58 protein-coding genes and 1 pseudogene are annotated in these 57,671 nt (G+C 39.5%); 53 read left to right on the forward strand and 6 right to left on the reverse strand.

The features are described 5' to 3' along the window. Window positions 1–99 precede the first annotated feature (99 nt). The 5 genes and pseudogenes from J2S11_RS15805 (at window position 100) to J2S11_RS15825 (ending at window position 5,168) form a co-directional block, all read left to right on the forward strand. Window positions 100–797 (forward strand): annotated as a pseudogene (locus J2S11_RS15805) (SDR family NAD(P)-dependent oxidoreductase). Window positions 798–1,176: 379 nt separating this feature from the next. Continuing rightward, on the forward strand, window positions 1,177–2,283 hold the full coding sequence (locus tag J2S11_RS15810) for an iron-siderophore ABC transporter substrate-binding protein (protein ID WP_307396152.1): 1,107 nt from the start codon (window positions 1,177–1,179) through the stop codon (window positions 2,281–2,283). After that, on the forward strand, window positions 2,276–3,316 hold the full coding sequence (locus J2S11_RS15815) for a FecCD family ABC transporter permease (RefSeq protein ID WP_307396153.1): 1,041 nt from the start codon (window positions 2,276–2,278) through the stop codon (window positions 3,314–3,316). The genes J2S11_RS15810 and J2S11_RS15815 overlap by 8 nt, the downstream gene beginning before the upstream one ends. Beyond that, entirely contained in the window at window positions 3,313–4,350 is a 1,038-nt protein-coding gene (locus J2S11_RS15820) for a FecCD family ABC transporter permease (protein ID WP_307396154.1), read from the forward strand. Before J2S11_RS15815 ends, J2S11_RS15820 begins: the two co-directional genes overlap by 4 nt. After that, on the forward strand, window positions 4,350–5,168 hold the full coding sequence (locus tag J2S11_RS15825) for an ABC transporter ATP-binding protein (RefSeq protein ID WP_307396156.1): 819 nt from the start codon (window positions 4,350–4,352) through the stop codon (window positions 5,166–5,168). The genes J2S11_RS15820 and J2S11_RS15825 overlap by 1 nt, the downstream gene beginning before the upstream one ends. A gap of 51 nt (window positions 5,169–5,219) precedes the next feature. Here J2S11_RS15825 and J2S11_RS15830 read toward each other — a convergent pair whose 3' ends face one another. Continuing rightward, complete coding sequence (locus tag J2S11_RS15830; protein WP_307396158.1) at window positions 5,220–5,993, reverse strand: SDR family NAD(P)-dependent oxidoreductase; 774 nt, start codon at window positions 5,991–5,993, stop codon at window positions 5,220–5,222. Between the two features lie 283 nt (window positions 5,994–6,276). Further along, entirely contained in the window at window positions 6,277–7,092 is an 816-nt protein-coding gene (locus tag J2S11_RS15835) for a DUF2935 domain-containing protein (RefSeq protein ID WP_307396160.1), read from the reverse strand. Between the two features lie 132 nt (window positions 7,093–7,224). Between J2S11_RS15835 and J2S11_RS15840 the strand changes: the two genes are divergently transcribed. The 15 genes from J2S11_RS15840 (at window position 7,225) to J2S11_RS15910 (ending at window position 17,403) form a co-directional block, all read left to right on the forward strand. Next, complete coding sequence (locus tag J2S11_RS15840) at window positions 7,225–7,713, forward strand: hypothetical protein (protein WP_307396162.1); 489 nt, start codon at window positions 7,225–7,227, stop codon at window positions 7,711–7,713. 23 nt (window positions 7,714–7,736) lie between these two features. Then, window positions 7,737–8,213 (forward strand): GNAT family N-acetyltransferase, encoded by a 477-nt coding sequence (locus tag J2S11_RS15845; protein WP_307396164.1) that lies wholly within the window; start codon window positions 7,737–7,739, stop codon window positions 8,211–8,213. An 81-nt stretch (window positions 8,214–8,294) separates the two neighbouring features. Next, window positions 8,295–8,801, forward strand: a complete 507-nt coding sequence (locus J2S11_RS15850; RefSeq protein ID WP_307396166.1) for a DinB family protein — start codon at window positions 8,295–8,297, stop codon at window positions 8,799–8,801. Between the two features lie 192 nt (window positions 8,802–8,993). Then, window positions 8,994–10,016 (forward strand): ABC transporter substrate-binding protein, encoded by a 1,023-nt coding sequence (locus J2S11_RS15855; RefSeq protein ID WP_307396168.1) that lies wholly within the window; start codon window positions 8,994–8,996, stop codon window positions 10,014–10,016. A 512-nt stretch (window positions 10,017–10,528) separates the two neighbouring features. Then, complete coding sequence (locus J2S11_RS15860; protein ID WP_307396169.1) at window positions 10,529–11,467, forward strand: ABC transporter permease; 939 nt, start codon at window positions 10,529–10,531, stop codon at window positions 11,465–11,467. Between the two features lie 15 nt (window positions 11,468–11,482). Then, window positions 11,483–12,277 (forward strand): ABC transporter ATP-binding protein, encoded by a 795-nt coding sequence (locus tag J2S11_RS15865; protein WP_307396171.1) that lies wholly within the window; start codon window positions 11,483–11,485, stop codon window positions 12,275–12,277. Window positions 12,278–12,408: 131 nt separating this feature from the next. Then, the gene (locus J2S11_RS15870; protein ID WP_307396173.1) at window positions 12,409–12,933 is read left to right on the forward strand and encodes a P-loop nucleotide/nucleoside kinase family protein; all 525 of its coding nucleotides are present in this window, start codon (window positions 12,409–12,411) and stop codon (window positions 12,931–12,933) included. Between the two features lie 108 nt (window positions 12,934–13,041). Then, complete coding sequence (locus tag J2S11_RS15875) at window positions 13,042–13,233, forward strand: hypothetical protein (protein ID WP_307396174.1); 192 nt, start codon at window positions 13,042–13,044, stop codon at window positions 13,231–13,233. After that, window positions 13,209–13,517, forward strand: a complete 309-nt coding sequence (locus J2S11_RS15880; protein ID WP_307396175.1) for a type II toxin-antitoxin system RelE/ParE family toxin — start codon at window positions 13,209–13,211, stop codon at window positions 13,515–13,517. The genes J2S11_RS15875 and J2S11_RS15880 overlap by 25 nt, the downstream gene beginning before the upstream one ends. 23 nt (window positions 13,518–13,540) lie before the next feature. After that, window positions 13,541–13,975, forward strand: a complete 435-nt coding sequence (locus tag J2S11_RS15885; protein WP_307396177.1) for a zinc dependent phospholipase C family protein — start codon at window positions 13,541–13,543, stop codon at window positions 13,973–13,975. Between the two features lie 350 nt (window positions 13,976–14,325). Beyond that, window positions 14,326–15,006, forward strand: a complete 681-nt coding sequence (locus J2S11_RS15890) for a hypothetical protein (RefSeq protein ID WP_307396179.1) — start codon at window positions 14,326–14,328, stop codon at window positions 15,004–15,006. A 34-nt stretch (window positions 15,007–15,040) separates the two neighbouring features. Further along, window positions 15,041–15,355, forward strand: a complete 315-nt coding sequence (locus J2S11_RS15895) for a nucleoside triphosphate pyrophosphohydrolase (RefSeq protein WP_307396181.1) — start codon at window positions 15,041–15,043, stop codon at window positions 15,353–15,355. Next, window positions 15,348–15,911, forward strand: coding sequence for a GNAT family N-acetyltransferase (locus J2S11_RS15900; protein WP_307396183.1), 564 nt, complete (start codon window positions 15,348–15,350; stop codon window positions 15,909–15,911). Before J2S11_RS15895 ends, J2S11_RS15900 begins: the two co-directional genes overlap by 8 nt. A 123-nt stretch (window positions 15,912–16,034) precedes the next feature. Next, on the forward strand, window positions 16,035–16,385 hold the full coding sequence (locus J2S11_RS15905; protein WP_307396184.1) for a hypothetical protein: 351 nt from the start codon (window positions 16,035–16,037) through the stop codon (window positions 16,383–16,385). Window positions 16,386–16,506: 121 nt separating this feature from the next. Beyond that, window positions 16,507–17,403, forward strand: coding sequence for a hypothetical protein (locus J2S11_RS15910; protein WP_307396186.1), 897 nt, complete (start codon window positions 16,507–16,509; stop codon window positions 17,401–17,403). 549 nt (window positions 17,404–17,952) lie between these two features. Here the strand turns inward: J2S11_RS15910 and rpmB are convergent. Further along, on the reverse strand, window positions 17,953–18,141 hold the full coding sequence (gene rpmB, locus J2S11_RS15915) for a 50S ribosomal protein L28 (protein ID WP_307396188.1): 189 nt from the start codon (window positions 18,139–18,141) through the stop codon (window positions 17,953–17,955). 512 nt (window positions 18,142–18,653) lie between these two features. Between rpmB and J2S11_RS15920 the strand changes: the two genes are divergently transcribed. The 18 genes from J2S11_RS15920 (at window position 18,654) to J2S11_RS16005 (ending at window position 40,175) form a co-directional block, all read left to right on the forward strand. Beyond that, a complete protein-coding gene (locus J2S11_RS15920; protein ID WP_307396189.1) occupies window positions 18,654–19,988 on the forward strand; it encodes a chymotrypsin family serine protease in 1,335 nt (444 codons plus the stop codon). Window positions 19,989–20,211: 223 nt separating this feature from the next. After that, window positions 20,212–20,562 carry a hypothetical protein gene (locus tag J2S11_RS15925; protein ID WP_307396190.1) on the forward strand — a complete coding sequence of 117 codons (351 nt, stop codon included), beginning with the start codon at window positions 20,212–20,214 and terminating at the stop codon, window positions 20,560–20,562. 39 nt (window positions 20,563–20,601) lie between these two features. Then, entirely contained in the window at window positions 20,602–20,964 is a 363-nt protein-coding gene (locus J2S11_RS15930) for an Asp23/Gls24 family envelope stress response protein (RefSeq protein ID WP_307396191.1), read from the forward strand. 92 nt (window positions 20,965–21,056) lie between these two features. Beyond that, on the forward strand, window positions 21,057–22,733 hold the full coding sequence (locus J2S11_RS15935; RefSeq protein WP_307396323.1) for a DAK2 domain-containing protein: 1,677 nt from the start codon (window positions 21,057–21,059) through the stop codon (window positions 22,731–22,733). 170 nt (window positions 22,734–22,903) lie between these two features. Continuing rightward, window positions 22,904–23,566: an L-serine ammonia-lyase, iron-sulfur-dependent subunit beta gene (sdaAB, locus tag J2S11_RS15940; RefSeq protein ID WP_307396193.1), complete on the forward strand. Its 663-nt coding sequence runs from the start codon at window positions 22,904–22,906 to the stop codon at window positions 23,564–23,566. Window positions 23,567–23,597: 31 nt separating this feature from the next. After that, window positions 23,598–24,485, forward strand: coding sequence for an L-serine ammonia-lyase, iron-sulfur-dependent, subunit alpha (gene sdaAA / locus J2S11_RS15945; protein ID WP_307396195.1), 888 nt, complete (start codon window positions 23,598–23,600; stop codon window positions 24,483–24,485). A gap of 1 nt (window position 24,486) precedes the next feature. Next, window positions 24,487–26,553 (forward strand): ATP-dependent DNA helicase RecG, encoded by a 2,067-nt coding sequence (gene recG, locus J2S11_RS15950; protein ID WP_307396197.1) that lies wholly within the window; start codon window positions 24,487–24,489, stop codon window positions 26,551–26,553. A gap of 862 nt (window positions 26,554–27,415) precedes the next feature. Continuing rightward, window positions 27,416–27,982: a transcription factor FapR gene (gene fapR, locus J2S11_RS15955; RefSeq protein WP_307396199.1), complete on the forward strand. Its 567-nt coding sequence runs from the start codon at window positions 27,416–27,418 to the stop codon at window positions 27,980–27,982. Between the two features lie 22 nt (window positions 27,983–28,004). After that, a complete protein-coding gene (plsX, locus tag J2S11_RS15960; RefSeq protein ID WP_307396202.1) occupies window positions 28,005–29,009 on the forward strand; it encodes a phosphate acyltransferase PlsX in 1,005 nt (334 codons plus the stop codon). A 38-nt stretch (window positions 29,010–29,047) separates the two neighbouring features. Beyond that, entirely contained in the window at window positions 29,048–29,998 is a 951-nt protein-coding gene (locus J2S11_RS15965) for a beta-ketoacyl-ACP synthase III (protein WP_307396324.1), read from the forward strand. 56 nt (window positions 29,999–30,054) lie between these two features. Then, window positions 30,055–30,993 carry an ACP S-malonyltransferase gene (gene fabD / locus J2S11_RS15970; RefSeq protein WP_307396325.1) on the forward strand — a complete coding sequence of 313 codons (939 nt, stop codon included), beginning with the start codon at window positions 30,055–30,057 and terminating at the stop codon, window positions 30,991–30,993. 45 nt (window positions 30,994–31,038) lie between these two features. Further along, the gene (fabG, locus tag J2S11_RS15975) at window positions 31,039–31,785 is read left to right on the forward strand and encodes a 3-oxoacyl-[acyl-carrier-protein] reductase (RefSeq protein ID WP_370875546.1); all 747 of its coding nucleotides are present in this window, start codon (window positions 31,039–31,041) and stop codon (window positions 31,783–31,785) included. A gap of 101 nt (window positions 31,786–31,886) precedes the next feature. Next, window positions 31,887–32,120: an acyl carrier protein gene (acpP, locus tag J2S11_RS15980; protein ID WP_307396206.1), complete on the forward strand. Its 234-nt coding sequence runs from the start codon at window positions 31,887–31,889 to the stop codon at window positions 32,118–32,120. 132 nt (window positions 32,121–32,252) lie between these two features. After that, the gene (fabF, locus tag J2S11_RS15985) at window positions 32,253–33,509 is read left to right on the forward strand and encodes a beta-ketoacyl-ACP synthase II (protein ID WP_307396207.1); all 1,257 of its coding nucleotides are present in this window, start codon (window positions 32,253–32,255) and stop codon (window positions 33,507–33,509) included. Further along, window positions 33,466–34,269 (forward strand): ribonuclease III, encoded by an 804-nt coding sequence (rnc, locus tag J2S11_RS15990; RefSeq protein ID WP_307396208.1) that lies wholly within the window; start codon window positions 33,466–33,468, stop codon window positions 34,267–34,269. The genes fabF and rnc overlap by 44 nt, the downstream gene beginning before the upstream one ends. A gap of 380 nt (window positions 34,270–34,649) precedes the next feature. Continuing rightward, entirely contained in the window at window positions 34,650–38,216 is a 3,567-nt protein-coding gene (gene smc, locus J2S11_RS15995; RefSeq protein ID WP_307396210.1) for a chromosome segregation protein SMC, read from the forward strand. A gap of 99 nt (window positions 38,217–38,315) precedes the next feature. Continuing rightward, window positions 38,316–39,317, forward strand: coding sequence for a signal recognition particle-docking protein FtsY (gene ftsY, locus J2S11_RS16000; protein ID WP_307396212.1), 1,002 nt, complete (start codon window positions 38,316–38,318; stop codon window positions 39,315–39,317). Between the two features lie 327 nt (window positions 39,318–39,644). Then, window positions 39,645–40,175, forward strand: coding sequence for a hypothetical protein (locus J2S11_RS16005; RefSeq protein ID WP_307396213.1), 531 nt, complete (start codon window positions 39,645–39,647; stop codon window positions 40,173–40,175). Window positions 40,176–40,600: 425 nt separating this feature from the next. On the opposite strand, the gene J2S11_RS16010 is transcribed toward J2S11_RS16005, so the two are convergent. Next, window positions 40,601–41,572 carry an HD domain-containing protein gene (locus tag J2S11_RS16010; RefSeq protein WP_307396215.1) on the reverse strand — a complete coding sequence of 324 codons (972 nt, stop codon included), beginning with the start codon at window positions 41,570–41,572 and terminating at the stop codon, window positions 40,601–40,603. Between the two features lie 527 nt (window positions 41,573–42,099). Here J2S11_RS16010 and J2S11_RS16015 point away from each other — a divergent pair. The 12 genes from J2S11_RS16015 to J2S11_RS16070 all read left to right on the forward strand — a co-directional run bounded on the left by J2S11_RS16015 (window position 42,100) and on the right by J2S11_RS16070 (window position 50,620). Continuing rightward, complete coding sequence (locus J2S11_RS16015) at window positions 42,100–42,318, forward strand: hypothetical protein (RefSeq protein ID WP_307396217.1); 219 nt, start codon at window positions 42,100–42,102, stop codon at window positions 42,316–42,318. A 384-nt stretch (window positions 42,319–42,702) separates the two neighbouring features. After that, window positions 42,703–43,038: a putative DNA-binding protein gene (locus J2S11_RS16020; RefSeq protein ID WP_307396218.1), complete on the forward strand. Its 336-nt coding sequence runs from the start codon at window positions 42,703–42,705 to the stop codon at window positions 43,036–43,038. 12 nt (window positions 43,039–43,050) lie between these two features. Then, window positions 43,051–44,397, forward strand: coding sequence for a signal recognition particle protein (gene ffh / locus J2S11_RS16025; protein WP_307396220.1), 1,347 nt, complete (start codon window positions 43,051–43,053; stop codon window positions 44,395–44,397). Window positions 44,398–44,449: 52 nt separating this feature from the next. Next, the gene (rpsP, locus tag J2S11_RS16030; protein ID WP_307396222.1) at window positions 44,450–44,719 is read left to right on the forward strand and encodes a 30S ribosomal protein S16; all 270 of its coding nucleotides are present in this window, start codon (window positions 44,450–44,452) and stop codon (window positions 44,717–44,719) included. A gap of 40 nt (window positions 44,720–44,759) precedes the next feature. After that, window positions 44,760–44,987: a KH domain-containing protein gene (locus tag J2S11_RS16035; RefSeq protein WP_307396224.1), complete on the forward strand. Its 228-nt coding sequence runs from the start codon at window positions 44,760–44,762 to the stop codon at window positions 44,985–44,987. Window positions 44,988–45,054: 67 nt separating this feature from the next. After that, entirely contained in the window at window positions 45,055–45,474 is a 420-nt protein-coding gene (locus tag J2S11_RS16040) for a YlqD family protein (protein ID WP_307396225.1), read from the forward strand. After that, window positions 45,467–45,991 carry a ribosome maturation factor RimM gene (gene rimM, locus J2S11_RS16045; protein ID WP_307396227.1) on the forward strand — a complete coding sequence of 175 codons (525 nt, stop codon included), beginning with the start codon at window positions 45,467–45,469 and terminating at the stop codon, window positions 45,989–45,991. Before J2S11_RS16040 ends, rimM begins: the two co-directional genes overlap by 8 nt. Further along, window positions 45,988–46,755, forward strand: a complete 768-nt coding sequence (gene trmD / locus J2S11_RS16050) for a tRNA (guanosine(37)-N1)-methyltransferase TrmD (protein WP_307396229.1) — start codon at window positions 45,988–45,990, stop codon at window positions 46,753–46,755. The genes rimM and trmD overlap by 4 nt, the downstream gene beginning before the upstream one ends. A gap of 206 nt (window positions 46,756–46,961) precedes the next feature. After that, window positions 46,962–47,309 carry a 50S ribosomal protein L19 gene (gene rplS, locus J2S11_RS16055; protein WP_307396230.1) on the forward strand — a complete coding sequence of 116 codons (348 nt, stop codon included), beginning with the start codon at window positions 46,962–46,964 and terminating at the stop codon, window positions 47,307–47,309. Window positions 47,310–47,764: 455 nt separating this feature from the next. Next, window positions 47,765–48,406 (forward strand): signal peptidase I, encoded by a 642-nt coding sequence (gene lepB / locus J2S11_RS16060; protein WP_370875552.1) that lies wholly within the window; start codon window positions 47,765–47,767, stop codon window positions 48,404–48,406. A 36-nt stretch (window positions 48,407–48,442) separates the two neighbouring features. Beyond that, the gene (gene ylqF, locus J2S11_RS16065; protein ID WP_307396231.1) at window positions 48,443–49,294 is read left to right on the forward strand and encodes a ribosome biogenesis GTPase YlqF; all 852 of its coding nucleotides are present in this window, start codon (window positions 48,443–48,445) and stop codon (window positions 49,292–49,294) included. Window positions 49,295–49,423: 129 nt separating this feature from the next. Further along, a complete protein-coding gene (locus J2S11_RS16070; RefSeq protein WP_307396233.1) occupies window positions 49,424–50,620 on the forward strand; it encodes an LL-diaminopimelate aminotransferase in 1,197 nt (398 codons plus the stop codon). A 97-nt stretch (window positions 50,621–50,717) separates the two neighbouring features. Here the strand turns inward: J2S11_RS16070 and J2S11_RS16075 are convergent, their stop codons facing one another. Beyond that, on the reverse strand, window positions 50,718–51,632 hold the full coding sequence (locus J2S11_RS16075; RefSeq protein ID WP_307396234.1) for a COX15/CtaA family protein: 915 nt from the start codon (window positions 51,630–51,632) through the stop codon (window positions 50,718–50,720). 363 nt (window positions 51,633–51,995) lie between these two features. On the opposite strand from J2S11_RS16075, the gene cyoE reads away from it, so the two are divergent. Beyond that, the gene (gene cyoE / locus J2S11_RS16080) at window positions 51,996–52,952 is read left to right on the forward strand and encodes a heme o synthase (protein WP_307396235.1); all 957 of its coding nucleotides are present in this window, start codon (window positions 51,996–51,998) and stop codon (window positions 52,950–52,952) included. Between the two features lie 466 nt (window positions 52,953–53,418). Continuing rightward, window positions 53,419–55,446 carry a S8 family peptidase gene (locus J2S11_RS16085; protein ID WP_307396237.1) on the forward strand — a complete coding sequence of 676 codons (2,028 nt, stop codon included), beginning with the start codon at window positions 53,419–53,421 and terminating at the stop codon, window positions 55,444–55,446. 150 nt (window positions 55,447–55,596) lie between these two features. Here J2S11_RS16085 and J2S11_RS16090 read toward each other — a convergent pair whose 3' ends face one another. Then, entirely contained in the window at window positions 55,597–56,604 is a 1,008-nt protein-coding gene (locus J2S11_RS16090) for a PTS sugar transporter subunit IIC (protein WP_307396238.1), read from the reverse strand. 213 nt (window positions 56,605–56,817) lie between these two features. Between J2S11_RS16090 and proC the strand changes: the two genes are divergently transcribed. Then, window positions 56,818–57,660: a pyrroline-5-carboxylate reductase gene (gene proC / locus J2S11_RS16095; protein ID WP_307396240.1), complete on the forward strand. Its 843-nt coding sequence runs from the start codon at window positions 56,818–56,820 to the stop codon at window positions 57,658–57,660. The last annotated feature ends 11 nt before the right edge of the window (window positions 57,661–57,671 follow it).

Here is a 57,671-nt window from a genome sequence, read left to right on the forward strand (position 1 = left end):
ACCTGACATTCTCCACTCTCCTTCTCAATCTGTCAATGTTGAAAATGGGAGAATACGCGAGAAAACGCGAGAAAACATTACTTTATAGTGGGAGGGGAACTGTTGATTACAGGTGGAAATCGAGGTGTAGGTTTAGAATTAGTACGAGTATTTCATGAAAATGGACATACCGTATTTCCAGTTGTAAAAAGGAAAGAATCTCTAGTTTCTCTTAATGAAATGTTCACTGATAGATGTCATCCCGTATTGACAGATATAAGTAAAGATGAGGGTATTGCAGAAATAACTTCTCAGTTCAGTTTCTATGCTAACCATCTGGATATCGTTATTAACAATGCTGGCATACCGGGACAAACATATGAAATAGAGAAAGTAAGTACACAAGAGTTAATGGATTTATATAATATCCATTGCTTAGGTGTGGTTAGGACTGTACAAGCAACCCTAACTTATTTACGTAAATCTTCAAATCCTCGTATTATTAATCTTTCTTCCCGGTTAGGTTCATTATCTAAGATGTCAAGTGGTGAATTTGCAAAGGGGAAGTTTTCATATTCTTATCGGATCGCAAAAGCAGCACAAAATATGCTTACGCTGTGTTTAAATCAAGAGCTAGAGGATATTCCTATTTCAGTTACAGCTATCCATCCAGGAAAGCTACAAACATCATCTGGAGCTTATGTGCTGATATGAGTCCAGAAGAAGCAGCTACTCGAATATGTACTTGGCTTGTACATTCTAAAGAAGATATAGCCGGTAGGTTTCTTGAACCACTTGTGTCAGAAATGAGCTGGTAAAGTTTATATATCATTCTATTCCCACCCCGTCCTAAAGATAGGACGGGGTTTACATTTAAACAGGACTTTGATCGCTTTTAACCCGTTTCTTACATAAGTAACATTTTTTACGTTCAAATTAATGAACTGTAAAAGCCTAAGGATCATCGCTTTACTTCTCTGACAGGATACAATGAGGAAGGCTAGGAGAAGAATGTAATCTTAATGGTACATTTAGATTTAGTTATGCTTTAGAACAGATGTCTTTTCCTTATTGACAATCCCTTCGACAGGCAGTATATTTAATTGATACTGATTCTCATTATCGATTACATATATGGAGAGTATAGATAGTCAGTATAAAAAACATATTACTTAAACATAGAAGGAGAATGAAGCAATGAGAAATCAAAAGCAATTATTCAAAGGCTTACTTATTATAGCTGCCATTATAGTATTCCTAGTTGGGTGCTCTAGTCCATCATCTAATGATGAGACACCAACTACCATAGCAAACGAGAATGAAACTGAAACGGAAAATAATGATACGACTAATACTGAAACAACTGATTCTCAAGAAGTAGAAGAGGTTGACTATCCGATTGTCATTGAGCATGCTTTTGGTGAAACTGTTATTGAGAGTAAGCCTGAACGAATTGCCACTATCCAATGGGCAAATCATGATGTTGCACTTGCTCTTGGAGTTGTACCTGTAGGCTTTTCAGCAGCGAACTTTGGTGTAGAGGATGACAGCGGGCTATTGCCATGGACAGCGGCAAAGCTTGATGAGCTTGGAGTAACTGAGCCGAATATATATCAGGATACGGACGGTTTAGACTTTGAAGCTATTGCCGATTCTAATCCGGATGTTATTCTGGCTGCCTATTCAGGTATCACACAAGAGGATTACGATATTCTTGTTCAAATCGCTCCAGTTGTGCCTTATACGAATACACCTTGGGTTACGACTTGGCGTGAGCAAATCATGCTGAACGCAAAAGGTATGGGTATGGAAGCAGAAGGTGAAGAACTAATTGCGACTACTGAAAACTTGATTCAGGAGAAAGCAAGCGAGTATCCAGAGATGGAAGGGAAGAAAGTGGTATGGGTGAACTTCTCAGCGAATGACATGTCTCGTCTACATCTATATACCCCTGTGGACCCTCGTGTTTCTTTCTTGAATGAGCTAGGAATGGTTAATCCAGAAAGTGTGACGGAGCAGATTGAGGATGAAAATAGCTATTCCTTACGATTAAGTGCTGAGAACGCCGATGTTTTAAACGATGCGGATATCTTAATCGGCTATGGTGATGAAAGCTTGTATGAAGCGGTGAAAGCCGATCCACTACTTGGTCAAATTCCAGCCATCCAAAGAGGATCTGTAGTGTTTATAGGAAATGGTACATCCTTAGCGGCCTCAGGTACTCCAAATCCACTTTCTATTGCGTATACGATTGATGATTACCTGGAATTAATCGGAGAATCCATTAGTAAAATCAATGAATGATGTGTCGACTGATAAAAACAAAAGGCTAAGCATCTATCTCCCTAAGCATTTTAAAAAGGTGCTAGTCCTTTCAATAATTTTACTAGGTATATGCGTGGTGCTGTCACTAGTCCTAGGCTCTCGTATGATCAGCTGGGATGAGCTGATAGCCGGTCTATTTCAACCTGAAGTGGACTCCTACGGGGCGAACGTCGTTCGCCAAAGGATTGCTCGTACCATATTCAGCTTATTTTGTGGTGCGGCACTCGGTGTATCTGGAGCTTTGATGCAGGCTGTCACACGTAATCCAATTGCTGACCCGAGCATACTTGGCGTAAACACAGGTGCAGCCTTGTTCATTGTTATTGGCATGGCATTTTGGAATATAAGTACGGCTAGTGAGTACATCTGGCTGGCTTTAATTGGAGCTATGATTACCGCTGTATTCGTATACGGAATCGGCTCCATGGGGCGTGGTGGTGCTACGCCCCTTAAGCTTGTCTTAGCAGGAGCTGCTACAAGTGCAGCCCTCTCCTCTCTGGTGAGTGCCATCATGCTTCCACGCGCTTATGTTATGAATCAATTTCGATTTTGGCAAGTTGGAAGTGTAGGGGCAGCTAATTGGAGTGTAATTGGCACGTTCCTTCCTTTTCTGATTACAGGTATTGTACTGGGAGTGATAGCAGCTTCGGCGCTCAATGCATTGGCATTAGGAGATGAGGTGGCTAAAGGGCAGGGTGTACGGACGGGAGTTTTGAAACTAGTCGCTGCATTTGCAGGTGTTATATTGTGTGGGGCAACAACTGCTTTGGCAGGCCCTATTGGCTTTGTCGGTCTGTTATCCGCTCATCTCATCCGGCTTCTGCTTGGACCTGATATGCGTTTTATCATCCCAATGTCAGCAATAGCTGGCGCTGTTGTATTAACATTATCCGATGTTAGTGGTAGAATCATCGGCAGTCCTGGAGAGCTTGAAGCAGGTGTTGTAACTGCTTTTATAGGAGCTCCGTTACTTATACTACTCGCTATGAGAATGAAAGTGCGTTCATTATGAAAAATATAAATAAATCAATTACATTCATTATGGAGGGTAGACTTCGAAGGTGGCGCAGGTGGATCGTGGTTACTAGCTTACTTACGCTACTCGCCTGTATCCTAAGCTGTACAATGCTTTTGCTGGGTAATACCTTGTATTCGGTTCAAGATGTGGTCTCAGCACTTTTGGGTGAACAGATTAGTGGGGTATCCTTTGCAGTCAATACGATCCGTCTGCCTAGGCTGATAGCAGGTCTCTTAGCTGGATTTGCCTTTGGTCTTGCCGGCAACACCTTTCAGACAATGCTACGCAATCCTTTAGCTAATCCAGATGTGATCGGTATAACTGCCGGTTCAAGTGCAGCAGCCCTTGTTTGTATCCTTATCTTTCAGACAAGTAATTTTGTTGTTTCCGTTTCGTCAGTCATTGCAGGTTTGGTTACAGTATCCTTTATATACGCAATGTCCAGAGGGAAGTCATTTTCGATTGGAAGATTAATTCTAGTAGGGATTGGAATACAGGCCATGCTCAGCTCAGTCATATCTTATCTTCTGATGGTGGGAGATCAACAGGATATTCCTACAGCGCTCCGCTGGCTCAGTGGTAGTCTCAATGGCTCTCAGATGAATTCACTCCCGCCACTTGCGATCACAGTATTGATCTGTGCTCCAATCGTAATCGTGTTAGGTAAGCATCTTAGTATTTTAGAGCTAGGGGAACAATCAGCTTCTTCTCTTGGATTAAATACAGACAGGACTCTGATGCTACTTATTTTAAGCTCCGTTTGTTTAATTGCTCTAGCTACTGCGACAACGGGACCGATTGCTTTCGTCGCTTTTCTGTCAGGGCCGATCGCCAAACGATTAGTTGGTGTGGGCTTTTCAAACGTTATTCCAGCAGGTTTAGTTGGTGTGAACTTAGTTTTGGCGGCGGATTTAATTGGACAATTTGCTTTTGATGTCCGCTTTCCAGTGGGTATCATTACCGGTATCTTAGGAGCGCCTTATTTGCTCTATTTACTTATTCGTATGAATCGAAAGGGAAGCTTATAATGAAACGGATACACCAATTTCAAACTGAACAAATCATAGCAGGATACGACAACAAAACGATTCTTCAAGGTGTCACCCTTGAGATTCCTAGTAATCAAATTAGCGTAATTATTGGAGCAAATGCCTGTGGTAAATCTACCCTTCTTAAAACGATGGCAAGATTAATCAAGGCCGAATCAGGAGTCATTAGCTTGGATGGAAAGCTAATCAGCAAATTCCCTCCTAAGCAATTAGCACGGGTTTTGGGGCTGCTTCCGCAATCACCTATTGTGCCTGAGGGCATATCTGTTGCTGATTTGGTTGGACGTGGAAGATTTCCTCACCAGTCCATACTCAAAGGCTGGACTAAGGGGGATTATGAAGCTGTTGCTGAAGCTATGGATATTATGAATATCACAGAGCTTGCAGACCGAAATATAGACGAGTTATCTGGAGGACAAAGACAACGTGTGTGGATTGCTATGGCTCTGGCACAGCAAACAGACATTTTGTTTTTAGATGAGCCGACAACATTTTTAGATATCACTTATCAGGTAGAGATCCTAGATCTGCTCACCGACCTGAACCGAAAACACGGCACAACAATTGTGATGGTTCTACATGATATTAACCTGTCGGCTCGTTACGCAGATCATATCTTTGCCCTGCGTCAGGGGGAGCTTGTGGCTGAAGGAGAACCATCTGAGGTCATTACCAGTGCATTGGTTAAAGACATATTTGGTCTCAATTGCATGGTGATTAAAGACCCTGTTTCTGGTTCTCCACTAGTGATTCCTAAAGGAAGGCATCATGCTAATGATGGGCAAGGAGATAAGTAACACAACAGAAACAATTTTTACAGAGGGAATGCTTAATGAAAGTATACTAAGTTACTGACTCATTTGCCCGCCATCAACGGTATAGATGGATTGTGTAACATAGGATGCATCGTCAGATAACAGGAACAAAGCTACATTGGCAACTTCCTCTGCCTCTCCATATCTTCCCATAGGTACGGCAGCGCTGAACGCTTGTTTAGCTCCTTCAGCATCTTCAGGAACAGTGTTCTTTTCAATTTGGCGCATCATACGTGTATTAATTACACCTGGAGCCAAGGCATTAACTCTAACGTTGTGAGGAGCTACCTCTAGAGCAACAACTTTAGTCATCCCAATTACGGCATGCTTAGAGCTGTTGTAGCCTACGAAGCCTGGTGACCCGATCAAGCCTGCTCCGGAGGCCGTATTGACGATACTTCCGTAGCCCTGTTTTTTCATTACTGGAACAACGTATTTTAAGCCAAAGAAAACACCTTTTACGTTAATGTTTAAAACAAGCTCAAACGTCTCGGTAGGATAATCTTCAACATTGGCTGTTATACCCTCGATTCCAGCATTGTTGAAGAAGCCATCAATTTTTCCGAATTTATTAACTGTAGTGTCTACGTATGCTTTAACCTCATCCTCATTTGCTACATTAGCTTGCAAAGCAAGTGCATTGGAGTCATTTAGTCTCATTTCAGAAATAACCTCTTGAACCGCTTCTAGCTTCAAATCTACAAGAGCAAGCTTTGCTCCTTGTTCTGCAAGCTTTTTCGCTGTTACTTTACCAATCCCTCCAGCAGCTCCTGTAATAATAACCACTTTATCTTCAAATTTTCCCATAATCATTTCCTCCCTAGAGAAGTATTACTAATTTGAGCTTCACGGATTAGGTTGTACAATTAGTGCGTTGTATATTCTCCATGAAGTGTTCTTTCAGCATAGTTTTAAATCTCTAAGAGTGGTAAAATAAAGAATAATTAAAAAGATAGTGTGCTCGCCAGATACAAAAATTAACTGGTATCTATCGGATTAACATTTTGTGAGATGACTTACTAATATGAAGCATTGTCAACGCCACCTTCTGTTGTTACCGCAAACTAAAAATCTGTTAAGATTTATCGCTTCAATGTATATCTCTGAGATCGACAGGTTTGCCTGTAAGACTGTCCTCAAACATATCAATAATAACTAAGAAATGCTCTGCTTCTCGGAAAACATGATCAGCTAAAAGAGGATGAATAATGCTTTTAATTTTGCAGGCATCAATTAAATCACGTGCTGTTTTCTTGAAATCACGAAGCGACTTAACCGAAACTCTGTTCTGATCAAGAAACTGATCTAGCAGTGGTACAGTTTGGGATTGAGGGCGCATTGAGCTAAGATCCTGAGCTTGGAAAAGTAGTTGGTCAAACTCTTCGCTAAAATGATTGGCTTGCTCTACAAGTCTTCTCTCAGAAGGGTCTAATAAATGACTGATAAACTTTGCATGATCAGCCATTATTTTTAGAAAAAATACATTCTCATCAATAATTGCATCTGGTAGAGGCTCCATGCGTCCCATATTTAACTCCATTAATCGATTCCTAAAATAATTCGCTTCCCTACTTACATGATCGACCAACAAAGGGAAATTATTAGCGCCAGGGAGCTTACATTGCAAAATTAAGCCAAGGACTTTTCTCTTGAAAACCCAAATGTAAGAAGCGGCACTATAGACTTCTTCATTAAACTGTCTAATCACCTGAGCGTCTGTTCCCTCTGTAAATGTATTGGCTCGGTTTTCAATGGACTCAAAAATAGCATAAAATTGCTCTGCTTCATTAATTAATTGAGTATCTTCACATCTGAATCCTAGTTTAAGGAATAGAGAGTGCTCTTTCATTATTCTTGACCAAAATCGTACCTCTTCTAGTGATCGCTCGACAAACTCGTTTGACAAAGGTTTTTCCTCCTTTGGTTTGGTTCCTTTCCCATACCATATGTGAGTATGCTAGGACATTATGTCTATTTAATTATGTATGAGTGTATTGGTATAGGAGGAGATTTTTAAATCCAAATTAAGGAGAGTACAATGAAGGATTATATTAAAAAATACAGATTATTCTTATATATATTACTGCCATTTGTTCTTAGTTTTTTAATAAACAGTTTTATAGAATTGATAGTTCCTGTTTACATTTTATTAATTTGGCCATTATGCATATCCTTTGTAATATATTGGTTTTGGGTGGGTAAACAATTTGCAAAAGTAAAGTTCAACAAGATTAAAAGTTTTATTATAGGAAATGTATGGTGGGGGATATCAGTTGGACTATACTATTGGCAATTTATTATATTAGATGATTCTAATAGAAATCTGTTTTTGGCGGCATTATCTCAATATTATGCGTTGTTTATCTTACCAATTGCACATAGAATAATAGCCTTATTTTCAAATGTTTTTGACTTTACTCAAAGTATTATTCTATCTTACATAATAATGATTGTTATTTTTACACTAGGGTTTGTTTTTCAGCTTGTTAGAATGAAAATTAATGAAAGCAATACTGTAAGCCATTAAGTCAAATTGTAAGGGGTTATCTGATGAGTTTATTCATAAAAGTTAGATTAGCAAAAAAAGAAGATGTAGATCAACTAGTTAAAATGAGATGGGATTTTACAAACGAACACAGACAGATTCCGGTTGAAGATAAAGAGTACGATGCATTCTATGATGAATGTAAGTCATTTTTGTTAGAGGCAATTCATAATGGCAGGTGGTTTATATGGGTTGCTGAAACTGAAGAACAGATCGTTTCTCATATTTATATTGAGCTTATTAATAAGGTTCCTAGACCAGGTAGGAAGACAAACCCGTTTACATACATGACAAACGTTTATACTTTGCCGGAATACAGAGGTAAGGGAATAGGAAGTCAGTTGCTTCAGGAAATTGAGAGCTGGTCAAAGGATAATGAATATAAATTTATTATTGTTTGGCCAAGTGATGAGAGTATAGATTTTTATAAAAGAAACGGATATAAGTTATGCAATGATCCGATGGAATTAGTAATAGAATAGAGGGATAAGTATGAACGATCAACAGCTTTCCTGAACTATTAACGGAATGATTTATCGGATAATTAAAGAGAGGGGATATTTATGGAACTTTATGAAATTAATCAAAAATTAAGAGAAACTAGAGACGAATTACTCGAAACTCTTAAGGGATTGAATGCAGATCAATTAAATAAACGCAAAGACCCAAACACTTGGAGCATTAGTCAAATATGTGAACACCTATGTAAGACAGAAGAATTGTATGTCATTGCCATAAAGAAGGGATTAAGTAGGAAAGAGGATTCGTTCATAGAAAAAAAATCATTAGACTTTCTACTTGATAGAAGTACGAAGTTAGAAGCTCCAGACATTGCTAAACCAACGGATGCTTATTTAGAATATGATGATATCATCAAAAAATTGAGCAACTCAAGACTGAAGTTACATGAATTATTAAACACAGTAGAGGATCCATCAATCTTAAGTAGAAGACATTTTGTACACCCTGTCTTTAGAGAAATGTTATTAATTGAATGGGTTAGGTCGCTGTACTTACATGAACAAAGACATATGAAGCAAATTAATGAAATTAAGGATCGTTTACCATAAGAGGAAACGAATCTTGAAAAAGCTGCTGTTGAAGCCGAAGGAATGTTAAGAATCAAGCCAAATAGAAGTATGTAGAATGATATAATAATAAATGAGTGAATTTTCAGTATACAAAAAGTATAGTTAATATTCCCATTTTTGTGTATAATGATTTTGTATAAAAACACAAATTTAATAAAGGGGGAGACTGGCTTGTCTAAAAAGTGGTTATTTATCCTGATCGCAATCTTGGCTGTTGTAAGCGGTTGCGGGCAGACAACCGGTAGTGGAGAGGATACGATTAAGCTTGGCATTACTCAGTATGTGGAGCATCCTTCTCTTGATGCGGCACGTGAAGGATTTATAGAGGCTCTAGCAGATCATGGTTATGTTGAAGGGGAAAATCTAACGATTGACCTACAAAATGCCCAAACCAATAGTGGAACAAATGCAACGATCGCTCAGCAGTTTGCTTCAGGAGATTATGACCTGATTTTGGCGATTGCTACACCAAGTGCTCAGGCGGTAGTGACACAGGTACGTGACACTGGAAAAGATACACCGATTTTCTTTACCGCAATTACCGATCCTGTTGCTGCTGGTCTAATTGAAAGCTTTGAAGAGCCGGGATCGAACGTTACAGGTACGTCAGATACTCACCCTGATGCCGTTTCAAATGTGCTAAAAGCAGCTAAAGAAATGTTCCCGCAAGCAGAAAAGGTTGGAATCATCTATGACGCGGGGGAGGATAACTCTGTTGAAAACGTAGCACAAGCAAAAGAAGTGTTGAATGAGCTCGGATTGGAAGCGGTGGAGAAAACGGCTACAGACCCGAACGGAGTCAGTACGGCTGCGAATTCACTTATCGGTGAAGCTGATGTGATCTACATTCCTTTAGATAACCTTGTTGTTAGTAATCTAGAGTCTGTAGGTATGGTTGCCCAGGAAAATGGCATCCCGATATTTGTCGGTGAAGGCGATTCTGTGGAAAGAGCCGGAGGAGGATTTGTAGGCTACGGCTTCAAATATTTTGATTTAGGCTACCAAACAGGAGAAATGGCTGTAAAGGTGATCAAAGATGGAGTTAATCCAGCGGATATTCCGGCAGAACGTCCATCTACTTTAGGGTTATATGTAAACTATAAAAATGCTGAAGCACAAGGCATTAGTAACAGTAAGGACCTTATCCGAAATCTACCTGAGGAGCTAAGACAAAACCTAGTTGAGTTTGAGTGAACTACCCACCACATAACACCAAAGGTATTTGAAGTGGGGGCTTCCAACTGATGAATAGCTTGGAATTTTTTCAGTGAAGTTTGGCATTTAACTTGCGACCGTGTAGGCAACCCTTATTCACTGTGGATGATTCACACATCCATTATCCCTACTTGCCCATGGATGGGCTGGCATCAGCGTTCGCCCAGGATGGGCGGTTCTTAGCTGATGTTCCTCTTTCTTTATCAGTTTGGGAGTACATGGTTAAGGTTCTAATTACCTTGAACATTTTACGCACAGAAGGTTCCTATTTCTTCTCTGTGCAACCTCATATGTTCAGTTTTCAAAGAACATATGTTTCATTATAGCGCATGTGTTTGTGTTTTGCTATACAAAAAAGGTGATTCATCTCCCACCTAAAGCTTCACTTTTGAGGAAGGAGTCTTCTCACCTAATGAATAGATAAAAAACTGGCCATGGGGGTCATATCCTGTGGCTTTTTTCCTAACATCACGGAACAAAGGAGGGTTAAGATGGCACAGCTCTATGGAGCCATTGAAATTGGACTTATTTTTGCCATTATGGCATTAGGTGTATATATTACTTTTCGTATTCTTAATTTTCCTGATCTGACGGTAGACGGGAGCTTTACCTCTGGAGGTGCAGTAGCAGCCGTTATGATTGTATCGGGGGTTTCACCGCTTTTATCTACTTTTAGTGCCCTAATAGTTGGCTTTATCTTCGGTTGCTTTACCGGTATCATCCATACGAAAGGAAAAATCAATGGGCTTCTGGCAGGGATTCTTGCCATGATTGCTCTGTATTCGATCAATTTGAGGATCATGGGACGACCTAATGTGGCATTGATTTCAGAAGAAACACTGAAGCAGCAGGTCAAAGGCTTTTTCAGCGATTATCTCCCTTTTTTGGCTAGGTTTGATCTAATTATCGCCATGGCCCTGGTTGTGCTCTTGATCAAGCTGGCTTTAGACTGGTTTCTAAAAACTGAAATTGGGATGGCCATACGTGCAACAGGGGATAACCAACGTATGATTCGCAGCTATACAGTAAACACAGATATTTCAATTATCCTGGGAGTAGGGCTATCCAACGGACTTGTTGCCCTATCAGGGGCGCTCTTTGCTCAGTACCAAGGAAATGCAAATGCTACGATGGGAGTTGGGATGATCATTATTGGCCTCGCTTCCGTTATTATTGGGGAGGCTATTTTTGGCACTAAAACACTCCGCCGAGTTACAATGGCTGTCGCAGGTGGTTCGATTATTTACTATTTTGCGGTTTCTTTGGCTCTAAGACTAGGGTTAAATGCTTCAGATTTGCGTTTAATAACAGCCATCATAGTTATTTTTGCTCTAGTTGCTCCTCAAATCATGAAAGCACTTCATGAAAAACGAAAAAGGGCTATCCGTCAGCAACAGGCTGATCAGGTAAGAGAAGAGATAAAGTCATAAGAGGGGGATAAAAGCATGCTTCGACTTCAAAAAATCCAGAAAATATTTAATGAGGGAACCACAGATCAAAAAATTGCTTTACAGGCTATTGACCTTCACTTAGAGCCCGGAGATTTTGTTACAGTAATAGGTAGCAACGGAGCGGGAAAATCTACTTTGATGAATATCATCTCAGGGGTTATGATTCCCGATATTGGAACGATTGAAATCGATGGGAAGAGAGTCAATCATCTAAAAGAGCATCAACGTGCCCCTATGATAGGACGAGTTTTCCAGGATCCAATGGCTGGAACAGCACCGAATATGACTATTGAGGAGAACTTGGCACTCGCCTATTCTAGGGATAAGAGAAGAACGCTTAGAAGTGGAATTAATAAACAGAGAAGAACTTTATTCCGTGAAGCGCTTGAATCGCTGAATCTTGGACTTGAGAACCGCTTATCTGCTAAGGTTGGCTTGCTTTCAGGTGGTGAGCGTCAGGCGCTGAGCTTGTTAATGGCCACGTTTACAAAACCCAAAATGCTGCTGCTTGATGAACATACGGCAGCTCTTGACCCTGCAAGAGCAGAGCTTATTACAAGTCTCACACAGGAGATCATTAAAGATGGAAATCTTACGGCAATTATGGTCACACATAATATGCAGCAGGCTTTGGATCTGGGGAATCGGCTAATCATGATGGACCATGGTAGAATTATATTAGAGGTACAGCACGAAGAAAAGGAACAGTTGACTATAGATAAGCTACTCGCAGAATTCAAACGCCTTCGTGGAGAGACGTTTGCCAGTGACAAAGCAATATTAGGGTAAGATTTAATGAGAAGCATCCCAAATATCACGTTAAGGTGGATTGGGGTGCTTGCTTAAAGCGAAGTCAATTTTTTATTGTAGGCTATACTTCTAGCAAAGTAAATTTTTCTTAACAGAAAGGCGATAGTGCTATGTTTTTTCTTCAAATGTCAGGGTTTCCTGGTTCAGGTAAGTCTACTCTTTCAAGAGAAATAGCTAAACGAACGGGTGCCCTTATTATTGACCACGACATTACAAAGTCAGCTATGATAAAATCCTTAGGAAGCATGAAGCTTGATTCAAAAGATTTAGGGAAAGTATCTTATGAAGTGGATTGGGCATACATAGAATTTTACTTATCTCAAGGTTATGATGTCATTTTAGATAGTCCTTGTCTTTATTCTGAGATGATAGAGAAAGGTCTATATTTAAGCAGAAAGTATCAGGCAAGATACAAGTACGTAGAATGCTACCTAAATGATTATTCAGAGATCAGTTACAGACTTCGAAATAGATCTCGTATGGCTAGCCAAATCTCTGAGGCTCACAAAGAATCATTTAATCATTTTATTGATGCTAGTAAAAGACCATCTGATCACAAATATCTCATTGTTGATACTTCTAATCCGTTAGAGGTGTATTTTGATGAAGTTATCTGTTATTTAGATGAAGTATAGAAATTTAAGATGAAATGGAGAATGCTTTATATTCCGTAAATTAGGTTAAAATGTAAGTTTCAACTAAGTAACTTGAGTGTGATATACTGTTAATGAGGTGATTCTAAAATGCTTAAAGATGATGTTAAAAGAATAATTGATACACTTCCAGAAGACTGTTCAATTGAGGATATCCAGTATACCTTGTATGTTCACTCAAAAATTGAAAAGGGTCAAAGAGATATTGATCAGAACAATGTTTTGACTCAAGATCAAGTTAAAGAAAGGATGGATAAATGGCTGGGGCAAAACGATCAATAATTTGGACGGTATCTGCATTTAAAGATCTCCAGAATATCGTTGAGTTTATTTCTCAAGATTCTACTTATTATGGACTAGCTTTCTATGATGATATTATGAATAAAGCTCAAAGCCTAATAGACTTTCCACAAAGAGGGAGGATAGTTCCAGAGATGGATGATCCTAATTTGAGGGAAGTTTTTGTGCATAGATATAGATTAATTTATCAAATACATCCCAGCAATATAATTATTAAAACTATTGTTCACGGAGCAAGAGATATTTTTCAAATTGATGATAGATAAATTGCATAAAGAGAGGTATGACCATGCCCTGGCCAATGGTACACTTTTTAGTTTCAGAAAATTTATACAATGGAAATCCTAGTCCCAATCTCCTTTTAGGAAGCATTGCACCTGATGCCATTCATATGAGAGGAGAGATATCTAGACAAGAAAAAGGTATAACACATCTTGTACATAATGACCAGTTTCCTGCAGTAGAAGTAATCCTAGACACATTACATACATACTTGGAGCAAAAATCAGAGCAAGAGTGGAGAGGTTTTATAATAGGTTACTTTTCTCATGTTTATACGGATGTAATGTGGACGAATACCGTTTACGAGGACTTTGAGAATAATTTTAACGGAGATAAAATGGATCTTCGGAGGATATACAGACAAGAAGTTAGCCAATTAGAATTCGATCTGATGAAGTCCTCGAGGAACAGAAAAGTTACTGGATTTACTTCCAAAGGCTAATGGATACACCATCCATCCTTTTGTTAAACAACTTGAAGTGAAACATTACAGGGATAACAAGCTACAGTGGCTACTAGACAAAAATAATGAACCTCATATTTCTACTACATACTTCATACAAGACAAGATAATACACTTTATAAATGAGACTGCAAGAGAACTTAAAGAATTAGTATGGCTGGATTCAAATAAATAAAAATAAAATATGTAGAAGAATAGCAAATAGATGTAAACGTTGATAACCAAATAATAAATCAAAATGCCTCGTATCAATAAATTCAGGGGGCTGAAGCTTCGAAAGCGCAATATATGCAGGTTATTTTTAGGAGTTTGAAAGGAGTATTTTTATTATGATCTCAGTATTGCTGACATTACTGTTAAAGCGTTCTTCCAGCATAAAGTTCACCGAGGAGGAAATTGTAGCTTATGACAAGCTATTAACTGCGATTGGTGAAGGAAAGCTGATCACATATGACTTGAACTACCCCAAATACCGATTTCTGCAGTATGCTACATCTAAAAAAGAATATGTGCTACACGGGTCTAACAATCCAGATATTCATGAGTTTGAGCCTCGAAGACAAACTTTATATAATAACGAGTGGACGAAGGCTGTCTTTGCCACAACAGATTCAAATTGGGCCATTTTCTATGCAGTATTTAATCGTAGTCAATTAATCGGAAACTTTCGGAACGGGTGCATTATTAGAGGAAAGAGTAAATTTCATTATTTTTCTTTAAACGAATCTACGATGAAGCGTGACCCTTGGACTGATGGTGTGGTGTATCTTCTGCCAAAAGACACGTTCACTCATTCTGGTCAGGGAAAAATACAATTTGATGAGTGGATAAGCGAGGAGCCTGTCAAGCCTGTAGGAAGGCTAGCTATTGATTTAAATGATTTTACCTATAAAAATAAAGTCGCAGTACATAAAGATAACGAATCTATGGTAAAGACATGGTTATTGTATAAAGCTAGAATTCTAGTTGGTAGCTTGAAAAAAGTAAAAGTAGATCAAGTCTCAAGTTAAACTTCTTTAGAAAAATAAAAGGTAAAGGAATTAGATGATGAAAATATACAACAAAGTAATTCGTGATAATATTCCAGAGATCATTATGAAAAATGGCATGAAGTACGAAATACGAGAGTTAGATGACCAAACATTTCTAGAAGGACTTAAAGAGAAGTTAAATGAGGAAATCGATGAGTTTAAAGCGGAAGAAGATGTTGAAGAATTAGCAGATCTTCTAGAGGTTGTTTTTGCTATCGCTAGATTAAAAGGTGTTTCAAAAGACCAGTTGGAAGAGATACAAAAAAAGAAGGAAGTTACAAATGGGGGCTTTCACAAAAACTTATTTTTGGTTAAAACATATGAGTAAAGTAGAGATAAGAATACCTAAACTTGAGGACATTATGGATATACATCGTTTATTTCGCGTTGTCATTGAGGATACTTTCAATAAGGAAGGTTTATCATATTTAAAAGAAGATATTGAAATGGAAATAGACTCTAAGATTAAGTATCTAGACCAATCTCTGAAAAGGAATGGAGAGAGCAGATTCTTTTTGCTAGCTGTTAATGAAGATAAGATTATTGGGACAATTGAATACGGTCCATCTAGTCAGTTAATTAATGAGCTTACAAAGGGTGAGTTAAAGACTATTGTTGAAATGGGGACGGTATTTGTTGATCCTACACAGCAGCGAAATGGAATAGGACGTATGCTTTTTCGTGCATTACTTCTATCGATGAGAGCTAATGGAATAGATGAATTTTGTCTTGATAGCGGCTACAGGAGTGCACAGAAATATTGGACTAAGAAGCTTGGTCAGCCGGATTTTGTTTATAAGAGTTACTGGGGTGACGAGAACGATCATATGATTTGGAGAAGAAAGACAATTGATATTTTAGATGAGGGTACCAAAGGTGAATAAACCTAAAACCATAAATACCAGGAGTGGGAAAAGCAATGAATATAATACTAAGAATAGCTTGAGCATATTAAGTTGGAATTAGCAAATGAAATGCGTAAAGGCTTACTAGAAAGGTGTACTGACTTGCAGAATAATACATATATCGAAATCATTAGACCATCAGAGTATGTAAACTACTTAAGAAAATACTATATCATGATTAATGATTTTAATCATGGTACGATTGGTATCGATGAAACAGTAAAGGTAGAACTTGAACCAGGGGATTATGAAATTTACTTGAAGATCGACTGGTGTCAAAGTAATCATTTGAAATTTACCATTCATGAAGGAGACAGACTCATTTTTAACTGTGGATGTATGGTACAAGGGAAGAGTATTTGGAATCCGCTTAAGCTGTATTACTATACTTTTATTAAGAAGGAGGAGTATCTCTTTATTAGGAGGGACGAGAATAACAACAAGTGGGAATAGAAATATCCTGCCTTGAAAATGATTACAGTTATTAAACAAAGAAATTTGTATTACATTTATAAATATTACTAAGGTGAGAACGATCATATGTTTTGGGGAAGAAAGACAGTTGATATTCCTATTGAAAAGAAAAGCAATGTCGCTAAATTACAATTTTATGTTTGCATATAAAAAAATCTATCTTTATAGAAGAATTGGGTGGTTTTTAATAAATGCCAACTTTTTTATGCTTTTGTATACACTTCTAGATTTCCTTGAAGAATTAGAAACAAGAACAATAAATTCTAGAAGTAGATTCCATTTGATAATTTCAAGAGCAATTGCTTTCTTTGCTATCTTATTGGTTGTTATATTTATAGTTCTTTTACTCTCACTATTAATATACGTTTTCTTGTCGAGATTTTATGAAAATATAAATTTTAATTTTAATAAGTTACTAAATCCAATATTGCTAGTGACATTATTATTAATAGTACCTTTTTATACGAATTATAAAAATAAACTTTTAATATACTGTAGATTTTTCAAAAAATTGCTGGATATTGCTATATTAATTGCCTATGAATACAAAGGATCAAAACTTTTTTTTGAAATTATTATATTTGCTACTTTTGTTGTTTCTTGTATGTTTTTAACATTGAATTCTTTTTATATTTACTTTGATGATTTTCTTCTTGAAAATATATTTGGTGGGATAGAAGAAAAACTACTGGTTTTATTATTGTTTTTGTTTTCAGGTGCTTACTTTTCTTTGAGAATATTCTTTTTACCAGACAACAATTTGCGAGATAAATTTATTAAAGTGAAAAGTGAATTTAAATTATGGCTAATTGTATTTTTATCAACAACTGCATACCTATCAATTAGCTTATTTAATAACCCAGGAATGATGGAAATTATTTATTTTAGTTCTGCATTTCTAGTTTCTATGGTCAGAATCATTTCTACATACAAAGAACTTAGTAAATCAATTGATGAATACTTAGAGCAACTATCATTTGAAGAACATTATAAGTAATTTTAATGGGCACAACATATTGAATTGTGCTGATTTTCATTGTTTGTTGAAATGCCTTAGGGGATTTTCAAACAGTTGTTTGTATCAGTGCAGTATAATAATGATAAGGAATGTGAACTAATTAAATGTTCTCTAAATCAAGGATATTAAGACATAGCTTTCTTTTATAAATACATTTATTCTTCTGCCTGTGCCCATCAAATAGGGAACCCAACTGCAAGTAGTAGTTTAAAAAGAAATCCAGACGCAGATATCTTCAAACTGTATGATCTAGTATACTCTAGAGCTTCAAATCTTGAGTGGCTTGATGAAAGAGAATACACACAAGGTGAAGAGGTAGTGGAGATTAAACAGCAAAGAAACAGCCGCTTCTTTTTCCTGAATGGACATGCAAGTAAACTGCCAAAAGGAACGAAGGTCTCCTCCACTTACTTTAAAGGTAGTGATCGAGTTACCTTGCCCAGGTGGAGGGATAAGGATAATCGAAGACAAACAAAAAAGCAATGCAAACATTCATTTACATTACTTCCTGTTACAATTCATTTTCAATTAAACACGCTCAACTTTACCAGATTTAAGTGCTCTAGCACTTACGTAAACACGCTTAGGCTTACCGTCAACAAGGATTCTTACCTTTTGAACGTTAACGCCCCATTTACGTTTTGTTTTATTTTCAGCGTGACTTCTTTTGTTACCTGCTTTTGCACGCTTTCCTGTGATATAACATACGCGAGCCATGATTCCACCTCCTATAACCGATCTGAGATGTCTGAGATGAAAGAATTTGTCTATGTTCCATCCTCGAACTTTTATAAATACCTAAATAATAGTAGCACATCAGTATTTAAATTGCAATGTTGATTCTAAGATAATTAATAGATGATGCAACTAAAATAACGGTTATAAGTCAGCACTCTAAAAGTGTAAGAAGGTTAATATGCTTAAAAATATTAAAATTAAAGCTCGTAGTATTTATAATGTAGGTAAGCAGTATCATCAAACCAATTTTGCTTTCACACAAACATCCTATTAGTACTAACAAAATAATTAAGAAAAAAAACAATATTTTGCAAAAAAAATGTTTACATTTTATTTCCATTTGCAATACAATGTACTTGCAAGAAAAAACAAATACAAAAAGGAGGAATATCGAATATTTTAAAAATAGTTTCATAACAACAAGATGATTTATCTTCAAGAAAATAAATACTCATGATGATAATTCATGAAATGTAAAGGTGGTTATTTATATGAAGATAATAAGAAATGTTGTTTTAATGACTACGCTGATTTTATTAATTAGTATTACTTTGATGAACAGTTCTCTTGCTAATGATACTTCAACTGATGAAGTGACACTTGTTAGGGCTGAGCTTAATGAAGATACTATTTCCTCTGCAATTCAATTTAGAGAGCTTCATGGAATAGATAGCTCAGATGATTTTGTCAGAAACCTAATAGAGTCTAATTATCTGTACACAGAATTAGAGCAGCTTTTAGGATTTCCACTAACTAATGAAGAAATGGAAATAATATCTCAGAGAAATAAGCAACAAGAGGATTCAAATATTATCAGAGAATTTGTTGAACAAAACTATAATGATATCTACGCTGGATCCTTTTTTAATTCAAAGGATGGAAGCACTACAATCTTTCTAACAGAGATTACAAACATTGAGTTTAATCAAAATATAGATTATAATGACGTGACATTCGAAAAGGTTGATTATTCTTTAAATCAGCTAGTAGAAGTAAGGGATAGGCTAACTGAAAATGCAGAAAAGTTAGCTGAAATGAATGTTAATCTCTATTCAATAGATGAAGGGTCAAATAGAGTTATAGTTTATAGCGGTTTTGATGATGAAGTTGATATGGATAAAATTGGTCAAATTGTAGACTTGGATAAAATAACATTTAAAAAAGCAAATTTTAAACCTTTGAACAGTTTTGATTTAGAGCTTGGTGAGCATATTCAAGGTAGATCAGGGTTGAGGCGTTCTCAATGTTCAAGTGGTTTTTTTGCACAAAACAATTCAAGTCAAGATGTTCTCGTAACAGCTGGCCACTGTAATAGGATTTCAATTCCTATGTCTTGGTATAGAGGTAATTCGACTGATGACTTCATAGGGAATTTTCATTCTAAAGTTGTGGGAGAGTTTATATATGCAGACTCCTCTACTATATTATTGACAAATAACGTCAATATTCAACCTAGGATTGGATCATTTAATTTAACTAGTATTAATAATACTAGTGAAGGTTTAGGTAATACAATATACTATAAAGGATATGTATCAGGCGCAAATTTTGGTTCATACAACGGTGGGGTATGTATTCTATCAGGCACTCATCCAGATCCTGATGTTGGGAATATATGTGATCAAGGAATGGTTAGTAATACTTTTCCCTCTCAAGGAGATAGTGGCGGTGTGGTATTTACAGTTCCAATTGGTGCAAGATTACATGGGACTGTAACTGGGGGATTAGATACAAATAATGATGGAGTTTTTGACACATTAGTTTATTCGAAGATAGGAAATATAGTTAGTGAACTCAACTTAAGCGGAATATATATAGTTCAGTAATTTTTTTGCTAAATTTCACTAATGCATCCAAGTCTATTTTTAGACTTGGATGTCCAATTTTTACAAAACTTAATTGGAGGTCAGTATGCTTAAAAAGATACTAACATACATAACACTTCTTATATGTTTCTTACTTACCATTAATCTTTTCGGATGGCTACATATAAACACCTCTAGCATATCCTTTCACCCTTTTTTTCCCATAGGAGGATCAAGACAACTAATGCACTATGTTGCAGCTGCAATTCAATTTTTACTTCCTGTCATCTTGGGAGCCGTGTTAGGTTCTGTCCATGTATGGCGATTGTATAAACGTGATGGAGAATGGAACTTTAACTGGATTTTATTTTTGATTGTTGTCCCCCCTTTATTATTCATAGGGCTAATGAGTGTTTTGGGAAATCATTTGAATTACTACCCTACTTCATTACAGCCAGTGATAAACATAATTATACCTTTTCGAATTGTAGGACGGGAAATCGTCGATTATGCAAGCATTATTGCAGGATTTGTCTTCATGCTCTGCTTTTTTAAGAGGGAAACTTTTAAAAACAAGGATGTTGTAGTAAAATGAGACGTAACGATTTGAAAACTCTCGTTAGGGGGCTGGAATATGAGTGTGGAGATATCTACAGGATTAGGTCATATTGATGTATCCGTTGAAGTGATTGCTACATTAGCTGGCGGAGCGGCGTTAGACTGCTATGGGCTAGTAGGAATGGCTTCACGTCAACAGTTAAAGGATGGGATTACCGAGCTACTTGGTAAGGACAATCTTAGTAAGGGTGTTGTCGTTCGTGAGGATGAAGAAGGCATCCATGTGGATATGTACATTATCGTAAGCTACGGAACCAAGATTTCTGAGGTGGCTCACAATGTACAATCGAAGGTGAAATACACGTTAGAACAAACGGTTGGTTTAGACGTATCAACAGTGAATATTTTTGTTCAAGGAGTTCGTGTGATTCAGCCTTAGAGCTGTTTGTAGGATTGATTGTCACAACAAGTAGTTAGGAGGATCTTAGTATAGTGAAGCATCTTAAAGTTGATGGGCTATTGTTTGCTCAAATGATTCGTGAAGGGGCAAAAAACTTAACTAAACATGTCAAGGTGGTTGACTCCTTGAATGTGTTTCCTGTTCCAGATGGAGATACAGGGACGAACATGAATCTTTCATTTACTTCTGGTGTGAATGAAATGAATAAGGTGACGTCTGCCGATATCTCTGCGGTAACGAAAGCGCTTTCCAGAGGGCTTTTGATGGGGGCAAGAGGGAATTCAGGTGTTATTTTATCTCAGCTTTTTCGCGGCTTTTCCAAAAATGTTGAGACTGAGCGTGAGCTGAATGCGAAGCAGTTTGCTGTAGCGTTGAAAAAAGGGGTGGAAACAGCGTATAAGGCTGTGATGAAGCCTGTTGAAGGGACAATCCTTACCGTTTCGAAGGATGCCGCCAATGCTGCTGAAAAAATAGTAAAACAGACAGATGACATTATGGTCGTGATGGAGACAGTTCTCCAAGAGGCGAAGGATTCCCTAAAGCGTACTCCAGATTTATTACCTATCCTGAAACAGGTGGGAGTAGTGGATTCTGGTGGTCAAGGATTAGTCTACGTCTATGAAGGATTTATGGCTGCTCTTAAAGGGGAAACCATTGATGATGAATCCTCTGTTGCTCCAGCACAAGGCTACGATGTGAAGGAGAATAAAGAGGAGCATGTTCGCGACGAGGTTGCGGAAATGATGGCAGCTGGCGTTCTATCTGTAGAGGATATAGAGTTCGGCTACTGTACGGAATTTATGATTAAGCTTGACGCTAAAAGGAAGTCCTATTTTAACGAAGCTCATTTTAGAGGGCAGATGAATCAGTTTGGAGATTCCCTACTGGTTATTTCTGATGATGAGCTAGTGAAGGTACATATCCATGCGGAGGAGCTATCTAAGGTCATGGAGCTTGCTCAAAGCTACGGTGGCTTAATGAATATTAAAATTGAGAACATGCGTGAGCAGTTCTTAAGTATCGCGGAAGCTCAGGATGGACAGCCTGCCGAGCAACAAAGTACAGCAAGTACCGCGGCGGCTCAAGAGGCAAAGGACTATGGGTTAATAGCGGTTGCCATGGGTGATGGCATAGGAAAAATGTTCAAGGGCTTAGGGGTTGATGTGGTCATCCAAGGTGGTCAAACGATGAACCCTAGCACAGAGGATTTTGTGAAGGCGATAGAGCAACTAAACGCAAAAGAAATTATAATTCTTCCTAACAATAGTAATATTATTTTGGCTGCTGAACAGTCTGCTGATCTAGTGGATGCCTCTGTTACAGTTATTCCTACTAAAAATGTACCACAGGCGATGACCGCTTTATTGCATTTTAATCCTGATGTAAGCATTGATGTGAATCAGAAGCGAATGCTTGATGCGAAAAATCATATTAAATCTGGACAGGTTACGTTTGCTGTCCGAGATACAGAGATTGATGGTGTTCAGATTCGTAAGGATGACTTCATGGGGATTTTCGATGGGAAAATTGTGACCACAGCTCCTGATGCTGACACAACCGTAAAGCAGCTTCTAGAGAAAATGATTGATGATGAAAGCGAAGTTGTCACTGTGATTATTGGTGATGGTGTTGAGGAGGATCAAGCTGAGACTCTTGTGGATGAGCTAGAAGGACAGTTTGATCACGTGGAAATTGAGGTTCATCAAGGTGGACAGCCACTTTATGCTTATATTGTCTCTGTCGAATAAACAAAGTTCGTAGTATAATAGTAAGTAGTAGTAACATTCCTATTTGAGTAGAATAGGAATGTTTGCTATGTGTGCATGTTTATTTATAATTAGGGTAAAAGAGTGGCAGAAGCAGTACAAGTAATGCTTAATTATCATATATTAATTATGATCAGAAGGTGGTGGCTCCATTGAAATATAGAACGGTTTTTGACATTATCGGCCCAATAATGATTGGTCCTTCTAGCTCTCATACAGCTGGTGCAGCAAGAATAGGAAAAGTGGCTAGAAATATCTTTGGTCGAAAGCCTGAGCGGGCAGAGATTACGTTTTATGGTTCTTTTGCTCAGACGTATAAGGGGCATGGTACAGAGGTAGCAACGATAGGAGGAATCCTAGATCTAGATACACATGATGAAGGAATAATCCGAGCTAAGGAGTTAGCCCAGGAACAAGGTATAGATATCAGTGTAAAAACGAGTGAAGAAGAAACAGAGCATCCGAATACAGCGAAGATTAAGCTATTCGATCAGCAAGGAGATATTGAAATAGTAGGAATCTCTATTGGTGGTGGAAATATTGAAATTATTTCTATGAATGGCTTTAATCTTAGACTATCAGGGCATCACCCTGCGTTACTTGTTCTACACGAGGATCGCTACGGGATGATCGCAGCCGTATCAAACATTTTAAGTAAATATCAGGTGAACATCGGCCATATGGAGGTAGCCCGGAAATCAAAGGGCTCTGAAGCTTTAATGGCTATCGAATCAGATCAACAGATTCCCGATGAATTGCTAGAAGAAATTAGACAAATCCCATTTATTCTTACTGTGACAAGATTGCAGGCATAATGGTGCATACTAGAGAAAGGAGGCTATTTCAATGAAAACATTTAAAAATGTCGCAGAGCTATTAACCATATGCCAAGAGGAGCAGAAGAAGATTGCTGATGTGATGATTGAGCAGGAAATTGAGATTTCTGGAAAGTCTAGAGAGGAAATCTGGACACAGATGGAAAAGGCCTTTGAGATCATGGAAAAGGCTGTACACCGTGGAATTACGGAGGATGTGCGCTCTCATAGCGGACTTACAGGGGGAGCGGGCAAAAAGCTCCAAGAGTATATTGCGACTGGAAACTTTCTTTCGGGAGAGACCGTATTAGATGCGGTTAGTAAAGCGATGGCTACCAATGAAGTGAATGCAGCAATGGGAACGATTTGTGCCACACCTACGGCAGGAGCTGCAGGTATCGTACCGGGCTGTTTATTCAGTGTTTCTCAAAAGTTGAATGCAACAAGAGAACAGCAAATTGAGTTTCTATTTACCTCTGGAGCTATTGGCTATGTGATTGCCAATAATGCGTTTATTGCAGGGGCTACAGGAGGTTGTCAAGCTGAGACAGGCTCTGCCTCTGCTATGGCAGCAGCAGCTATTGTAGAGATGGCTGGCGGAACACCAGAGCAATCTTCACATGCGATGGCGATTGCCCTTCAGAATATGCTCGGTTTAGTTTGTGATCCAGTTGCCGGATTAGTGGAAGTACCTTGTGTAAAAAGAAACGCAATTGGTGCATCAATTGCCATGGTTGCAGCAGACATGGCTTTAGCTGGTATAACCTTTATTATTCCAGCCGATGAGGTTATTGATGCGATGTATAAGATCGGAAAGGTTATGCCTCATACATTAAAAGAAACCGCATTGGGGGGATTGGCAGCCACACCAACCGGAAAAGCCCTTGAAGCTAAAGTGTTTGGTGCGAAGCCGAATTGATGTGAAACATCCATTACAGCAGTCCATTACAACATTACAAGGTGTAGGAGAGGAGCGCGCAAGCGACCTCTCCTTATTAGGTGTCCGTACAATCAGTGATTTGCTTCAATACTTTCCCTATAAGCATGAGGATCGCCGGATAAGAGACCTAACAGAAGTGGGACACGAGGAGAAGGTAACCATAGAAGGTCAGATTCACAGTGAGCCTGCTGTGCGTTTTTATGGTCGTAAAAAGTCCAGAATGACCGTCCGTGTGTTAGTGGACAATAGATATTTAGTTACATGTATTCTCTTTAATCGCCATTTTGCCAAGAAGCAATTTACTATAGGGAAAACCGCCTTTTTTACAGGGAAGCTGGACAAGCATAGAATGCAGCTAACCGTACAGGATTACTCTTTTCAGCCTAAGCGTCAGCCTGATGCTGAGCAGGATGCAGGGGGAATTGTTCCCGTGTACACGGTAGGTGAGCATGTTTCAACGAAGTTTTTACATAAGTTAATCGAGCAAGCTCTTCAAAAGTATCAAGATCATATTGTGGAAATCTTGCCTAATGCCCTTATTCAGAAATATAAGCTTATGGAAAGAAGAAATGCGATAAAAGCCATCCATTTACCTCAGGATATGGATGAGTTCAAGCTGGCGAAAAGAAGGATGATTTATGAGGAGTTCTTTTTGTTCCAGTTAAAAATGCACGCTCTACGTCGTACAAAGCGTGAGCAAATTGAAGGGGTAGCTCATCAGATTGATACAGAACAAATTCAGCATTTTCTAAGCAGTCTCCCCTACAAGCTGACCAATGCACAGCAAAACGCTTTACAGGACATTACCAAGGATATGACCTCAACAAGCGCTATGAACCGTCTTTTGCAGGGGGATGTAGGTTCAGGGAAAACGGCAGTTGCTGCTATTGCTTTGTATGCCTCCAATACAGCAGGCTGTCAGGGAGCAATTATGGTTCCTACCGAAATTCTAGCCGAGCAGCATTATCAGTCGATGCAGAGTTTTTTCAAGGATACCTCTGTACAAATTGCTCTGCTAACGGGAAGCAGTAAGGCGAAGGAAAGACGGGAAATCCTTGCTGGCCTTCAAATGGGACTAATCGATATTGTGATTGGGACACACGCCTTAATTCAAGACACGGTTGTATTCTCAAAGCTTGGATTAGTTGTCATCGACGAGCAGCATCGCTTTGGGGTAGAACAGCGGCGTAAATTGCGTCAAAAAGGGACCTCTCCAGATGTTCTATTTATGACAGCTACTCCTATTCCTAGAACTCTTGCCATCACAGCCTTTGGTGATATGGATGTATCTGTGATTGATGAGCTACCAGCGGGCCGGAAACGGATTGAGACATATTGGGTGAAGCCGGATATGTTTGATCGTGCTCTAGATTTTATTAGGAAAGAGCTGGCGGCAGGTAGACAGGCGTATTTCATTTGTCCGTTAATTGAAGAATCGGAAAAGCTTGATGTACAAAATGCGATTGATGTTCATGCACAGCTTACCCAAGCGTTACCACAGTTTAAGGTGGCTCTTTTACATGGCAGACTACATAGTGATGAAAAAGAAACAGTAATGAGAGAGTTTTCTCAGAATGAGGCGCAGCTATTGGTTTCAACAACAGTTGTTGAGGTTGGAGTTAATGTACCCAATGCGACGTTAATGATTGTTCAGGATGCCGATCGATTTGGCTTATCTCAGCTTCATCAGCTACGAGGTAGGGTAGGGCGAGGTGAGCATCAGTCCTACTGTATCTTAATAGCTGATCCAAAGTCTGAGATAGGTATGGAACGCATGAGGATTATGAAGGAAACCAGTGACGGCTTTGAGCTAGCTCAACAGGATTTGGAGCTACGCGGACCAGGGGACTTCTTCGGAACAAAGCAAAGCGGTTTGCCAGAATTTGTCTTTGGAGACATGATTCATGATTATCGGATTCTTGAGATTGCTAGAGATGATGCAGCTAAGCTTGTTCAAAGTGATGCATTCTGGCAGGAGCAAATATATCCGCAGTTGCTAGAGTACCTTGTTCATGAAGGTGTTTTGGATAGTGAAACACTGGACTAAGACAATTTGGGATGCAAATAAAGTGAAATGTACGGAAAGAGAACAAGGATATTAAGAATACCTCCTCGAAGTATTATGAAATAATGTTATGTCTAAAAATAATTACGATAGTAGGGGTCTTAGATCTAAATTATGCCAGAAGTAAAATTATTTATTAATCGGGAGGCATCAACCAATGTTTGAAAGCCTCCTCACACTTTAAAAAGCATAAAAGAGCATTTGTTTTTGGATTGGACTTATAACTCAAATGCTATAGAAGGAAATGCATTAACACTATCAGAGAAAAAAGTAGCATTTGGAGTTGATGAAACAGGGTTACCCACCGATTATTATCGAAAAAGTAAATAGATTACAATATTATATAGCACTTGATATAGCCCATGCCACTGGTAACTATGAAGATTTTATACAAATAGTAGTGGAAGGGCTAGATAGAGTATTTGATCTCTATTTTAAAGTTATTTAGTACTATAATTTCGCACTGTGATGAGACCTCTACTAATGTAAAGCTTAACATTGGTTCATCATTGTATTAAGATCAAGAGTTATAAAAGGAACGAAGAGAATTAGGATTAAGATCACTCTTGAGATTTGGCGGGCTAAGCTACTTCACTTGCTAATCCTTATAAAGGTGGTCTTATTTTATTTATACATGCTCAGCTTTCATTCTGTTGTAAATAAATGGTTTGCTAATTCTATGGATAGTGCTATATACTAGTATTAGTACTTGGTACTAATACTTTGTGTCACAACATATATTTTACTAAGAAAAGTACCATAATAAGTAAATCAAACAAGTAATTTATGAGTAAGAAGATATATGTAAGTTGATGAAGGGCCTCAGATGCTAGGTGGTGACAAGATGGCTAAACGCTCTAAGAAGGAAAGACAGGATCTGCTTCTAGATACATTAAAAAAGAATCCCTTTATGACAGATGAGGAGTTATCTGAGCTGTTTCAGGTCAGTGTCCAAACGATTCGTTTGGATCGTTTAGAAAAAGCAATACCTGAGCTTAGAGAACGAATTAAAACGGTTGCTGAGCAAAATTATGATGAAGTGCGCTCTTTACTGGCTCATGAGGTTATTGGGGAAATTATAGATTTACAGCTTGACCAAAGCGCTATTTCTATATTAGATATCCGATCGGAGCATGTATTTACAAGAAACCAAATCGCACGGGGTCATCATTTGTTTGCTCAAGCTAATTCATTAGCTGTAGCGATTATCAATGATGAGCTCGCTTTAACTGCGTCTGCTGAGATTCGCTTCTTACGTGCGGTAAAACTAGGTGAGCGGGTTGTTGCCAAAGCGAAGGTTGAAGAAAAAGCAGAGGATCGGACAAAGGTGCAGGTAGAATCCTATATTGGGGAAGAATTAGTTTTTTCAGGTCGCTTCATCGTTTTCCGTAGTGATCATCAAAGAACCTAAAATTAAGGAGCTGGCAGCTACAATGAAAATTGCTCTGGATGCTATGGGTGGGGATCACGCTCCAAAATCAATCGTTGATGGAGCCCTTTTAGCCCTTGAGGAATTTAAGGATATTGAACTTGTTTTAGTAGGGAAGGAGCAGGAGATTCTGGCTCACCTTCCCGAGTCTACAGATCGTTCAAGAGTACAAATCGTGCATACTGAAGAAGTCATTGAAACAGATGAGGAGCCTGTTAAAGCGGTAAGGCGCAAGAAGGATTCCTCTTTAGTTACAGCCACTAGACTTGTTAAGGAGAAAGAGGTTCAAGCCTGTATATCAGCAGGGAATACAGGAGCCTATATGACAGCAGGCTTATTAGTAACTGGTCGAATTAAGGGAATAGAGCGTCCTGCTTTAGCTACGTATTTCCCTACAGTATCGGGGAAGTTTTGCTTAGTGCTAGACGTAGGAGCGAACCTAGAGGCGAAACCGAGTCACTTGCTGCAATATGCTCAAATGGGCTTAATCTATGCAGAAAACGTGATGGGTATTTCCAATCCTAAGGTTGGATTGCTGAATGTCGGTACTGAGGACGGCAAAGGAAATGATTTGTCTAAGCAGACATTTGCTTTATTAAAGGATCATATTCCTCAATTTCACGGCAATGTTGAAGCAAGAGACGTTCCTTTTGGAGTGACAGATGTCGTGGTGTGTGACGGTTTTTCCGGTAATGTCTTGCTTAAGACGGCGGAGGGAACAGGTGGAGCTATCTTTGCCATGCTAAAAGAGGAGCTTACCAAAAACCTAGCAAATAAGCTCGCTACGCTAGTTTTGAAATCTAGCTTTAAAAAAATTAAAAAATCCATGGATTACGCTGAATATGGTGGTGTTCCGCTACTAGGCTTAGCAGGAGGCTGTATTAAAGCCCATGGCTCATCAGAGGGATATGCCATTAAAAACGCAATCGCTCAGGCAAGAGAGTTTATTCAGCAGGACGTGCTTGAAGCTATTCAAAGCGCGGTACAGAAAGAGAGTGAAGAACAGTGATCAATCAAGCGGTAGGGATTCTTGGAACAGGCTCATTTATGCCTGAAAAAGTATTAACAAATGCAGATTTAGAAAAAATGGTGGATACGTCCGATGAGTGGATTATTACACGAACAGGGATACGCGAAAGAAGAGTGGCCGATGAGCATACAGCTTCTTCTGATCTTGCCTATGAAGCGAGCTTAAAAGCGCTGGAAAACTCGGGCGTAAAAGCTGAGGATATAGATGTCATTATTGTAGCTACAGTAACTCCAGATATGTCTTTTCCATCTACGGCTTGTATTTTACAGGAGAAGTTAGGAGCGAAAAAAGCGGCTGCTTTTGATCTGTCTGCTGCTTGCTCTGGCTTTTTATATGGAGTAACGACGGCTGCTCAATTTATCCAAAATGGTTTGTATAAGCATGCTTTAATTGTTGGAGTAGAGTGTCTATCCAAAATTACAAACTGGGAAGACCGCAATACCTGTGTCTTATTTGGTGATGGGGCTGGAGCCGTAGTAATGGGGCCAACGGAAGAAGGATATGGGTTTTTATCCTATGAGCTTGGAGCTGATGGTAGTGGTGGTCCTTTGCTTCAGCAGCCAGGAGGAGGATCTCGTAATCCGTTATCCCCTACTTTGTTAGAAAATGACATGCAATATATTAAAATGAGCGGTGGAGATGTGTTTAAGTTTGCTGTACGAGTGATGGAGCAGGTATCTGAGTCGGTGATTGAAAAAGCTGGACTAAAGAAAGAGGATGTATCCTTACTTGTTCCTCACCAAGCGAATCTTCGAATCATTGATGCTGCACGGAAACGGTTAGATCTAGATACAGATCGTGTCGTGATTAATTTAGATAGGTATGGGAATATGTCTTCAGCCTCTATTCCTGTTGCGTTAGACGAAGCGATAAAAGAAGGCAGAGTTAAAAAAGGTGATGTACTTGTTCTTGTCGGTTTTGGCGGAGGTTTAACCTGGGGTGGTAGTGTCATTCGTTGGAATATGTAGACATTACAAATGGAATTATGAACAACCATCGTGGATTAGAAAGTGAGGAAATAAACGTGAGTAAAACAGCTTTTATCTTTCCCGGTCAAGGCTCACAGCATGTTGGCATGGGACTTGAGCTTGCTGAGCATTATCCTGAAGCGAAGGAAATCTTTGAACAAGCGGATAACGCATTAGGTTATTCATTATCTAAGCTATGCTTTGAAGGACCAGAAGAGGATTTGAAGCTTACCTATCATACACAACCAGCTATCTTAACAACGAGTATCGCTTTTTATGAAGTGTTCAAAAAGCATACTCAGAAGCCTACGTATGTTGCGGGCCATAGCCTAGGAGAATATTCTGCTCTTGTGGCAGCAGAAGCGTTAGCTTTTGAGGATGCTGTTCAAATCGTACGTAAGCGTGGACAGTTTATGGACGAAGCGGTTCCGGCAGGCGAAGGAGCTATGGCTGCCGTTATAGGTGGTGAACGCGAGGTTATTGGGCAAATATGTGAGGAGATCACTTTGACAGGTAACTCCGTACAAATGGCCAATATGAACTGTCCAGGTCAAATTGTTATATCTGGAACGAAGGAAGGCGTTGAGCAAGCTGGAGTTAAGCTTAAGGAAGCAGGAGGAGTACGTCGGGTGATTCCTCTAGTTGTAAGTGGACCGTTCCATTCTGATCTGATGAAGCCTGCTGCTAGTAAGCTGTCCCATGTGTTAGAGGGGACAACGTTCCAAACGGCGAAGGTTCCTGTAGTCACCAATGTGGATGCACGTCCAGTCATGCTCGGTGAAGATATTGAACATGCCTTAGTCGAACAGGTTTTTTCTCCGGTTTTATGGGAGGACTCCATCCAATGGATGATTGAAGCAGGGGTAAGTACGTTTATCGAAATTGGCCCTGGTCAAGTACTGTCAGGGTTGGTGAAAAAGATCAACAAGGAAGTGACCCATTATTCTGTCTCTGATCTAGCATCACTTGAAAAGGCTATACAATCTCAAGGCTGATAAAGAATACATTGTTAGTTTTATATGAAAAAGGAGGGGACAAATGTGAGCTTACAAGGAAAAGTAGCTCTTGTCACAGGTGGGGCACGCGGAATCGGACGTGCGATCTCACTGGAGCTAGCCAAGGCTGGTGCTGATGTAGCCATTAACTATGGCGGTAGTGAGGCTGCGGCTGTTGAGCTTGTAAAGGAAATTGAAGCGCTTGGACAAAAAGCTTTAGCGATTCAAGCCAATGTTGCTGAATCCGAAAGTGTCCAAGCTATGGTTAAACAAGTAGTAGAGCATTTTGGACAGTTAGATATTCTAGTAAATAACGCAGGAATTACTCGAGACAATCTACTGATGAGAATGAAGGAAGAGGAATGGGATGACGTGATTAACGTCAACCTAAAGGGCGTATTTAACTGTATCAAAGCGGTTACTCGTCAAATGATGAAGCAACGCTCTGGCCGGATGATTAATATCTCCTCTGTTGTTGGAGTGCTTGGAAACCCTGGGCAAGCAAATTATGTAGCGGCGAAGGCGGGAGTCATCGGCTTAACGAAAACAACGGCTCGTGAACTAGCTTCAAGAGGAATTACCGTTAATGCGATTGCACCAGGATTTATTGAAACGGAAATGACAGCTAAGCTAGGTGAGGACATTCAGGAGGGCATTTTATCTCAAATTCCACTTGCCCGGTTAGGTCAGGCTGAAGAAATTGCGAAGGCTGTTCGTTTTCTGGCATCTGATGATGCCGCTTATATTACCGGTCAAACCCTACATGTTGATGGCGGAATGGCGATGCCGTAATGTAACAATTTCTGCGTTGCAGTTGTCGAGTAAAAAAAAATGGGCAATGATTGTACTAAGTAGCTTTTTCTAATATAATCTGTGAGAGGAGGTGAGCAAGCGTGGCAGAAGTTTTTGATCGTGTAAAAAAGATTATCGTTGACCGTCTCGATGTAGATGAGGCTGAAGTTAAGCTTGAAGCGTCCTTCAAGGATGATCTAGGTGCTGATTCTTTAGATGTTGTTGAATTAGTGATGGAGCTTGAAGACGAATTTGATCTTGAAATTTCAGATGAAGAGGCAGAAAAAATTTCTACAGTAGGTGAGGTTGTGACCTACATAGAGGCTAATCAATAAGATCTGAAAATAGAAAATGGATAAGTCCCGTATTTGCGGGACTTGTCCTTTTAGAATCAATATGAATAGATAATACTATATAAAAAATTGAAATCATACAGACTGATCTGTTCTATATAGAGGTGAAAAAAAATGGATAGCAAGAAACGCGTTGTGATTACCGGATGTGGGGTTATTTCATCACTTGGTCAAGACATTCCGACGTTCTGGAATAATCTATTAGCTGGGAAATCTGGAGTATCGAACATTGAATCCTTTGATGTTAGCGATTTTACAACTAAATTTGCAGCTGAAGTGAAGGATTTTAATCCAGAGGATCATATGGATAAAAGAGATGCGAAGCGTGCTGACCGTTTTGCTCAATTTGCTGTTGCAGCAAGTAAATTAGCTCTACAAGACGCTAATTTAGAAATTAATGATGAGATATCTCACAAAGTTGGTGTATATGTTGGTTCGGGTATCGGAGGCTTACAAACCTGGGAAGAGCAGCATGATCTGCTAAGAAATAAGGGTCCAAAAAGAGTGAGTCCGTTTTTTATTCCGATGATGATTGCCAATATGGCTTCAGGCTTAGTGTCTATCATGACGGGTGCTAAGGGACCTAACAGTGCTCCAATCAGTGCTTGTGCAACTGGGACACATGCCATTGGTGATGCAGCTCATATCATTAAACGTGGCCATGCAGATGTGATGATTGCTGGTGGTGCTGAAGCAACAATTAGACCAATCGCTTTAGCCGGTTTTAACTCAGCAAGAGCTCTTTCAACACGTAATGATGAACCACAAAAAGCAAGCCGTCCTTTTGATGCAGAGCGTGATGGCTTTGTTATGGGTGAAGGGGCAGGTGTTGTTATTCTAGAATCCTTAGAGCATGCTCTAGCTCGTGGGGCAAACATTATTGCTGAGGTTGTTGGGTATGGTATGAGTGGAGACGCTTATCACATCACTAGTCCAGCACCAGAAGGTGAAGGGGCAACAAGGGCGATGCTTGAAGCGATTCGTGATGCAGAAATCGATGCTTCTGATATCGACTACATCAATGCTCACGGTACGTCTACGGACTATAATGATAAATTTGAGACATTAGCTATTAAAAATGCTTTAGGTGATCATGCCTATAAAGTAGCTATTAGCTCTACTAAATCTATGACAGGTCACCTGCTAGGTGCAGCTGGCGGAATTGAAACGATTGTTTGTGCGTTAAGTATTAGGGATCAAGTCATTGCCCCGACCATTAACTATGAGCACCCGGATCCAGAGTGTGATTTGGATTACGTGCCAAATGAAGCAAGAAAAGCAAAAGTTGATGTCGCACTATCTAACTCGTTAGGCTTTGGAGGTCATAATGCAACGATCATCCTCAGAAAGTTTCAGAAAGAATCGCAGTAAATTTAAGAAAACTCGTTCTCCGAGAAGAAAGCTAAAAAAGGAACACAGACTTAGCGAGTTACGCATTAAATTTAAAAGGTTTCAGGAGGACATCAAGCTTGAATTTAAGGATGAGTCCCTCCTGATGCAGGCTTTTACCCATTCATCTTATGTAAATGAACACCGTGGTCAGACCTTCAAGGACAATGAACGGTTAGAATTTTTGGGTGATGCAGTGCTTGAGCTTACAGTGTCTAAGTATCTTTTCACCCATTTTCCTAAAATGAGTGAAGGGGAAATGACGAAGCTCCGAGCGGCTATCGTGTGTGAGCCTTCTTTAGTGAAGCTAGCGGAGGATTTAGAGTTTGGTCAGATCATCTTACTAGGAAAAGGCGAAGAGATGACGGGGGGACGAGAGCGCCCTGCTTTATTAGCTGATGTTTTTGAGTCTTTTATCGGTGCCTTATATCTAGATCAAGGCTTAGATACGGTGTACCATTTCCTAACGCTTTATGTGTTTCCTAAGATTTCAGACGGCGTGTTTTCTCAGGTTATTGATTACAAAAGTCAGCTGCAGGAATATATCCAGCAGGACAGCATGGGAGACATCTCGTATCAAATTATTCAGGAAAAGGGACCTGCTCATAATCGGGAATTTGTATCGGAAGTATTTTTAAATACAGAATCTATGGGAGTAGGCGTCGGAAAATCGAAGAAGGAAGCGGAGCAAAAAGCAGCAGAAAAGGCATTAAAACAGCTTGGAGCTTTAAGCAAGGGCTGAAGAAAGGTACTATGAGGTCAGTTCCTTTAGAAGTTCTATCAGAACTTTACTAGGGTGATATTGGATAGGACCTTTCATCAACTTTATAGGAGTAAAGTTTGACTTCCTGAGGATTCTCGTCTCCAAAGGAAGTTTGTTTGTATTCTGGAAGGTTATTCTTTTGGACAAGAGGAAGAGAGTCTGTCCATTACAGGTGCCTGCGTTAATCGAACAAGGGTATTATTGCGCAGAGTTTCAACTATTGATAAAATATAAAGGTTAGAAGCCATTTGATAATGAAGCATAAAACAAGTGATTTAGCTGAAGATCATTTTAGCTAAGTCGTTCTAAAAAATAGATATACATACATAACGGAAGATAGTTTGAGGGGAGAGTATAGGATGTACCTCAAGAGATTAGAGCTTTACGGGTTTAAATCCTTTGCCGATCGGACGGAGCTTGAATTTGTCCCAGGTGTAACGGCTGTTGTAGGACCTAACGGGAGTGGGAAAAGTAATGTATCTGATTCGATCCGCTGGGTATTAGGTGAGCAGTCAGCCAAGTCTCTTCGTGGAGCAAAGATGGAGGATATAATTTTTGCTGGAAGTGATACAAGAAAGCCAGTGAACTATGGTGAGGTTACCTTGGTTCTAGATAACTCGGATCAAGCCCTGCCGGTGGATTACGATGAGGTGGCTATTACTAGAAGAGTTTATCGTTCGGGAGATAGTGAATATCTGTTGAATAAGCAGACTTGTCGCTTGAAGGATATCACTGAGCTTTTTATGGACACCGGATTAGGGAAGGAAGCTTACTCAATCATTGGGCAGGGACGTATTGAGGAAATCCTGAGCACGAAATCTGAGGATCGCCGTGGAATCTTTGAAGAAGCGGCTGGTGTCGTTAAATATAAAAGTAGGAAAAAAGAGGCTGAAAGAAAGCTTGACGAAACAGCAGCTAACCTCGTTAGGATTCAGGATATTATCTACGAAATTGAGGAACAAATAGAGCCGCTTAAAGAGCAATCAGATAAGGCAAAGGCGTACAAAACGCTTAAGAAGGAATTAACAGCAAAGGAAATTAGTACGTACGTCTATTCCATTGAAACGCTACATGAAAAATGGGAGCAAGCAACCTCTGCGCTTGAAGTGCTCAAGCAACAGCAAAATGAGCTTTCTGTCGCGGTGAATCAAGAGGATGCAAAGCTTGAGCAATTGAAATGGCATGTCAGTCAGATTGAGCAGAAGCTTGAACAGTTCCAGCAGCAGCTATTGAATGTGACGGAAGAAGTGGAGAAGCTAGAGGGTCAGCGTGAGGTTCTCAGGGAGAGAAAAAAGAACTTCTCCACGAACAAACAGGATATTCTAGAGAGAATTGAGGCGTTAAAGCAGAGACAAGCGTTAAATCTGGTGGAGCTTGAAGGTGAGGAAAAGGAAAGGCTAGGTGTGAAAAAATCTGTTGATGAGACGAAGCAGCAGCTAGCCGATTTAGAGGACACATTAAGCCAGTTTTCTCAGAATGTAGATGAGCGACTTGAAAAGCTTAAAGGAGACTACATTGAGATTTTAAATGAGCAGGCTTCGATAAAAAATGATGTGCGTCATGTGAGTCAAACGATCCTCCAAAATGAAGGGAGAATGGAAAGGCTGCATAATGAGCATAAGCATTCTATACAAGAACGTGAAAAGCTACAGCAGGACGTGCAGGAGAAAGAGAAGCATGTTCAAGGTGTTACAGCAGAGATTCATCAGGCTCGTGAGTTGTACCAGCAGCAGGCCTCTAGGCGTAAGGAGATCCTGTCAACTGTGGATCAGGACGAAGCAAAGCTACGGAACTATATGAATCAATATGAAAAGCTTACGGGGCGAAGACAGTTCCTTGTGGATATGAAGGAGGAATTTAACGGCTTCTTCCAAGGAGTCAAGGAGGTTCTAAAAGCCAGGGAATCACAGCTGAAAGGAATCGACGGAGCAGTTGCTGAGCTGATTCAGGTTCCTAAGGATATGGAGGTTGCCATTGAGACGGCTTTAGGTGCAGCCTTACAGCATGTCGTGGTGAAGGATGAAGGAGCCGCTAGAGAAGCGATTCAGTTTTTGAAGAATCGTCGTTTGGGTCGGGCTACCTTTCTACCACGCAGCGTTATTAAAGCACGCTCTTTAGGAGCGTCTGAGCTTAACACGTTAAAGCAGTCTGAGGATTTCGTTGGTGTGGCTCAGGATCTCATACAATTTGACGCGAATTACCAGCAGGTCGTTGGTAATCTTCTTGGACATGTTGTGATTATGAAGAGCTTGAAGGCCGCGAATGAAGCGGCGAAAAAGCTACAATATCGCTTTCGCTTTGTCACTCTAGATGGAGATGTTGTTAACCCTGGAGGTTCCATGACGGGGGGAAGCCAAAAGCAAAATCAATCGAACCTGCTTGGTCGAGATCGAGAAATTGAGAAGCTAGAGGTGGAGATAGAGAAGGCTGAGGAAGCGATTCAGGAGAAGAAGGAAGAGCTTCAGCATGAGCGGCTTAAGGTTCAGGGGATTGATCAGGAGCTTGAACAGCTTAGGACAAAAGGTGAGGAGCTAAAGGAAGTAGAGCAGCAGAAAAAGGAAGAGCTACACGCTCTACAATTCTCACTTAAGCATCTGGATGAAAAGCTACGTCTATATGATGACGATATGCTTACGTTTACCTCTGAGAAGGAAGCTGCTGAACAACGTAAAATAGAGGCTGAAGCAAGGCTGGTACAGTTAACAGAAGAAACGAAGCGTACCGAGGAAGAGATGCAGGAGCTAGAAACGAATAAAAAGCAGTCTGCCCAAATCAAAGAGGAAAAAGGGCAGCAAATCACGCAGCTTAAGGTTGAATTGGCTCGTAGGCTTGAGGAGTACAACGGACTGAAGAGGAATGTTGAGAGACTACAAGCGACACAGGAGCAGCTCAATCAAGAATGGACAGAAGCACAGGAAAATCTTCAGCGGCTTGAAGGGAATCTTCATCAGCAGGATGATGAAGGTGACGCTCTTGATCGGGCGATTCAAGAAAGCAAGGAGCAGAAGGATCATGTGACTGTACAGATACATTCGTTACGCCAAGAAAGAAAAGGATTGCAGCATGAAGGGGATGAGCTTGAGATTAAGCTTAAAGAGCTACGCAAAGAGCTACGAGTGGCGGAGGAAGAATCGCATAAGGAAGAGGTTAAGGCGAATCGTTTAGACGTTGAGCTGGAAAATTACCTTACTTTGTTGCGCGAGGAGTACGAGCTTAGCTTTGAGGCGGCGAAGGAAAGCTATCCATTAGAGGATGAATATGAAGTGGTCAAGCGTGAGGTTGAACGACTGAAAAGAGATATTCAGCTGCTTGGCACGGTGAATCTTGGAGCGATTGAGGAATATGAGCGAGTTGTCGAGCGCTACGATTTCCTAAAGCGTCAGGAGGATGACCTGATTCAAGCAAAGAATACGCTATATGACGTGATTTCAGAAATGGATGAGGAGATGTCTAAGCGTTTTAAAGAAACGTTTGACCTTGTTCGTGAGCAGTTTGTTGATGTATTCCAACAGCTCTTCGGAGGTGGACGAGCAGATCTAATTCTCTCTGTTCCCGAAAATCTTTTGAACACAGGAATAGATATTGTTGCTCAGCCTCCGGGTAAAAAGCTCCAGCATTTAGCATTATTATCTGGTGGAGAAAAAGCGTTGACCGCAATTGCTTTACTTTTTGCGATACTAAGGATTAAGCCTGTTCCCTTCTGTGTGCTTGATGAGGTTGAGGCTGCTTTAGACGAAGCAAACGTCTCTAGGTTTGCTCACTATTTGCGTGAGTTTAGAGAAAACACACAATTCATTGTCATTACTCACCGTAAAGGAACAATGGAAGGAGCCGATGTCCTGTATGGGATAACCATGCAAGAGTCTGGTGTTTCTAACCTAGTATCCGTTAAACTAGAGGAGTCGGAGCGTATTGCTACGGCTTAAGGTATTTATTTTTGTATATCTAAGACTTATGTGCAAGATTGGTTATGTGTAACATTTTAAGTTAAGTATATGTAGGTTGTAATCGTAGGAGGAAATCAGATGAGTTTTTTTAAAAAGCTAAAAGAGAAAATTACCGCTCAAACCGAATCGGTAACAAATAAATTTAAAGAGGGCTTGGAGAAAACAAGGAACTCTTTTGCTGAAAAAGTAAATGACCTTGTCAGCCGCTACCGTAAAGTAGACGAAGAGTTTTTCGAGGAGTTAGAGGAAATTCTGATTCAGGCTGATGTTGGTGTTAATACGGTACTAGAATTAGTTGAGGATATTAAGAAGGAAGCTAAGAGGAGAAAGCTTGAGGATAGCTCCCAAATTCGCCCTCTTATCTCCGAAAAGCTGACAGAGCTACTGAAAAAAGCGGAGGAAGATAACGCTCTAAACATGGCAGCAAGTGGTTTAACGATTGTTCTTATTGTAGGTGTGAACGGTGTAGGGAAAACAACAACGATTGGAAAGCTTTCTCACCGTTTGAAGTCTGAAGGGAAGAAAGTCGTTCTAGCAGCTGGAGATACGTTTCGTGCAGGAGCCATTGAGCAGTTAGAGGTGTGGGGTCAACGAGCTGGTGTTGATGTGGTTAAACATAAGGAAGGAAGTGACCCTGCAGCTGTTGTCTATGATGCGATTCAAGCAGCAAAATCAAGGGAAGCTGACGTGCTGATCTGTGATACTGCAGGAAGGTTGCAGAACAAAACAAATCTTATGGATGAGCTTAACAAGGTATATCGTGTTGTTCAAAGAGAGGTTCCAGAAGCACCACATGAAACACTTCTTGTGTTGGATTCAACAACGGGACAGAATGCTCTTTCTCAAGCTAGAACATTTGGTAAGTCAGCTGGAGTTACAGGTCTTGTATTGACCAAGCTTGACGGTACAGCCAAGGGTGGTATCGTTATTGCTATCCGTAATGAGCTAGACATTCCAGTTAAGTTTGTAGGTCTGGGGGAGCAAATGGATGATTTGCAGGTGTTTGATGCTGAGCAGTTTATCCATGGACTCTTCTCTGACTTGGTTGATGAGGAAGTAGAGAAAGAAGATAACGCATAGAGAGTATAAAGAACTAATGATAAATAGACCATAGATGCAAGAAAAGTATCTCTTGCCTCTGTGGTTTTTGTTTAAAATCCTATAGTGAGGTTAATATAAATGAGATATAAATTAGAGATAGATGGTAGAAAAAAAGGTTAAGTTTACGTAAATACTAACAAGAAATACTTGCCAAAATAGGATCTAATGTCTAGAATGATATGTGTAAAATATACTGAAAAATGCATAAAATATAAATGATTAAGTTTGGGCTAGATTAATCTTGTGTTTTATCCAAAATAATATGTACATTATCACTCATTAAGATGTGGGAAGACAGGAGAATTTATGACAAGAAATACTCGTACTTCTGAAAAAGTCTTACTAGTAGGGCTTGGATTCATTTTATTGTTTATGTTATTTCATGATTGGGTCCCATTAGGACCATTTAATGATGTTCAAGCTGTTTCTGGAGATCGAACGATTGGTGACCTCATTCTTGTTACAGCGATAGGGACTGTACAGATTCTCTTATTTATAGGGCTCGTATTATATTTTCGTGGTAGAGAGTATCCAATTTGGATAAAACTATGGTTAATTATTCATCAATCCTCCATTTTTGCTGGAGCACTTTTCGCTTGGTGGATTCCATATCTCTTCGGTTTTGGTGCAGCAGAAAGAGTGCAGAGATACGAGGCTATGTTTGGGGATACTCACGCCTTCCTTCCTATCATGAACGGTATTGTTCCAAACACCATTCATACGTTGTTTCATCTTACACTTCTTATGTGTATTATCTTAACCATCTACATCAGTTTCACGGATAAGAAAGCAAAACAATCTAAGATAAGAGCTTCTCATGTTGTCAAGCCAACATAGTTGTAAAGGGACAAAAGGTATGTAACACAACTTAAAGGTATGTAATACAACTTAAAGGTATGTAATACCAAGGGAAGATATGTTATATAGAGTTGTATTACAATAAAGGACCTATCCCAAAAGTGTAAAGTGACTTATCGAGAAGATGTGGTGTGCAAGGTGAGTTCTAACGGTCATTTTTGCACTTTAGCCGTGCTTTTCGGAGTTCTGCAAATTCTAACGGACAAAATTGCACCTTAGAAGGGTGATTTGAAGAAAAATCTCAAGATATTAATTCTAAGAGTTAAAAATGTCCGTTAGAAACAGAATCAGCTAAAAATCACTCTCTAAGAGTCTCATATGTCCGTTAAAGATTGGTGGCAGACAGAAAAGTCCAAAGTTAGATAAACTACTTTTGATTTTGGACAGCCCCTTTGAATATTTTATTAAATAACTCGCACAAACGTCCCTTTACTTGCTTTTTGATAAGCCTGATCTCCCATTTCCTTTACATTCTCCGATAAAGTAGAGGCTGGCACTAATTGATCTCCTTGTAAAACGGAAGGGTCTATCAGTCGAAGCTTATTTTTACGATGAATCTCATAATCTACCTCATCTTCTACGACCTTCACCTGATTATTAAGCCTTTCAAGCATTGCCTGTAAATTTGTATCTTGAATAGATCGTAGCCTATTCATAACAACTTCATCCGTTTCAAGTAAATCCTCTAAGTAAAGCCATTTCTTTTCTAACGCAAGCTTCAACGTATCAGCCAACTGAGCATAGCCGTAGATATTTAGCGGATCCATAAAAAAATCAATGACTTCCTTATAATAAGCTTCTACAAACCATTCAGCTGCTTGGAGGTTATCTAAATAGATTTTTCCTTCTATTATAGTCAAATGATCTAGGAAGGTTTGAACCTCTGCCATTGTAATATGACCATATGTATATAAATCACGTAATGTGTAATCTATTCGATCGGCGCAAAGCTCTGGTGCTGATTGCTCCAATAAAGTCCATTTTGAATCATCAAGTAAAAGTTCCTTGTAATCGTAGCCGTGGCGGTTGAGCATTTGAGGAATTTCTGAAGCTGTAAGAACAGAGTGGAAAATCTCTTCATGATAGTCCTCTGCTTCATTTTTTAAGACAAAATCAATAACATGAGAGAAGGCAGTATGGGAAATATCGTGCAGTAAACCGGCGATCTGTTCTTCTAATGAACCTCCTAGTTTACGGATTAGAAGCATGACACCGATTGAATGTTCATATCTGGTGACAGACCATGTTGGATTTACTAGGTAGCTTGCTCCACCTTGATGAATTCCTTTTAATCTTTGAACAGGCTTAGATTGAATTAATTCTTCTAGAACTGGCTCAACAGTAAAATGCCCATAAAGTACGTCTGAAGTATTCATTATGTCACCTTCTTGTTTTCATAGTAGTTAATGTGATTATATTAAAATGGGATTTCATTATTCAGAAAAGATGAACGTTAAAGACATAAACACTTTAAATAAAGAAGTATTTCGGCTCGTGCGATATAAAATATAATTTGTTTAAACTTAATAATAACTATCAACAAAAGAATTATATTTTTTGCACTATTTGCGCGCGCGCTTATGTATTATATTACATATATAAGTCTTTTGGTTATTAAAAGATATTTTTACATATCAAAGAAGAAGAGTAAGGACAGTGGCTGTCCCTATGAACAAGTGTACAACAAATACTGCTCAGGCTCTAGTCAATGTCAATGTTATTTATAAATAATGATTTGTTTTCGGAGTAACAAAAGGTAATCAAAATTACACTGTACATTGTCCTCATTTATGGGCAGATAGGAGAATTTTATGTTGCTATATAAATTCAAGCGGAGTTAACCTCATAGCAAGCGGCAGTGAATTTGATGATTAGGTAATACAGAGGAAGAGGAGGAGTAATAATGAAAAGTATGTTTTTAAAGTACAAATACATCATATTATTTGTTGCTTTCTCTAATTTTATTGTGCTTATGAACTTAATTAATCCCAGTTTTTTCGATATAGGATTTATTGTTGTGATTACAACTTTAATAAGTTGGTTTATTGGTTTTTTGGTTTTTACTCTATATACTTACATAAATATGAATCAAAATAAAAATCATAAGAAAGGTATTAAATGATATTGTCTTTGATTACTTGGATGTTGATTACTTGGATATTGATTACTTGAATATACTTTAAAAGCCTTCTTCTGAGGCTTTTTTTCTGATAAGGAAGAGAATTAGCACAGTCATTCTGCCATTTTTTCCATAGAATAAAATTTCTTATGCTTATATTTCTCTTATGACTTGTTATTATATCTGAATTCTATTTATCTACTATCTAGGCAAATTCATTTTTAATCGCAATAGAGATATAATTATAAACTCCCTTTTGATACTGACAAGAAAAAAACTTGACAGCACTTGACACGACTTTTAGAATAGAGTATGATCTTCTAGTGTAAAGGTAATTGCCTGACACATGTTTTCAATAGCCATCACTGGTTTGAAAGGGTTTTGCCAATGCTAGAAAAAACAACCCGAGTCAACCTTTTATATGATTTTTATCATGGTCTATTAACGGAGAAGCAGCGTTTATATACAGAGCTTTACTATGTAGATGATCTGTCATTAAGCGAGATTGCGGAGCAATATCAGGTTAGTAGACAGGCTGTTTTTGATAATGTAAAGCGAGTGGAGCAGCTGCTGGAGCATTTTGAGCAGGAATTGCAGCTGATGCAGAAGCATACCATTCGTGAGGATATGCTTGATGAGCTGTCAACGCTACTGGAGCAAGATAGAGAGCTAGACGTTCACAGGCTTAAAAACATCATTACTGCACTTAAAAATGTAGACTAGGAGGCGGCAAGTATGGCTTTTGAAGGATTAGCCGACCGACTGCAAGAGACATTAAAGAAGATTCGCGGTAAGGGAAAGGTTAGCGAGGAAGACGTTACCCAAATGATGCGTGAAGTACGGATCGCTCTTTTGGAGGCGGACGTTAACTTTAAGGTCGTTAAGGATTTCATCAACCGAGTGAAGGAACGCGCTATAGGTCAAGAAGTCTTGAAGAGCTTGACCCCTGGTCAGCAGGTTATCAAGGTTGTTAATGAAGAGTTGACAGCGCTTATGGGTGGCGAGCAGAGTAAGATTGCTGCTGCACATAAACCACCAACTGTTATTATGATGGTGGGTCTGCAAGGGGCTGGTAAGACAACCTCGACAGGTAAGCTAGCTAAGCATTTACAAAAGCAGAATCGCAATCCTTTGCTAGTGGCTGGAGATATTTATCGTCCGGCAGCGATCAAACAGCTTCAGGTGCTAGGTGAGCAGTTAAATGCTCCGGTTTTCACGCTTGGAGATCAAGTTAGCCCTGTTGAAATTGCCAAGCAGGCGATTGTTAAGGCGAAGGAAGAGCATTATGATTATGTGCTGATTGATACAGCAGGTCGTCTACATATTGACGATACACTGATGGATGAGTTAAACCAAATCAAGACTGAGGTTAAACCGGATGAGATCCTGTTAGTTGTCGATTCGATGACGGGGCAGGATGCAGTGAATGTAGCTGAAAGCTTTAATGCACAGCTTGAACTCACTGGTGTGGTTCTGACGAAGCTCGATGGAGATACTCGTGGTGGTGCTGCTTTATCTGTTAAAGCGATCACAGGTAAGCCAATTAAGTTTGCCGGTATGGGTGAAAAGCTTGATGCCTTAGAACCTTTCTTCCCAGATCGAATGGCTTCTAGAATTTTAGGGATGGGGGATGTTCTTACCCTCATTGAGAAGGCACAATCGAGTGTTGATAAGGAAAAGGCAGCTGAGCTTGAACGTAAAATGCGCAAGATGGAGTTTACGTTTGATGATTTCCTAGATCAGCTTGATCAGGTTAAGAAAATGGGTCCTCTTGAGGATATCCTTGGGATGATGCCTGGAGCTAATAAGATCAAAGGTCTTAAAGGCATGCAGGTGGATGATAAAGCCCTAGGTAAGGTGGAAGCGATTGTGCGTTCCATGACCGTTGAAGAAAAGAGCAAACCTGAAGTGATCAATGCTAGCCGCAGAAAAAGAATTGCCTTAGGAAGCGGTACGTCCGTACAGGATGTTAACCGATTACTTAAGCAATTCGAGGACATGAAGAAAATGATGAAACAAATGACACAAATGGCTTCTTCGAAAAAGAAGAAGAAGGGCTTCAAATTCCCTTTCATGCCATAACGTCATATGATTCATAAAAAAAGCTAAGAGACATTATAGGAGGAGATTTATCATGGCAGTAAAAATTCGTTTAAAACGTATGGGTGCTCATAAAAAACCTTTTTATCGTTTAGTAGTAGCAGATTCTCGTTCACCTCGTGACGGTCGTTTCATCGAGGAGATCGGTACGTACAATCCTGTAGCACAGCCTGCATTGGTTGATATCAACGAAGAGAAAGCTCTTCAATGGCTACAAAATGGAGCAAAACCTTCTGATACAGTACGTAATCTTTTCAGCAACGCTGGTATTTTAACGAAGTTCCACGAGTCTAAACAAAAGTAAGCGGGATTAAGAATCCAAACGCTATTCTGGAGGACTGCATATGAATGATTTGATTGAGACAATCGCTAGAGCTCTTGTTGATCATCCAGAAGACGTCAGTGTTTCTGAGAAGGAATCTGACCGCAGCATCACGTATCAGCTTACTGTACACCCTGACGATGTTGGCAAGGTGATCGGCAAGCAAGGACGCATTGCTAAAGCGTTGCGCACCGTTGTGTATGCTTCAGCTACAAAGCTGGAGAAAAAAGTATATATTGACATTCAGTAGGAATCAAGGGCGGAGCAAACTTCGTCCTTTTTCCTCATTTGAATCAGGGTATAGGGGCGATTAGTGAATGAAAATTAAGAGACCTGTTCATATTAAAGTCATCCTTACGGAGAGCTCTAAGAAGGAATTAGAGACAGAATACGCTGAAAAGCTGAGTCAAAACAAAATAGAACTCGAGCAGCTTCGCTTCCAAGGAAAAAAGCTGCTTCATGACGCTGGGAAAAAAGGAGCCGAGTTTGTTCGTTCTGTTCAGGAAAGACTTCAGCAGGAAGAGAAAAAGAAGCAGGAATACATAGAACAGGTTCTTTTTCAGATCGAGCAACTAGAGCTACTACCTATTGGTACAGAAATTCTTCATAGTACGATAGAAGGGGATGTTGATGTACGGGTAGGAGACTCTTGGGATCATCTCATGAACCAAACGGAAATTATTATTAAAGACGGTGTTGTTCATGAGATTAGAGAAGGAAGGGATAAGGTTGAATAAGCTTTTTAAGGTTGGAAAAATTGTAAATACACATGGCATTCGTGGTGAAGTTAGAGTACTGACTACGTCTGATTTTAAAGAAGAGCGTTACCGAAAGGGAAACGTTTTATATATCGTTAAGGATGTAAAAAGCACTGAGGCTGCTTCTGTAACTATTGAAAGTCACCGGGTACATAAGAATTTTGATTTATTAATGTTTGAGGGTCATCCGTCCATTAATGATGTGGAGAAATATAAGGGTTCATTTCTGATGGTAACAGAGGATGATCGTGTGGAGTTAACAGAAGGGGAATATTACTACAGCGATATTATTGGCTGTGAAGTCATTACTGAAGATGGGGAAGCGTTAGGGAAGATCAAGGAGATTATCTCTACAGGTGCGAATGATGTGTGGGTTATTCAGCGTTATGCTCAAGGAAAGGATATCTTGATTCCCTACATTGAAGATGTCGTTAAGGATATTCAGCTTGCCAATAAAACCATTACCATTCATGTGTTAGAGGGATTGTTAGAATGAAGCCATTAAAGCTACATGTTTTCACCTTATTTCCTGAAATGTTCGAGGGTGTCCTAGGCTCAAGTATTTTGGGCAAGGCGGAGCAAAAAGAGCTCGTTTCCTATCATATAGTTAACTTCAGAGAGTATGCTCAAAACAAGCACTCACAGGTGGACGATTATCCATATGGAGGAGGAGGGGGGATGATTTTAAAACCCGAGCCTCTTTTTCACGCTGTCGAGGATGTCCTTGGTTTTACCCCACATAAGTCGCAGAAAAAGCGTCCCAGGATTATACTACTTTGTCCTCAAGGAGAGCCGTATACCCAAGCGAAGGCAGAAGAGCTGGCTCAAGAGGATGAGCTATTATTCATTTGCGGGCACTATGAAGGATATGACGAGCGTATTAGGACTCATTTAGTTACAGATGAAATATCTATTGGTGACTATGTGCTGACTGGTGGAGAGCTTGCTTCCATGGTAATTATTGATAGCGTCGTTCGTCTTCGTGAAGGGGCACTAGGGAACGAGCAGTCGGCCAAGACAGATTCCTATAGTACAGGCTTACTTGAATATCCGCAATATACCCGCCCGGCAGATTTCGATGGGATGAAGGTTCCTGATGTGCTTCTTTCAGGTCATCATGCTAACATTGAGGAATGGAGACGTAAGGAGTCCTTGTTTCGTACCTGGCAAAGGAGAAGGGACTTATTAGAATCCTATTCCCTTAGTGAACAGGAAAAAGCATGGATAGCCGAGTTTGAAAAAACACAGACATCAGAATAAGTCTACTATTTGTTAACTGAAAAACTAATTGATAATGGAGAAAAAAGTTTTATAAAATTTTATACAGGGCTTTGTAAAAGCCATTGTGCTTCAACGTGAAGTATGGTAATATACTATTTGTGGCATTTTGCCCTTAATTAAGACGGTCCGCTGCTATATCGCACATGAATGGTAAGAACGTCTGTTGTGGAAGGAGGGACTTATCGATGAATAACATTATTCGTGAAATCGAAAAAGAACAGTTAAAATCCGATATCCCTGCATTTCGTCCTGGTGACACTTTGCGTGTACACGTAAAGGTTATCGAGGGAACGCGCGAACGTATTCAGCTTTTTGAAGGTGTTGTCATTCGTCGTCGTGGTACTGGGATCAGCGAAACTTTCGTTGTTCGTAAAATCTCTAACGGTGTTGGAGTTGAGCGTACATTCCCATTACATTCGCCGAAGCTAGACAAGATCGAGCTTGTACGTAGCGGTAGAGTGCGTAGAGCGAAGATTTACTACTTACGTCAATTACGTGGTAAAGCTGCTCGTATTAAAGAAATTCGTCGCTAATTTAAAAATGATGTATGACGGACAAAGAGGCTTGGTATATACAAGCCTCTTTTTTCACACTTTTACGAGCAATGTGTCTAATTAATCCTTCAAAAAAGCTGTTATAATTTCTAGCTTTTCATATATTTTTCTTGTATATTTAGTAAAAAAATCCACAATTATTGTGAAAAGGGTATAACAGTTTCCCCTGTCTGAAAAAAAGAGTATAATGAAAATAACTTTTTCTTATAGACTGAGCAAGAGGTGATGATATGGATCGTTCACAGAGACATGAAGAAGACAGCCACTCTGATTTACATAAGGATTCTGAGCAGAAGCTTGAGAACCAATCTACTTCTTCAGAAAATAACTCATCAGAGCTTGAAGCAAATCAGCAGGATCAGGACAAAGCTATCGAACGTGTTAACAGTATGGAACAGGATACGCCTCTAGGACAGGCTTCTCTTGAACAGGAAATATCGAGTGAGCAAGAAACTTCCGATGGAGAGGAATCACGAGAGGATGAATGGCCGGAGGAAACGGAAGGAAACACAGCTACAAAAAAAGAGAAAAATGAAACCTGGGAATGGGTCAAAGCATTAGGAATTGCTATCATTATTGCTGTTGTTATCCGCATGTTTTTATTTGCTCCAATTGTCGTGGATGGGACGTCTATGGTTCCCACTCTTCAACATAATGAGCGTTTAATTGTAAATAAGGCTATTTACTACCTTCAGGAGCCAAAGCGAGGGGATATTTTAGTTTTCCACGCTGAGCTGAACAAGGATTGGATCAAACGAGTGATTGGTGAGCCAGGAGATATTGTAGAGGTTAGAAATGATGAGCTATATATCAATGGTGAACGAATGAATGAGCCTTATTTAGATGAATCTAAAGCGTTAGCTTCCGGTGCTTTAACAAATGATTTTTATGAAGAGGTTCCAGAGGGTCATATTTTTGTAATGGGAGATAATAGACAGAATAGCCGAGACAGTCGAAGTATAGGCTCTATCTCGATCGATACAGTAGTTGGAAGGGCAGATATTGTTTTCTGGCCGTTCTCAGACTTTCAATTTGTGAAACGTGCTTATTGGGATGATAGTGCAGACGTTCAATAGGGATGTGCAGCAAGGAATGGGCAACGAGGTGATGAAATGACAATTCAATGGTTTCCTGGACATATGGCTAAGGCTAGAAGACAGGTAACAGAGAAGCTTAAACTGATTGACGTGGTGATTGAACTTCTTGATGCGCGTCTACCCGTCTCATCAAGAAATCCAATGATTAATGAAATTATAGAGAAAAAGCCGAAGCTTGTTCTACTAAATAAAGCTGATTTAGCAGATTCAGACATAACGGCAGAATGGATCTCCTATTTCCAAGAACATGAAGACACTAAAGCATTGGCTGTTGATGCTCAGTCTGGTCAAGGCATTAAGCAGATACCTGGTCAATGCAGGGCCTTGATGCAGCATATGCTTCAAAAGAGGGCGGACAAAGGGATGCTTCCACGCTCTATCAGAGCTTTAATCGTTGGGATTCCTAATGTGGGTAAGTCGTCTCTGATTAATCGTTTGGCGAATAAAAATATGGCTAAAACGGGTGATCGACCTGGGGTAACCAAAGCACAGCAGTGGATCAAGGTAGGCTCTGAGTTAGAGCTCTTAGATACGCCTGGTATTCTATGGCCTAAGTTTGAGGATCAGCAGGTAGGCTTAAAGCTAGCAGCAAGCGGAGCGATTAAGGACGAGATTCTAGACTTTATTGAGGTGGCTTTATATACAGCGAATTACTTGAAGGAATACTATCCAGATCGATTACAGGAACGCTACGGACTTGATGAGCTACCTGAGGATAAGGTGGAAATTATTGAACGCATTGGAGAAAAGAGAGGCTGTTTAATGCGTGGTGGAATCATCGATTATGAGAAGGCATGTGAGCTTTTATTGCGTGAGGTTCGGGCAGGAAAGCTTGGTCAAATTAGCTTTGAACGACCAGAGGTATAACAGTAGGGAGAATATACCTGAAAAATAGCAGCTTTTTGTGAAAATCAAATGAAACAGTTAGCCAAAACGTACTTGTCAAATCGATAAGTACGTTTTATGATAATACAAAACAACTGGGGGATTTTCCTTATGAAGCCGTCGAAGAAACTTGACCAGCTATCTACTAGTATATTTAGCCAGCTTTTAGTGAAGAAAAATCAAAAGCTTCAATTAGGACAGAACATCATAGACTTGAGTATAGGGAGTCCAGATTTACCTCCTCCAGATATCGTCAAAAAGAGTCTAAGTGAACACGTTCTTGAAGATGGGGCTTATGCCTATCCGCTGACAGGAACGGAAGAATTTAAACAGGCTGTCACCTATTTTTACTCTCAGAGATATCATGTTGACCTACAGACTTCAAATGTTCTTCAGATTATTGGTTCACAGGAGGGTCTTTCGCATTTAGCTTTAGCCTATTTGGATCAAGAGGACGTAGTAATAGTTCCTGATCCTGGCTATCCCATTTATGAAGCGAGTGTGCAGATTGCTGGTGCACAGATTTATCCAGTGCCCCTGATAGAGGACAATGACTTTCTACCTGACCTTTCATCCATTCCAGAGGATGTAGCAATGAAAGCGAAGATGATGATCTTAAACTTTCCGGGTAATCCCATACCTACCTTAGCTACTAGAGAGTTTTTTGAGCAGGTCATAGAGTTTGGGTTGAAATATAAAATACTGATTGTACATGATTTTGCCTATTCAGAGCTTATTTTTGATCAACAGAAGCCACTAAGTATATTATCTATTCCCAAAGCAAGAGAAACGGCAATAGAATTTAATTCTCTTTCAAAGAGCTTTAATATGGCAGGCTGTCGTATTGCTTATGTGGTAGGAGATGAAAAGCTAATTGAGCCTCTAGCTATCTTAAAATCTCATATGGACTACGGAGTCTTCCTGCCCATTCAAAAAGCAGCCGCATTAGTATTAAAGAGCGACTTTCATTTTTTAGATGAGCATAAGCGGATTTATCAGCAACGCAGGGATACATTTATTCATATTTTGCATGATAAAGGATGGAATGTGCGGAAGCCTGAGGGTGGGATGTTTGTATGGGCTAAGCTGCGAGAAGATGTGCGTTCCATGGATTTTGCCTTTAAAGCTATAGACTATGGTGTGCTCGTCACGCCAGGGGTTTCGTTTGGAGCATATGGTGAAGGCTATATTCGTCTGGCATTAGTTCATCCAGAGGATGTATTAGAGCAAGCTGCAGAGCGTTTAGTACAGTGTGTAGGGTTTTTTTCAAGAGATTCTAGTTCTCATGTAATGAACGTGGTTGAATAAGGGTAGAGGTAGGACAAGAATCCAAACCCTTTAATTTCAAAAAGGATAGAGTTTATTTTCATTTAGCAAGGCATTAGCAAGGCAAAAGCCCCAAAACCTAAAGGAGATGGTTTGAGGGGCTTTTACGATTTACATATAACAAAAGGTAGAACAATAAGCCGAATAATATACTGATAAAGAAAGCATGAAGCATTGAAGGAATAATGTGTAAGTCATTTAAAACCATAACTGCTCCACTTATAGCTTGAAGAATCGCTAATACAAAAATAATTAAACTGAAGCTCACGATAATCTTATCATCCCTATAATGTTTGAAAGCTACATAAAGCAGCCAAGCAAAAAGGATAAGAATGATGAAAGCAACTGTCCTGTGGATAAAATGCACAAGAACTTGTCCTTGAAGCTCTGGAATCAGCTGTCCATTACAGAGCGGCCACCCTTCACAGGCTAATGCTGATCCTGTATGACGAACAAAAGCACCAAAGTATACAACAATATACGTATAAACGAATAAGCCCAATATGGCGAGTTTAAGTCTTGGTGTTGCTTTTGAGGTCGGTAGCTGTCTATTTTTGGATAGCTGATAGACGTAGATGAGTAATAGAAATACACTTGCGTATGACATGAGAGAAAAGCCAAAGTGTAATGCTAATACGGCAGACTGTCTACCTATGCCTAATACTGCAAAAGCTCCCAAAGCAGATTGTAGGAGGAGAAAAAATAAAGACGAGATAGCCACCCAAACAACTTCTTTGTATTTTCGATATAAGATTAAACAAATCACTGAAAAGGCAAGAACAAGAATACCGGCAATACCTGTAACAAGTCTATGGGTATATTCGATAACGGTTTCAATCGTTGGATTATCTGGAATTAGTTGTCCATAACAAAGTGGCCAGTTTGCACCGCAGCCTTCTCCTGAGCCGGTTTTTGTTACTAGAGCTCCTGCTATTAAAGCAAGTAGAATCCAGAATGTAGCTAGAATACCTAATACTTTTAATGATCTCTGCATATTGAGTTGTCACCTGCTTTATTAAATATAAGTGCTGAAAATATTAATACAAACCTCAAAAATAACTTAGTTGCTTGATAAGGTTTACCTTTGTCCCTTTTTCATGTAGACTAACAAGTGTTGAAAGCAATAAACTCATTATAGCTGATTTAATTTCAAAAACGAAACGAAATCAAGGATATTCGTGAGATTGTCACATTCTTCACTTTAGACCTGTAGATTTTTCGGTTAAAGTGATAGTATAGAAGGAGTTTGCCTACACTAAGAAATGAACGGATTTAGTCTGGTATACATTTATCTATAATGCAGATGATAGGTAACAGATGACAGGAAGAGATTATTGGTAAAAGAGGAGTGAAAAGCATGAGCAAGGAACTCACATCTGGAGAAGCTCAAGGTGAATATGTTTCTCGTCACGTGATGGAGCCTGGGCCATTAGCAGATAAAAAGCTAACAGGAACATGGAAGGACTATGTAACAGTAACTAAGTTAGGGATTATTTTTGGGAACCTCATTACAGTCATTGCTGGAATGTGGGTAGCAACGGGAGGACAGCTTTCTGTATTGAGCTTTAACATGGTCTTTTTAACATTATTAGGTACAACTCTAATTATTGCTTCAGGAACTTGCTTGAACAATTATTTAGATCGTGATATTGATCAAAAGATGGCTAGAACGAAAAAAAGAGCTTTAGCAGATGGACGCTTAGACCCTAATCAAGTTTTAGTTATGGGGTTTGTCGCCGCTATTTTAGGAACGGTCTTGCTATTATTCGTTAATGTCTTAACTACATTAATTGCTCTTTTCGGACTGTTTGGATATGTGGTTTTGTATACGATGTGGTTAAAGCGAACACATCATCTAAATACAGTAGTAGGAAGTGTGGCTGGTGCTGTTCCTCCTATGATTGGCTGGTCTGCTGTAACGGGAGGACTTGAGGCTGGAGCATTTATTTTATTTGGTATCATGTTTGTGTGGCAAATTCCTCACTTCTTAGCTATCGCCATTCGTCGAAAAGAGGATTATGCAAAGGCAGGTATTCCTATGCTACCCGTTGTTTTTGGTAATAAAACAACAAAGTGGCATATGCTTAACTACGTTGCTGTGTTGATACCTGTATCGTTATTGTTACCTTTGTTTGTAAAGCATGTAGGGGTAGGGTACACAATTACAGCTATCCTTCTTGGTATCTTGTGGATTGCCATATCACTCAAAGGATTTAAAGCTGAAGATGATGTGAATTGGGCAAAGCGTCATTTTATTTTCTCTTTAAATTACATGGTGTTATTGTTTGCTAGTATGATGATCTTTTCTATCTAACTTACTGTTTCAATTGTCTAGCAAAACGTATCCAAACATATATCATATTCTAAATATAAAACAATTCCTGTTAGCTTCTTATGGGAATTGTTTTTTTTTACGTACAAGAAAGTATAAAATTTGATACCATGTTTTCTTCAAATTTTATACTTTCTGACGGCATGAAAAGCTTCCTCTAATGATGGACTAGACGACTTCTTCGAAGAGGGCTTCGATAGAAGCTTTTCTTACAGTCTAAGAATTTATAAAATTTGATACAATGATTTCTTCAAGTTTTATAAATTCTGGCTGCATGTAAAAGCTTCCTCTAATGATGGACTGGACGACTTCTTCGAGAGGGCTTCGATAGAAGCTTTTCTTATATTCTCTTAATAAAATGTGTCCTTTTATTTTAGAGATTATTTTCATTAATTTAAGTGCTTTTGGTCATCCTAAGGATATCAATCTGAATAGTTAGGAGCTGACCATGAAAAATAAGAATTGGATCATCACTATCATTATAGTTTTCTTAACCATCCCGTTTTTTGCTTCCATTTTCACCTCGGATGAGTCACGTGACTTAGAAGAAAATACAAGGATACAGGAAGAAGGATTCTCGAAGCAGCACCAGATTCCTCGAAAGCAATACCATGGAGCTGAAGCTCAAGGGAATCAAATGGAACAAACTCAAAAAGGGCAACTTAAAAAAGTTTCTGGAAAAGTGATGGATCAAGTATTAGCCAAGGACTTAGCCATGACGACCTCACTTTATGTTGAACAGTTAGAGGAGCAGCTAGAGCGTTGGAGTAAGGTAAGTATGGGTAGTGAGGAAGCCCTAAATCAATATAAAACTGAATTACATAGGCATAAATATATTCACTCACTAGGCCTTATACAAGATGGGAAGGCTATCCTTGAAAAAGGAACAATCGATGAACAAGCGTTAAAGAAGCTTAAGGATGATACGTCCGAGGTGTACCGATCAAGCCCTTACATGTCTGAGGGAAAACAAATGATGCTACTGGGGAGAAAGAATGAGGAAGGAGATTGGATCGTTGGGGAAATTGATTTATCTTTTATAAAAGGTTTTGTTGGAAGTCTAGCTTCTGTAGCTGATGCTAACGGGAATTTCTTTATTTCTAGTGATGAAAAGCATGAGGTGAAATGGAATCAGAAGCTAGCGGAAAGAGACGATGTAGTGTCTGAGGCGGTTCCAGAGCTTGACTGGAGAATAGTGATTTATTCTAAGGAAGAGCCAGATCATCAAAGAATCCATTATAAAAATGGGCAAGTATTTGTTCAATTTACGTCAGAGGACACTGCTTCTGAGTGGATACAAGAGCATCCTGAATTTATTATAGAAAAGCAGTATGGAGAATTGGTATTACTTTCTCATACCCAATTGAAGACTGAAGAGCTCATTCAAACTCTTACACAATTTCCTCAAGTTGTTCAGGCAGAGCCAAACTATATTTACAATAAACAAGCACAAGAAATTCTCAATAATCAAGCGCAAGTAAGATTTACTCAAGCACAAAATGATGGCGCTGAGGTTAAAAAAAGTCCGAATGATGAGTTTTTCATGCCCTATCAATGGAACCTTAAAGAGATCTTTGCTGAGCAAGGCTGGGGACTTAGTAGTGGTTCAACACAGATTACGATAGCTTATCTGGACACAGGTATCGATATCGATCATGAGGATTTGAAGGATAAGATTGATGATGGGTTTAACTCCTTTGATAAATCAACAAATATTGTGGATGAGCATGGACATGGGACTCATGTTGCCGGAATCATTGGAGCTTTGACCAACAATGTAACGGGCATCGCTGGAACGGCCTGGGAGAATCGAGTACTGCCTGTTAAGGCTTTAAATGAAAACGGAGAAGGAAGCATATTTGAAATCGCAAGCGGATTAATATGGGCGACTGATCATGGTGCTAAAGTCATCAATTTGAGCTTAGGAGACAGTGAGCACTCTGACCTCCTCTATGATGCGATTCGTTATGCCTATGAGCGTGATGTGGTGCTTATAGCTGCTGCGGGGAACGAAAATGTGGAAGAGCCTATGTTTCCTTCAGCTTACGATGAGGTTCTTGCTGTTTCAGCAGTAAATGAGAAATTAGAGAAGGCGGACTTCTCTAATTATGGACCGCATATTGATGTAGCTGCACCTGGAGAAAATATTCCTAGTACGTTTATAGATGATCAATATGTGTTTATGTCAGGGACATCAATGGCTTCTCCGCATGTAGCAGGATTGGCAGGGTTAATACGTTCCTTTAGACCGGATTTAACGAATGATGAAGTGATGGATGTCATTAGAAAGACGGCTACGGATTTAGGTGCTCCTGGACATGATCCGGTGTTCGGTCATGGGTTGATTAACATTGAGAAAGCTTTACAGTATTTACAGAATGGAAAAGAAATTTTACAAGAAGGTGTAGAACAAGATATACCTGAATGGGGATGGCCAGAATGGCTGAGAAGAATATTTCAAAATGATAGACACTAATAAGCCTTTAATATTTCCCCGGCAAGCGCAGAAACCGCCATTATTCTGAAGATGGCGGTTCTTTTAGCCGAAAAAAGGAAGAATTTCGACACTATATTAATGGATGCTTGGTGAAAATAGGGGTGTTACACCGGTTAAAGAAAAGGGAAATCAATGTTCTATTTTCATATCTCCGAGCTTGATCCAGCCTTTTTTTCTGAAAAGCTCCGAAAGAGCCAAACTTATAAGAGCCGGAGCAATAAAATGAAGTACGGCAACCTTGAACAAAATTTCCATGTTAAAGCCCATCGTGGTAAAGGTGAAAATTTGCCCAACTAAACCGCTAGTTCCCATGCCAGCTCCTTCCTTAACACTTTCCATTTGCCAAAGTCCCGTTGCAATGGGGGCTAACAAAATTCCTGCCACTGTAGGAGGTATGAGGATTAAAGGGTTTTTAATGATATTGGCAATTTGTAGCATGGATGTCCCTATACCTTGAGCAACCAATCCACCAATACCATTTTCACGATAGCTACTTACGGCAAAGCCAATCATTTGTGCTGCACAACCAACTGTTGCCGCTCCAGCAGCTAGACCATCTAACCCAAGCATAATGGCAATCGCTGCGCTTGATATAGGTGCTGTTAAGGCAAGCCCCATTAAAGTAGCTACGAGTATACCCATAAGTATAGGTTGCTGTCCCACCGACCAGTTAATTAATTCACCAAAATAGATCATGGCCTGCCCAATAACAGCACCCATGTAAGTTGCTGTTAGGTATCCTACAACAATGGTTACAAAAGGGGTAAAAATAATATCTAACCTAGTTGTTTTTGATACGAGTTTACCAAATTCAGTGGCTAGGACAGTGGCTATGTATGCACCAGCAGGACCACCTGCTTCTACGCCTGCTGCACCTGCGATAACTGCTGCAAATAGAACAAGAGGTGGAGCCTTAAGGGCCAAGGCTACGGCTACGCCTATAGCAGGACCATAGAGATCCATCGCTAGCTGCCCAAGACTGATCAGAAGCTGAATATGTAGTTGTTCCCCAATAGTTCGTACAATTAAACCTATGACTAATGATGAAAATAAACCGAGGGCTAAGTAAGAGAAGGCGGTAATAAAGTAGGTTTTTAAGGATAAATCTATCCCTTTTTCTGCTAGTCTCTTTTTCATTGATACACATCCCTTATAAACGATAAAAGCATATTGAATTCATGTATGAAAAAGCCAAACTGTGTATAGGTTATCGCATCTCAACAGCTATCATACTTCTTTTGGCTAAAAAGGCAAAGAAATTTTACCAAAAAATCTTATGAATTTGTTGACAGTATACTTATATCACATTAAAGTCAATTAATAAACAAGAGACGCAGGAGAGTGGAAAACATGCTAGAAGGAAGGATTTGTTTTGTAGGTGCGGGGGCTATGGCTGAGGCAATTTTATGTGGAATGCTTAATCATAAGATTGTGAAGCCAGGTCAAATTTCAGTTACAAATAGAGATGACCGATTTAGATTAGATGAACTAGTGTATAACTTCGGAGTTGTAGGAGATAGCTCGCAAAAATATCGCTCTATCCAAGAGGCTGATATTTTAATTCTAGCGATGAAACCAAAGGATATATCTACAGCATTAGAAGAAATTAGAGCGTATACTTCTCAGGAGCAGCTCGTTATTTCAGTCATTGCTGGGATATCAACGAAGCAAATCTCAGAATTTCTAGGACATCAGGCACCTGTCATTAGGACGATGCCCAATACATCTGCCATTGTGGGGCTTTCTGGAACTGGAGTTTGTGCGGGTGAATTTGCTAAAGCAGAGCATATACAAGTAGCTAGGGAGATTTTCGAAGCGATTGGTCTTGTGATTGTGACAGATGAGGAGAAGCTTGATGCGATTACTGGATTATCTGGTAGTGGACCAGCGTATGTGTATTATTTGGTTGAAGCTATGCTAGAGGGGGGGAAGGCTGTAGGGCTTTCTGAGCAGGAAGCCAAGGATTTGATTCTACAAACAGTGATAGGTGCAGCAAATATGCTTATAGAGACGAATGAATCACCTGCCTATTTAAGAGAAAAAGTGACAAGTCCGAACGGGACGACCCAGGCTGGTCTAGATGTACTCAAGCAGTATCAATTCCAGGAAGCGGTCAAGCAATGTGTTGTTCGAGCTACAGAGAGGTCTAAGGAGCTTGGGGCACAATCATCTGTTACTCTTAAGAAACAGTAGGCGTTCAAGTG

Origin of the sequence: Bacillus horti (genome assembly GCF_030813115.1) — a bacterium.
In the GTDB taxonomy this organism is placed as follows: Bacteria; Bacillota; Bacilli; order Caldalkalibacillales; family JCM-10596; genus Bacillus_CH; species Bacillus_CH horti.

Excerpts from the sequence above, each read along its gene's own strand:
- rpmB (WP_307396188.1), bottom strand. The coding sequence starts at position 18,141 with ATGGCTCGCGTATGTTATATCACAGGAAAGCGTGCAAAAGCAGGTAAC.
- J2S11_RS15935 (WP_307396323.1), top strand. The coding sequence starts at position 21,057 with ATGATTCGTGAAGGGGCAAAAAACTTAACTAAACATGTCAAGGTGGTT.
- rpsP (WP_307396222.1), top strand. The coding sequence starts at position 44,450 with ATGGCAGTAAAAATTCGTTTAAAACGTATGGGTGCTCATAAAAAACCT.
- J2S11_RS15830 (WP_307396158.1), bottom strand. The coding sequence starts at position 5,993 with ATGGGAAAATTTGAAGATAAAGTGGTTATTATTACAGGAGCTGCTGGA.
- J2S11_RS16085 (WP_307396237.1), top strand. The coding sequence starts at position 53,419 with ATGAAAAATAAGAATTGGATCATCACTATCATTATAGTTTTCTTAACC.
- J2S11_RS15930 (WP_307396191.1), top strand. The coding sequence starts at position 20,602 with ATGAGTGTGGAGATATCTACAGGATTAGGTCATATTGATGTATCCGTT.
- J2S11_RS15900 (WP_307396183.1), top strand. The coding sequence starts at position 15,348 with ATGAGTAAAGTAGAGATAAGAATACCTAAACTTGAGGACATTATGGAT.
- cyoE (WP_307396235.1), top strand. The coding sequence starts at position 51,996 with ATGAGCAAGGAACTCACATCTGGAGAAGCTCAAGGTGAATATGTTTCT.
- sdaAA (WP_307396195.1), top strand. The coding sequence starts at position 23,598 with ATGAAAACATTTAAAAATGTCGCAGAGCTATTAACCATATGCCAAGAG.
- J2S11_RS16015 (WP_307396217.1), top strand. The coding sequence starts at position 42,100 with ATGAAAAGTATGTTTTTAAAGTACAAATACATCATATTATTTGTTGCT.
- J2S11_RS15920 (WP_307396189.1), top strand. The coding sequence starts at position 18,654 with ATGAAGATAATAAGAAATGTTGTTTTAATGACTACGCTGATTTTATTA.
- J2S11_RS16075 (WP_307396234.1), bottom strand. The coding sequence starts at position 51,632 with ATGCAGAGATCATTAAAAGTATTAGGTATTCTAGCTACATTCTGGATT.
- J2S11_RS15825 (WP_307396156.1), top strand. The coding sequence starts at position 4,350 with ATGAAACGGATACACCAATTTCAAACTGAACAAATCATAGCAGGATAC.
- J2S11_RS16010 (WP_307396215.1), bottom strand. The coding sequence starts at position 41,572 with ATGAATACTTCAGACGTACTTTATGGGCATTTTACTGTTGAGCCAGTT.
- J2S11_RS15850 (WP_307396166.1), top strand. The coding sequence starts at position 8,295 with ATGGAACTTTATGAAATTAATCAAAAATTAAGAGAAACTAGAGACGAA.
- J2S11_RS16020 (WP_307396218.1), top strand. The coding sequence starts at position 42,703 with ATGCTAGAAAAAACAACCCGAGTCAACCTTTTATATGATTTTTATCAT.
- J2S11_RS15860 (WP_307396169.1), top strand. The coding sequence starts at position 10,529 with ATGGCACAGCTCTATGGAGCCATTGAAATTGGACTTATTTTTGCCATT.
- J2S11_RS15840 (WP_307396162.1), top strand. The coding sequence starts at position 7,225 with ATGAAGGATTATATTAAAAAATACAGATTATTCTTATATATATTACTG.
- J2S11_RS15965 (WP_307396324.1), top strand. The coding sequence starts at position 29,048 with ATGCCTGAAAAAGTATTAACAAATGCAGATTTAGAAAAAATGGTGGAT.
- J2S11_RS15875 (WP_307396174.1), top strand. The coding sequence starts at position 13,042 with ATGCTTAAAGATGATGTTAAAAGAATAATTGATACACTTCCAGAAGAC.
- smc (WP_307396210.1), top strand. The coding sequence starts at position 34,650 with ATGTACCTCAAGAGATTAGAGCTTTACGGGTTTAAATCCTTTGCCGAT.
- J2S11_RS15925 (WP_307396190.1), top strand. The coding sequence starts at position 20,212 with ATGCACTATGTTGCAGCTGCAATTCAATTTTTACTTCCTGTCATCTTG.
- J2S11_RS15870 (WP_307396173.1), top strand. The coding sequence starts at position 12,409 with ATGTTTTTTCTTCAAATGTCAGGGTTTCCTGGTTCAGGTAAGTCTACT.
- rplS (WP_307396230.1), top strand. The coding sequence starts at position 46,962 with ATGAATAACATTATTCGTGAAATCGAAAAAGAACAGTTAAAATCCGAT.
- J2S11_RS15845 (WP_307396164.1), top strand. The coding sequence starts at position 7,737 with ATGAGTTTATTCATAAAAGTTAGATTAGCAAAAAAAGAAGATGTAGAT.
- J2S11_RS15810 (WP_307396152.1), top strand. The coding sequence starts at position 1,177 with ATGAGAAATCAAAAGCAATTATTCAAAGGCTTACTTATTATAGCTGCC.
- J2S11_RS15815 (WP_307396153.1), top strand. The coding sequence starts at position 2,276 with ATGAATGATGTGTCGACTGATAAAAACAAAAGGCTAAGCATCTATCTC.
- J2S11_RS15885 (WP_307396177.1), top strand. The coding sequence starts at position 13,541 with ATGCCCTGGCCAATGGTACACTTTTTAGTTTCAGAAAATTTATACAAT.
- ylqF (WP_307396231.1), top strand. The coding sequence starts at position 48,443 with ATGACAATTCAATGGTTTCCTGGACATATGGCTAAGGCTAGAAGACAG.
- ffh (WP_307396220.1), top strand. The coding sequence starts at position 43,051 with ATGGCTTTTGAAGGATTAGCCGACCGACTGCAAGAGACATTAAAGAAG.
- J2S11_RS16070 (WP_307396233.1), top strand. The coding sequence starts at position 49,424 with ATGAAGCCGTCGAAGAAACTTGACCAGCTATCTACTAGTATATTTAGC.
- J2S11_RS16035 (WP_307396224.1), top strand. The coding sequence starts at position 44,760 with ATGAATGATTTGATTGAGACAATCGCTAGAGCTCTTGTTGATCATCCA.
- plsX (WP_307396202.1), top strand. The coding sequence starts at position 28,005 with ATGAAAATTGCTCTGGATGCTATGGGTGGGGATCACGCTCCAAAATCA.
- fabF (WP_307396207.1), top strand. The coding sequence starts at position 32,253 with ATGGATAGCAAGAAACGCGTTGTGATTACCGGATGTGGGGTTATTTCA.
- J2S11_RS15865 (WP_307396171.1), top strand. The coding sequence starts at position 11,483 with ATGCTTCGACTTCAAAAAATCCAGAAAATATTTAATGAGGGAACCACA.
- trmD (WP_307396229.1), top strand. The coding sequence starts at position 45,988 with ATGAAGCCATTAAAGCTACATGTTTTCACCTTATTTCCTGAAATGTTC.
- J2S11_RS16005 (WP_307396213.1), top strand. The coding sequence starts at position 39,645 with ATGACAAGAAATACTCGTACTTCTGAAAAAGTCTTACTAGTAGGGCTT.
- J2S11_RS15890 (WP_307396179.1), top strand. The coding sequence starts at position 14,326 with ATGATCTCAGTATTGCTGACATTACTGTTAAAGCGTTCTTCCAGCATA.
- ftsY (WP_307396212.1), top strand. The coding sequence starts at position 38,316 with ATGAGTTTTTTTAAAAAGCTAAAAGAGAAAATTACCGCTCAAACCGAA.
- proC (WP_307396240.1), top strand. The coding sequence starts at position 56,818 with ATGCTAGAAGGAAGGATTTGTTTTGTAGGTGCGGGGGCTATGGCTGAG.
- J2S11_RS16040 (WP_307396225.1), top strand. The coding sequence starts at position 45,055 with ATGAAAATTAAGAGACCTGTTCATATTAAAGTCATCCTTACGGAGAGC.
- J2S11_RS15880 (WP_307396175.1), top strand. The coding sequence starts at position 13,209 with ATGGCTGGGGCAAAACGATCAATAATTTGGACGGTATCTGCATTTAAA.
- J2S11_RS15895 (WP_307396181.1), top strand. The coding sequence starts at position 15,041 with ATGATGAAAATATACAACAAAGTAATTCGTGATAATATTCCAGAGATC.
- J2S11_RS16090 (WP_307396238.1), bottom strand. The coding sequence starts at position 56,604 with ATGAAAAAGAGACTAGCAGAAAAAGGGATAGATTTATCCTTAAAAACC.
- J2S11_RS15820 (WP_307396154.1), top strand. The coding sequence starts at position 3,313 with ATGAAAAATATAAATAAATCAATTACATTCATTATGGAGGGTAGACTT.
- rnc (WP_307396208.1), top strand. The coding sequence starts at position 33,466 with ATGCAACGATCATCCTCAGAAAGTTTCAGAAAGAATCGCAGTAAATTT.
- fapR (WP_307396199.1), top strand. The coding sequence starts at position 27,416 with ATGGCTAAACGCTCTAAGAAGGAAAGACAGGATCTGCTTCTAGATACA.